The following is a 55,757-nucleotide window of genomic DNA, read 5'->3' as shown; positions in this document are numbered from 1 at the left end:
CCACCTTCGTTCGCGACTGCGGGGCTCGCAAAACCGGCTCACTCCTCGCGCTCACAGGAGGTGCCCCACGACGGTCGCCTCCGGGTACATCCGGCGCTGCTCCTCCCACTGCACGAGCATCGCGGAGAGGAAGGGCCGGCAGAGCCGGGCGGTCAGCGTCGCGCTGTCGATCCGGTCGTACACCTCGATGTAGACCGTCGGGATCCGGCGCAGCCGGGCCGCGACCACGAACGGCAGAGCCACCCCGGCGCCGGTGGTGACCACCGCGTCCACCCGGCGGCGACGCATCACCTTGAGCGCGAGGAAGGCGTTGCGGACCAGGTTCTTCACGTTGCGGGTGGTGGGATGGTGTGCCCACACCACGTCCTCGCCGTCGAGCAAGGAACGGGCGTCGGGAGTGTCGAACGTGACCCAGGCCCGGTGCCGGTCCCGGTACCAGGGCTCCAGAGCCAGTAACTGGGCGAGATGTCCCCCGCTGGAGCCGACCAGCAGGACCTGTCCCGCGCCCTCGGTTGACCCGCTCACCAAACATCCTCCCCGTAAGCCACGACCGCGCCCGGATTTTCGTGAATGGCCCTCGGACGCGTCATGACAACCTATCGGCGCGGAGTGGACAACCCAAGGGGGCCGTTGGACGGATCCCGGCCCCACCGGTCGGGCACCCCGCACCGCGGCGCCGTTCATGGACCGGGCCACCCCGACCGGCCGGGCATGTGTCAGGATTCCGTCACCGCTCCGGACGAGGGGTCGACGGCGACGCCGACCCTGCGGGGGCAGGTCGGGCCCGAAGCCGGAAACCCGCCGAATGGTCAGGAATGACCGGCCGTACCTGGGCGGGCTGCCCTCACCTGGGCAGGCTTACCGGAACGTGAGCAGACTTTCCCCCGACGTGCGGATCGGGGACAATCAAGGTCACGGTCAGGTCCAGCTGCGCCGTGGACTGCCCGGCTCGGTCGAAAGGGAGCGACAGACTCTGATGCCCTCACCCCACCTGGCCGAGAGTGATTCTGACAGCATCGCCCTGTCGGCCTACCTGGGCTGGCTGCGCCGCCGCTGGTGGATTCTGCTGCTCGCCGCCCTTCTCGGCACGGCCGGCGGGCTGGCCGCGAGCCAGCTCCAGCACGCCCTGTACACGTCAAGCACCTCGCTACTGGTGCGCCCGGTGGGGACCGGCTCGGAGAACAACAACAACGCGAAGGTCAACCTCGACACCGAGGCTCAGGTGGTCCGCTCGCTCGTCGTGGCGGAGCGGGCCAAGGGCCTGATGAAGAGCAGCACCCCGGCCGACCAACTCGTGAAGTCGGTGGCCGTCACCGTGCCGCCGAACAGCCAGGTCCTCCAGGTGGCGTACGAGGCGGACAGCCCCGCCGAGGCTCGGGACGGCTCGCACGCCTTCGCCCAGGCGTACCTGGACCTGCGCAAGGCCACCGCCCAGAAGGCGCTGGAAACGTCGACGAACGCGCTGAAGCAGCAGATCGCGGACGTCAACAAGCAGCTCAGCGCGGTCGCCGGGCGAATCGCGGCGGCGCCGAACAACTCCGTGGAGAAGGAACGGGCCGAGGCCGACCGGAACGTGCTGACCAACCAGCTCGCCTCGCTGAACAACCGGCTCAGCCCGCTGCTCTCCACCGACACCGACCCCGGCGAGATCATCTCGGACGCCCGGCTGCCGGAGAGCCCCAGCTCGCCGAACCGGACCCTGAACCTGGCCAGCGGCATGGGAGTCGGCCTGCTCCTCGGCATCGTGCTGGCGATCGTGCTGGATCGGCTCGACACCCGGGTGCGCCGCGGTCGGGACATCTCCGACCGGCTCGGCCTGCCGGTGCTGCTGGAACTGCCGGCGCGTACCACCTCGCCGGCGATGCTGCCGGCCACCCACCAGATCTCCCGCGAGCTGGGCCGGCTGCGCAACGTCCTGCTCTCCGCGGTGCCCCAGCCTCGGGAGGCCGGCCGGGGGCGCCAGCTCCTGCTCTGCGACGCCTCGGCCGGCACCGCCGCCGGGTTCGTCGCCGCGAACCTCGCCGCCGCGTACGCCCGTTCCGGTCAGCAGGTCGCGCTGCTGACCACCAAGCCGGACTCGGTGGTGAGCGCCGTCACCGGGGTCGCCGATGGACGGCACAGCCTCGCCTCGGTGCTCCGCCGGGAACTACCGGCGCTCAAGGCGCTGGCCCCGGTGCCCGGCCTCGGCCAGCTCCGGGTACTGGTCCCCGGCGAGCTGGACGCCGAGGTCGAGCTGCCGGTCGGCGGCCTGCTGGAGATCCTTGACGAGCTGACCGCGCGCTTCGACCACGTGCTGATCGAGACCGCCCAACCGACCGTCGCCGTGGAGGCACAGGCGCTCGGCCGATACGTCGACGCGGTGATCATGGTGGCCGAGACCGGGCAGACCCGCAGCGGTGAGATCGCCGCGGCACTCAAGCAGTTCGAGCAGGTCAACGCCCCGGTCATCGGCGTGGTCCTGGCCCCGCGGCTGCCCGCCCCGGCCGGCGGGACGACCCGTCCGGCCGCCTCGGCCAACCGGCCCAGGCCCCGGCCCAGCCCCGGCCCGTCCGCCGAGTCGACCATGGTGCTGCCCCGGATGGAGCCGTCCCGCACGGGTCGCGCCACCGGCTCCGCCAAGCCGGGCACCCCGCCGATTCCGGCGACCCCGGGCAAGCCGGCGCCGGTGAACGGCAGCGGCGGCACGTACCGGTCCCGCCCCGACGGGGGGACCGACGGCCCGGGCCGCGGCTACGCGCTCGAGTCGGGCGAGGACCTGGGGTGAACCGACGGCACATGCTCCGCGTCGCCCTCGCCCCGGCGCTCGTGGTCGGTCTCGGCACGGCCTGCAGCGAGCCGCAGCCCCGCGTCGGCGGCGCCGACGTGGTCGACCCCGGCTCGCCCGCGTCGCCCACCCCGAGCCCGACCCCGAGTCTGCCGGCGGCGCCCCTGACCGGGCTGCCGGTGAGCGCCCCGGCGGTGGCCGAACGGCCGGCGATCGCCGTACCGCTGCGGGTCAGCCCCTCGACGACCCCGTCCGGTCTGGACGCCGCCGATCTGGTGTACGCCGAGTTTGCCGAGTCCGACACGCTGCACCTCACGGCGGTGTTCCAGTCCCGGGACGCCGCCAAGGTCGGCCCGGTCACCGAGATCCGCCCGGTCGACATCCGGTCCGTCGCCGTGCTGCGTCCCTTCGTCGGCTACGCCGGCGGCCCCACGGGCTTCCGCGCCCAGTTCGAGGACTCCGGCCTCGCCGGGGTCACCCCGGCCGACGATGGCGGCAAGGTCTTCAAGTCGGACCGCACCTCCACCGCGGCGCTGTGGAAGGCGGCACCGAAGGGTGCCCAGCCGCCGACCGCCTTCCTCGACTACGCGAGCCCCGGCACGGCCCTGGCCGGCCGGGACATCGCCCCGGCGAAGGAACTCGCCGTCAGGGTCCCCGGTGGGCCGCCGATGATCTGGCGGTACGACCCGCAGAAGTCGGTCTGGGTGACCCGGGTGGGCACCGCGGCGATCACCGCGACCTCGGTGATGGTGCTGACGATGGAGTACCGGACGCTCAACGTCCGCAAACCGTCGCCTCGTTCGCTGCCCTCGGCGAAGGTCTTCGGCGAGGGCCCCGCCGTCGCTGTCTCCGGGCCGTCCAGTGCCAAGGGGAAGTGGCGCAAGCCGGGCCAGGAGATGGTCTGCAACGTGATCGGCCCCGACGGGGACCTGCTGCACCCCCTGCCCGGCAACACGTGGCTGATCTACGTGCCAGCCACCGCCAAGGTCACCGTCAGATGACTTCGGTCGCCCCGAACCACCCCGCTCGCGGCTCCGCCCAGGTCGTCGAGGTCGACCCCGTGGCACCGGGGCCGGCGCTCACGCCGGTGTCGGTCCGGCCGCCGCGCCTGCTGCCACGGGTGTCCCAGGCGTGGCCGCTGACCGTGCTGTTCGTGCTCTACCCGGTCTGGTGGGCGCTCGGGATCTCGACCTTCATCTTCGTCATCATGGCGGTGCCGATGGCGTGGCAGCTGTACCGGCGTAAGTCGGTACAGGTGCCACCCGGATTCGGGATCTGGCTCGTACTGCTGCTCTGGGTGCTGCTCTCCGCACTGATGCTCGACCTCCGGGCCCCCAACACGCTTCCCCCGTCGGGTGCCGGCCGGTACGTCGGCTGGGCCACCTGGTTGGCCAACTACATCGGGCTGACCGTGGTCATGCTCTACGTGCTCAACCTGCGCGAACGGGAGATGTCCCAGCGGCGGGTGGTCCGGCTCTTCGGGTTCATGGCGGTAGTCGTGGTGCTCGGCGGCTATCTGGGCTGGCTCCTCCCCAACTTCAGCTTCGTCGCGCCGCTGCGACACGTGCTGCCACACTCCATCGCCAACGACCCCTACGTCGAGTCGCTGATGGACGTCCGGTTCGCCCAGGTCCAGCAGGTGCTGGCCGGCGAGGCCAGCTCGCCGCGTCCCTCCGCCCCCTTCGAGTACACCAACTCGTGGGGCGAGAACATCGCGATCCTGCTGATCTGGCTACTGGTCGGCTGGGTGGTGCTGGGTGGCCCGGTGCGGCGGGTGCTCGGTGTCGCCATCGCGGTGGCGTCGCTGTTCCCGATCGTGTACTCGCTCAACCGGGGTCTCTGGATCGGCCTGGGCATCGCCGCGGCCTACGTGGCGGTCCGGCTGGCGCTACGCGGTCGCATGGCGGTGCTCGCCGGAATGGCCCTCGCGGTCGGCATGGTCGGCATCCTGATCATCGCCACCCCGCTCGGCCGGACGTTCGACGAGCGGCTGCAGAACGGGCACAGCGACGACATCCGGGCGACCCTCTCAGAGGGGGCGATCGCCGCGGCCAACCACTCGCCGATCCTCGGCTACGGAGCCAACCGGGCGCTGATCGGCAGCAACCGCTCGATCGCCATCGGCAAGTCCGAGGACTGCCCGCAGTGCGGCAACCGGAAGCTGGGCAGCAACGGCCAGCTCTGGGCGCTGCTCGTCGGCCAGGGCTACGTCGGCGCGCTCTGCTACAACGGCTTCTTCCTCTACTCCCTCTGGCGCTTCCGGCGTGACCACAGCGCGATCGGGATCGCCGGCAGCCTGGTGCTGATCCTGATGCTCTTCTTCCAGTTCACCTATGGTGCGATGGAAGCCACCCTCGCCTACGGCCTGATCTCGGTCGCCCTGCTCGCCCGCAACGACCGGCTGCGCCGGGCCGTCGCACCGGCGCCGGCCAGGAGCACCGTGTCCGGGCTGCAGGCCCGACTGGAAGCAGCCGGTGAGCACTGATGGTGTTCCGCGTACCTCCCGATGGTGACGGCCGCGCCGCGTACCTGGGCGAGCTGGCCGGGCTGATCTGGCCCGAGCCGGCCGAGCCGACCCTGCGCCGGGGCGGCCGGGGCTGGGTGGTGGTGCCCTCGGCGTCCCGCCCCCGGCTGCTGGTGCCGACGGGTTCCGGCCGGGCCGCGGCGAGCGCCGTCCGGCACTCCACGGAGGCGGTCGGGCGGAAGGCGAAGCTGGTCCGGCAGGGGCTGGCCACCGCTTTCCGGCTCGGGCTGGGGCCGCTCGTCTTCCGCGACCGGCTGGCCGTGGCCGGCGCCGGGCTCGACGCCCACCTGGCCGAGGTGCTGGGCGCACCGGCCCTGGTCAGCATGCACATCGGGCCGGCCCGGGCGAACCGGAAGCCGGTGCTGCAACTGCTCGCCCCGGACGGACGGGCGCTCGGGTACGCCAAGCTCGGCGTCGACCCGCTGACCCGCGCCCTGGTCGACGCGGAGGCCGCCGCGCTGCGCCGGCTGGCCGGCCTGCCGCTCGGCCCGGTCACCGTGGCCGGCGTACGCCACCACGGCGACTGGCACGGGCACGCGCTGCTGGTGCAGGAGGCGCTGCCGGTGCGGCTGCCCCGGGCCGCGCCCGCCGCCGCCGAGGCGGGCGAGCGGGCGGCCATGGTGACGGTCGCCGGCTGCCTGGGCGTACGCCGGGGGTCGTGGGCCGGGAGCGACCACGCGGCCCGGCTGGCCGGCGCGGTGGACGCGCTCGGCACCCGGCCGGAGGCCGAGCGGCTGCGCACGGTGCTGAAGACCGTCGCGGAGGCCGACCCGGCGGTGGCCTTCGGTGCCTGGCACGGCGACTGGAACGGCGGCAACAGCGCCGTGCTCGCCGACGGCCGGGTGCTGGTGTGGGACTGGGAGCGGTTCGAGGCGGACGCGCCGGTCGGGTACGACGCGCTGCACCGGGCGGTGCAGACCGCCATCGGCCACGACGGGGTGGCCCCGACGGAGGCCGCGCGGGCGCTGATCGCCGGCGCCGACCGGTCGCTGGCACCGTTCGAGCAGGACGGCCGGGCTGCCGACCTGGTCGCCGTGCTCTACCTGGTGGAGCTGGCGGCGCGCTATCTGCGGGACCGGCAGGCGGAGGCGGGTGCGCGGCTGGGGCACGTCGACACCTGGCTGCTGCCCGCCGTGGAGGAGCACCTGGCCCGCCGGGCCCGGTGAGAGTGAGGAGTGGGGACGTGACGCTGGCCAGGGAGCAGGCGCTCCGCGCGGTGAAGTCGGTGAGCCGAACGGTCGGGCGGTTGACCGTCGGGTCGCGGATGGTGCCCAGATTCCTGATCGTGGGGGCGCAGCGCTGCGGCACCACCTCGCTGTTCAAGACGCTCTCGCAGCACCCGGGCGTGCTGCCGCCCGCGTACCACAAGGGCGTGCACTACTTCGACATGGCCTACCACCGGGGCATGAACTGGTACCTCGGGCACTTCCCCACCACCGCGAAGGCGGAGGCGGTCCGGTCGCAGCTCGGCGTACGCGGGATCACCGGCGAGTCCAGCCCGTACTACATGTTCCACCCGCTCGCCGGGCAGCGGATCGCCAAGGACCTGCCGTCGGTGAAGCTGCTGGTGCTGCTGCGCGACCCGGTGGAGCGGGCCTACTCGGCGCACTCGCACGAGTTGGCTCGGGGGTACGAGACCGAGTCGTCGTTCGAGCGGGCGCTGGCGCTCGAGGAGGAGCGGACGGCCGGCGAGCGGGAGCGGATGACCGCCGACCCGACGTACGCCAGCCAACACCTCCAGCACAACGCGTACCTGGCCCGGGGGCGGTACGTCGAGCAGCTGGAGCGGCTGGAGGCGCTGGTCGGCCGCGAACGGCTGCACGTCATCGACAGCGACGACTTCTTCGCCGACCCGCGTCCGGCCTTCGACGCGGTCTGCGACTTCCTCGGCCTGCCGCGCTGGGCGGACATCTCCTTCGGCAAGCACAACTCGCGCTCCCGGTCGCCGATGTCGGCCGAGCTGCGGGCCCAGCTGGAGGACCACTTCGCCCCGTACGACGAGCGGCTGATCAAGTGGTGGGGACGCGTGCCGTCGTGGCGGCGGTGACCCGGGCGGACGCCGGTGCCACGGCGACGCCGACCGCGCCGGCCGGCACCGCCGGCACGGGCGCCGGCCTGGGCGGCGCCGCCCGGCAGGGCTTCGCGAACCTGGTCGGCGTCGGCCTCGCCGCGATCGCCGGCTTCGGGCTGAACATCGTCATCACCCGGGGCTGGTCGGTCCGTGAGGCCGGCATGTTCTTCGCGGCCACCAGCGCTTTCATGATCGCCGCGTCGGCGGCCCGGCTCGGGACCGACGTCGGGACCATCTACTTCGTCAGTCGGTACCGGACCCTCGGCCAGCGCGAACGGATCCGGGGCACGATCCTGGTCGGGCTGCTGCCGGTGCTGGCCGTCGGGGCGCTGCTCGGCCTGGCCGGCTGGCTGGCGGCCCCGGCGCTGGCCGAGCTGACCATGCCGGGGGCCGGGCCGGACGGGGTGACCGCGCTCCGGGTCCTGCTGGCGTTCGTGCCGCTGGCGGCGCTCAACGACTACGCCCTCGCCGCCTGCCAGGGCTTCGGCCAGATGCGTCCACTGCTGACCGTGGAACGACTCGGCCGCACCCTGGTGCAGTTCGTCGCGGTGGCCGTGGCGGCCTGGCTCGGCGTCTCGGCCACCATCACGCTGCCGCTGGCCTGGGCCCTGCCGTACCTGCTGGCCGCCGTGGTCGCGCTGGTCTGGCTCGGCCGGCTGGTCCGCCGCGCCGGCCGGGACGTGACCCGGCCGACCCCGGCGGGCGAGCAGTTCGTGGGGTTCTGGCGGTTCACCGGCCCCCGCGCCTTGAGCAGCCTTGCCGCCATGGTAGTGCAGCGCCTGGACATCGTGCTGCTCAGCGCGTTGCGCGGGCCGGCCGACGCCGCCCTCTACACCGCGGCGACCCGCTTCCTCGCGCTCGGCCAGCTCTCCGGCACGGCACTGGCCAGCTCGGTACAACACCGGCTGGCCGCCGCCCTCGCGCGGAACGACCGGGCCGGCGCGGGCGAGCTCTACCAGGTCGCGACCGGCTGGCTGGTGCTGCTCTCCTGGCCGGTGTACCTGGTCTTCGCCGCGTTCGCCGAGCCGATGCTGGCGCTCTTCGGCGCCGGCTACGACGTGGCCCGTCCGGTGGTGCTGCTGCTCGCGCTGACCATGCTGGTGGCGACCGGCTGCGGCATGGTCGACGTGGTGCTCAACATGGCCGGCAAGACGACCTGGACCTTCTACAACGCGATGGGCGGCACGGCGGTCAACGTGCTGACCAACGTCGCCCTCATTCCGGTGTACGGCATCCTCGGCGCCGCCGTGGCCTGGACCGCGGCCATCCTGGTGAACAATCTGGTGCCGCTCGCGCAGCTCTGGTGGTCGCTGCGGCTGCACCCGTTCGGCCGCGGCACCCGGGTCGCGATGGCGCTGGCCACCGCCGGGTTCGGGCTGCCGCTGGGGCTGGCCAGCCTGCTCGGCGCGCCGGTGCCGGTGCTCGCCGGTGTCGCGGTGGCCGGCGCGGCGGCGTACCTGGCGGGCGCCTGGCGCTGGCGGACCACCTTGCACCTCGACGCGCTGCGCGCCCTGCGCGGCCGCCGGAACGGTTCGGGCCCGGTGCCGGTCGCCCAGCGCTGATCTTGCCGCCCGAGGTGTCCGCTGGGACGGCCGGGCCGTCGCCACATGGGTAGAGTGCGGGAGGTCTTCCGCCCGCCCAGGCGCGGTGTCCTGCCCACGCGGGGCCGCCGGGCCGTTGACCGTGGGGCGGGGGAGCGTCCTGGGGAGAGGTTGCGGTGGTGCGAGGATCACGACGGACGCTGGCGGCCCTGCTCGCCCTGGCCTGCCTGATGCCGGCGGTCGCGGCCTGCGAGTCGGCACCGACCCGACGGCCGTACCAGACGCCCACCCTGCCACCGCCCACGGTGGAGCCACGGGTGGCCCCGGTGAGCACCACCGGACGGGGGCCCGCGCTACCCAAGAAGGGCGCCTGGCTCGGCGCCTGGGTCAAACCGCAGTATCACAACCCGACGGGGCGGGCGGCCGCGCTCGACGAGTTCAATCAGGCGGCCGGTGGCAAGCTCGCCCTCGCGCACATGTTCAACACCTGGAACAAACCCTTTCCCGGCCCGACCGAGCGGGCGTTCCAGGCCATGGGGAAGTTGCAGATGATCTCCTGGGCCGGCACCGACACCCGCTCGACGGTCAGCGGCCTCTACGACTCACTGATCCGGCAGCGGGCCGAGGACATCAAGGCGTTCGGGGTGCCGGTGCTGCTGCGCTACCGGTGGGAGATGGATCGGCCCAACCTGGCCGCCAGCGTCCATTCGCCCGAGGACTACATCGCCGCCTGGAAACACATCCGGGCCATCTTCACCGAGGTCGGTGCCACCAACGCGGCCTGGGTCTGGTGCCCGCACGCGGACGGCTTCGCCGACCCCAAGCGGAACGCCGCGGCGTACTACCCGGGCGACGACCAGGTGGACTGGCTCTGCGCCGACGTCTACCCGGGCCCGGAATGGGTGAGTTTCAGCGACCGGATGGACCACTTCATGGCGTTCGCCCGGGAGCATCCCCGTCCCGTGGTGATCGGTGAGTTCGGGTTGACGGAAGCGGGCCGGCCCGGCCAGCGGGCCGACTGGCTGCGCGCGGTCCGCCCGTACCTGAAAAAGCACCCGCAGATCAAGGCCGCTCTCTACTTCGCCGGGAAAGAGACGAAGCCGGAGTACGACAGCACCTTCGAGAACGATCCGGAGAGCGCCGAGGTGTTCCGGGAACTGGCGACGGACCCCTACTTCGCTCGCACGCCGCCCGACCTGACCGCCTCGTCCGGGACCACGTCCAGGCCGGGCCGGTGATCGTTCCTCATCTTTTCGTGTGAGCCACAACGTTTGCATGGTCAAAAACACCGGTCCCGGGTGGACGGGCGGTGGCCGAATGAGAGAAAGTATTGCTCTCACGTCTGTGGTCTGCGGGACGTACGCCCACCTCGCGTCGCATCCCTGCCATGACCGCAGCGCCTCCGACCTTCGACCGGAGTTGCCTGTGGCTTCCTCGATCCTGAGACACCGCTCGGTGTCCGCACTCGGCGCCGCCGCCCTCGGCCTCGCCGTCCTCTTCACCCCCGTCCCGGGGCTCGCCGCTCCCGCGCTCGCCGCTCCCGCGCCGGGCCACACCACGATGGTCGGCGAGCTGCCGTCCGACAAGACGCCGAACATCAACGACGGCAACGTGCTGGCCATCTACGACGCGGGCACCAAGGTCATCGTGGGCGGCTCGTTCACCCGGGCGCAGGACCGTGGCTCGCAGACCACGGAGGTCACCCGGAACAACGTGCTGGCCTTCGACAAGGCCACCGGGAAGATCGACAACTCGTTCGTCCCGGAGGTGGACGGCGAGGTGACCGCGATCATCGCCGGGCCCACCCCGGGCACGGTCTACCTGGCCGGCCGGTTCAACAACGTCGGCACCGCCAAGTTCCGCAAGCTGGTGCTGCTCAACATCGCGGACGGCACACCGGTCGCCGGCTTCAAGAGCCCCGCGTTCGACGGCGTGGTCAAGGACATCGCCCTCGTCGGTGACCGACTCCTGGTGGGCGGCATCTTCGAAACCGTCAACGGGACGACGGCCCGCAACGGGTTGGCCTCGCTGAACCCCGCCACCGGCGCGGTGGACGACTACCTCACCGTGGCGCTCACCGAGCACCACAACTGGACCCCCACCAACGGCGGCGCGTCGGCCGGGGTGGGCGCGGAGAAGCTGGCCGTCTCGCCGGACGGCAAGCATCTGGTCGTCATCGGCAACTTCAAGAAGGCCGACAACGTCCTGCACGACCAGATCGTGCGGATCGACCTGGGCGACACCTCGGCCACGATCGCCGACTGGAACACCGACCGCTACACGGCCGCCTGCAAGTACACCGCGTTCGACTCGTACATGCGGGACGTGGCGTTCGCCCCGAACGGCAAGTACTTCGTGGTGGTGACCACCGGCGCGCCGTACGCGGGCACGCTCTGCGACACGGCGACCCGCTGGGAGACCTCGGGCACCGGCGCCGGCCAGGAGCCGACCTGGGCCAACTACAGCGGCGGCGACACGTTCCTGTCGGTCGGCATCAGCGAGGAGGCCATCTACGTCGGCGGTCACATCCGCTGGGCCAACAACCCGCTGGGCCGGGACCGGGCGGCGGCGGGTGCGGTCCCCCGGGCCAGCATCGCGGCCCTCGACCCGGCGTCCGGCCTGCCACTCTCCTGGAACCCGGGCCGCCACCCGCGCGGCTACGGCGTCACCGAGATGCTGGTGACCGAGCAGGGGCTCTGGCTGGGCAGCGACCAGGAGTGGATCGGCAACTACGAGCACAAGCGGGGCCGGCTGGCGTTCTTCCCGCTCGCCGACGGCAAGGCCCCGCAGTCGACCGCCACGAAGGGCCTGCCGGGCAACGTCTACCAGGCCGGCCGCGCGGCGCAGACCGAGGTGCTCTACCGGGTCAACGCCGGTGGCCCGGCGATCGCCGCGACCGACGGTGGCCCGGACTGGGCCGGGGACACCGCCACGGCGCCCAGCCCGCTGCACAACAGCGGCAACAGCGTCAGCACCTACACCACCAACGCGACGTTCGACTCGACCGTGCCGGCGACCACCCCCATCACGCTGTTCAACAGCGAGCGCTGGGATGAGGCGACCGCCCCGGACATGCAGTGGGACTTCCCGGTCGCGGCCGGCACCCGGATCGACGTGCGGCTCTACCTGGCCAACCGGTGGGCCGGCACCGCCACCGCCGGCAAGCGGAAGTTCAACGTCAGCATCGACGGCGTACTGAAGCTGAACAACTTCGACCCGATCGCCGCCATCGGCGCCACCGACCGCGGCACCATGCGCTCCTTCTCCATGGTCAGCGACGGCATCGTCGACGTCGACTTCGGCCGCGTGCTGGAGAACCCGCTGGTCCAGGGCATCGAGATCGTCAAGACCGCGCCGACGCCCGACGCGTCCGACGTGCTCTACCGGGTGAACGCCGGCGGCGATGAGCTGGCCGCGGCCAGCGGGCCGAGCTGGGCCACCGACACCCTGGCGGCGCCTAGCCAGTACCACAACACCGGCAGCAGCGCCAACACGTACCCGGACAATGCGACGCTCGACCCGACGGTGCCGGCCGGCACGCCGGTGGCGCTGTTCAACAGCGAGCGCTGGGACCAGGCGCCCGACCCGGACATGAAGTGGGACTTCCCGGTCCCGGCCGGCACCCCGGTCCAGGTCCGGCTCTACCTGGCCAACCGGTGGGCCGGCACCGCCACCGCCGGCAAGCGCAAGTTCAACGTCAGCATCGACGGCGTGCTGAAGCTGAGCAACTTCGACCCGATCGCCGCCATCGGCGCCACCAACCGGGGCACGATGCGGGCGTTCGCCATCACCAGCGACGGCAACGTCAACATCGACTTCGGCCGCGTGCTGGAGAACCCGCTGGTCCAGGGCATCGAGATCGTCAAGCTGCCGCCGGTGCCGGCGGTGGGCACGGTGGACAACGTGACCAAGCGGTCGTACGACGGGGCGACCTCGGTGGGCGCGGCGACCAGCGTTCCGAACAGCGACAACACCCCGTGGTCGACGGCCACGGGCGCGTTCTGGGTCGGCGGTGACCTGTTCTACGGCATGAACGGCGAGCTCTACCGCCGGTCGTTCAACGGCAGCACCTTCGGTGCCCCCGCCAAGGTGGACCCGTACCACGATCCGAAGTGGGACAAGGTCATCACGGGTTCCGCCCCCGAGGGCCAGACGTACGCCGGCATGACGACGAACTTCTACGCGGAACTGCCGAACGTGACCGGCATGTTCTACAAGGGTGGCCGCCTCTACTACACCCTCTCGGGCCAGAGCACCCTGTTCTGGCGCTGGTTCACCCCGGACACCGGCACCGTCGGCGCGGAGCGGAACACCGTCACCGGCACGACGGCGTTCGCCGACGCGGGTGGCATCTTCCTGGACGGCGACACCCTCTACGTCGTGTCCCGGAGCGCCGGCACCCTCTCGTCGATGGCGTGGTCGAACGGGGCGCCGACCGGCTCCGCCACCGTGCGCAGCGGGCCGAGCGTCGACAACGTGGACTGGCGGGGCACCGCCACCTTCGTCGGCCCGTGACCTGAGGCACCGTACGACGATGGCCCGGCCGGTTACGGCCGGGCCATCGCCCTTTCCGGGTCCGGGTCAGACCGGGGCGGCGGCGTGCTCCCGCGCCCAGACCCGCATCAGGTCGCGTACCGAGATCACCCCGGCCACCTCCCGGCCGTCGAGCACCACCAGGTGCCGGAAGCCGCCGCGCGCCATGGCCGCCGCCGCCTCCGCCACGGTCCAGTCCGGGCCGGCGTAGACGACGTCCCAGGTCAGATGGGATCCGGTGCGCTCGACGTCCGGATCGAGCCCGGCCCCGATCGCGTTGAGCAGGTCGCGTTCGGTCATGATCCCGACCCCTTCGGAGTCGGGGTCGATCACCACCGCCGAGCCGACCCGGCGGGCCGACATCATCCGGGCCGCCTGGCGGAGCGTGTGCTCCGGGCCGACGACGAGTACCTCTCTGGACATCGCTTCCCGAACCTGCATCACGCATCACCCCTGTGGGACGGTGGCCTCGGCTACGGACATGGTGGGCCATCGATGCGTACCGGGACAAGACCGGTCATCGCCACGACCGGCCCCGGCTCGCTACTGTCGTGGCGTGCCCACCGAGCCCCTCCGCTGCGCCGGCGCGCTGATCGTGGACGACGACGGCCGCCTCTTCTTCCAGCGCCGGTCCCCCGAGCGGCGCCTCTTCCCGAACTGCTGGGACATCGTCGGCGGCCACCTCGAACCGGGCGAGGGGGTGGCGGACGCGCTGCGCCGGGAGGTCATCGAGGAGACCGGCTGGACCGTCTCGCACGTGCTCGGGCAGGTCGGGGAGTACCGCTACACCGGTGACGACGGGCTGGCCCGGGTGGAGACCGACTTCCTGGTCCGGGTGGACGGCGACCTCACCCGACCCCGGCTGGAGGTGGGCAAGCACACCGAGTTCCGCTGGCTCGGCGAGGCGGACCTGGCACTGCTGGACGAGCACCGCGACGTCAACGACGGGCTGATCCGGCGGATCGCCGAGGACGCCTTCGCCGCCCTGCGTTCGATCGGTCGGTGAGCGACCCGACCGTTCCGGCTCGCGGCGCGGCCCCCGACGCGCCGAGCCGGGATGCCGAGCGGGTCGAGCTGCCCCCGCACCGGTTCGCCGGGCTGGTCGCCCCAGCGATCGACCGGGCCTTCGTGGCCGGCATGCTGGCCGGCCGGGACGGCGGCGCCGAGCTCAGTGCACGGTACGGCGGGTCGGCGGCCACCGGCTTCCTGGTGGAGTTCCGCACCCGGCTCGCCACACCGGGCGGCACGGTGAGCAGCCCCGGCTTCGCGGCGCTCACCCGCTACCGCGACCCGGCCGCCTGTCAGCGGGTCCTCGACAAACAGATCGCGTACGGGATGCTCCAGCGCCGGCCCGACGGCGGCTGCTGCGCCACCGACCGCGGGCTCGCCTTCCTCGGCGAGCTGTGGCGGGTGCACGCCGAGGTGACCGCGGAGCTCTGGGCCGGGCACGACGACCGGGTGGGGCGGCTGGTCACGGCGCTCGGCCGGGTGCTGGCGTACGCCCTGGTGCTGGCCGAGTCGGACGAGCCCGGCGCGTTCGCCGCGATGGCCCCGCCGCACGAGCCGGAGGGCAGCCCGCCCGGGGTGCTCCTGCTCAACCGGCTGGGTACGCTGCGCTACCATCGGGCGGACGCGCACGCGGCGGCGTGGGCCGCTGCGGGGCACACCGCCACCAGCATCGCCGCCCTGCCGCCCGGGCCGGAGTGGCTGGCGATCGAGCAGGAGACCGATCGCCGGGCCGCCGACCCGTACGCGGTGCTGACCGCCGACGAGCGGCTGGCGATGCTGGCGGACCTCGCCGCCCTACCGGGCTGAACGAAGGTTGGCGACAGCCGATCGACCGCTCGGCGCTATCCTCCACCGGGTGAAGCCCAGTCAAACGGAGGATGATGCCGGCATGATCGGTATGGTGCTCGCTGCCGGTGCGGGACGGCGGCTACGCCCGTACACCGACACCCTGCCCAAGGCCCTGGTTCCGGTGGACGGGGAGACCACCATCCTCGACATCGCGCTGCGCAACCTCGCCGAGGTCGGGCTGACCGAGATCGTCATCGTGGTCGGCTACGCCGCGGACGCGGTCCGGCAGCGCCAGACGGCGCTGGAGCGGAAGTACGGCGTCACGCTCACCCTGGTGCACAACGACCGGGCCGAGGAGTGGAACAACGCGTACTCGCTCTGGCTGGCCCGGGAGTACTTCTCGCGGGGGGTGCTGCTGGTCAACGGCGACACCGTGCACCCGGTGAGCGTGGAGAAGACCCTGCTGGCCGAGCGCGGGCCGGCCATCCTGCTGGCCGTCGACACGCTGAAGCCGCTGGCCGAGGAGGAGATGAAGACCACCTTCGACGTGGCCGGCCAGCTCACCCGGATCACCAAGCTGATGGACCCGGGCGAGGCGTACGGGGAGTACATCGGTGCGACCCTGATCGAGCCGCAGGTGGCCGACGCGCTGGCCGACGCGCTGGAGGCGACCTGGCGGCGGGACCCGAACCTCTACTACGAGGACGGCTACCAGGAGTTCGCCGACCGGGGTGGCGAGGTGCGGGCCGCGCCCATCGGCGACGTCTCCTGGGTCGAGGTCGACAACCACGCCGACCTGGCTCGGGCGCGGGAGATCGCGTGCCGCTACTAGCCCGTAGCGTACTGACCCCGCTGCACATCGATGTGCGACGCGGGGCGGTGGCGGACCTCGGAACGATCCTCGCGGACGGACGGATCTCCGCCGGCGGAGACGTCGCGGTCGTGGTCGGGCCGGGCCAGGGGGAGAAGGTCGCCGACCTGGTCCGCCCGTCGCTACGGTCGGCTGACGTGTTCACCGTCGCCGGGGGCACCCTGGATGCCGCCGACGACCTCGGCGGGAAGCTCCGGGCCCGGTCGTACGACGCGGTGGTCGGCATCGGCGGCGGCAAGACCATCGACGTGGCCAAGTACGCGGCGACCCGCCGGGGCCTGCCCATGGTCTCGGTGGCGACGAGCCTGGCCAACGACGGGATCGCCTCCCCGGTGGCGAGCCTGGTCACCGATGGGATCAAGGGCTCCTACGGGGTGCACATCCCGATCGCGGTGATCGTGGACCTGGACTTCGTGGAGGCCGGCCCGGAGCGGCACAACCGGGCCGGCGTCGGCGACGTGGTGAGCAACATCAGCGCGCTGGCCGACTGGGAGCTGGCCCGCCAGGTCCGCGGTGAGCCGGTCGACGGACTGGCCGCCTCGCTCTCCCGGGCGGGGGCCGAAGCGGTGCTCAACCACCCGGGCGACATGGGTGACGACGCCTTCGTCACGGTGTTGGCCGAGGCGTTGATCTCCAGCGGCCTGGCGATGGCGATCGAGGGCACCAGCCGCCCGTGCAGCGGCGGCTGCCACGAGATCATGCACGCGATCGACGCGCTCTACCCGGAGACCGCCTCGCACGGCGAGCTGGCCGGGCTGGGCGGGCTCTTCTGCACCTTCCTCCGCGGCGACCAGCGGCGGTTCGCCGAGATGTCGGCCTGCCTGGCGCGGCACGGCCTGCCCCGGCTGCCCGCCGAGGTGGGGCTGACCGACGACCAGTTCGTCGAGGCGGTGCAGTTCGCACCGGCCACCCGGCCGGACCGGTACACCATCCTCGAACACCTCGCGATGTCGCCCGACGAGACCCGTCGGCGGCTGGGAGCTTACGTTGACGAACTCTGCGATCACCGTGGCTGACCCGACCCGCCCCTCGGTCGCCGACTTCCACCGGATCAACCGGGGCGGCGGCCTGTTCAGCGAGTCGATCAGCCAGTGGATCGGCGCGGTCTTCGCGCTGGTCGCCCAGCGGCTCGGGCTGCGCCCGACCGCGCTGACCCTGACCAACCTGGTGCTCGGCCTGGCCGCCTCGGTCACCGTCGTCGCGCTCGCCGGCCCGGTGGCGGCCGGCGACGTGCCGGCCTGGGCGGTCGGGCTGGTCGCCCTGGTCGGCTGGCAGGTCGCGTACGCCCTGGACTGCGCGGACGGGCAGCTCGCGCGGGTCACCGGGCAGAGCAGCCAGGCCGGTGCCCGGGTCGACGTGCTCTGCGACGTGGCCGCCCAGATCGCCCTGGTCACCGCCCTCGGGGCGACCGCCGTGGCGCAGCGCCCGTCGACCCCGACCTGGCTGGTGGCGGTCTTCGCCGGCACCTGGATGGTCAACCTGGTCACCTCGGTGATGCAGGCCGGCCCGAACGCGGCCAGCATGGTCACCTCGTCCTCGCTTCCCGTACGCCTGGTGAAGCTGGTCCGCGACTACGGCGCGGTGATCTTCCTGGCCGGCCTGGTGCTGGCCCTCGCCCCCGGGCTGACCGTCTGGGTGATCGTCGCCTTCACGGTCGTCAACGGCGGCTTCCTGCTCGCCAGCATCGCCTTCTCCGCCCGCGCATCCCTCCGCTGACGGCCGCGGCTGGGCCCGGCCGCGGCTGGGCCCGGCCGCGTCCCGGCGCCCGGCCCGCGCCGGTTCGGTGTCGTGGCGCCAGCGCCACGCCCAGCAATCCCAGGTGACGGTGAGTAACCTTCCGCAAGTGGTCGCGCCCTACCACCCCACCCGCTTTGCTCTGCAGCCACGGACGCAACGGTAGCGGAGAGTGCCTGTTGCGTCGATGGTTGCAGAGCAAAGGCGGCGCAGCGGGGCTCGGGCGGGGATCCCGGAGATTCCAGCATCGACCCAGCTCAGTGCCGAAAATGCTCAGGTGCCTGGGCAGCGCTCCCCGAGCGGGCACCCTGGGGCGGTCACGTTGAGTAAGCCCCGGGCGGCCGTCGAGGCGGAATCACACTCGGTGATTACCCCACCGGAGGCGGGCGGGATCAGCGGTCCCCGGCGGCCGCCGTCCGACTCCGCGCCACGTCGGCGTAGATGTCGATGAGGCGCTTGGTGACCACGTCGGGGTGGAAGGTGCGCTCGTAGCGGGCGCGGGCGGCCGGGGCGAGCCGCGCCGCTCCGGCCCTCGCCACGGGAAGGGCGGCGGCCAGGGCAGCCGGGTCCGGGGCCACCACCCAGCCGGCCTCGCCCCGCTCGATGGCGTCGGGGATGGCCGCTCCGCCGGCGTCCCCGGCGACGGCGGAGGCCACCTCGGCCGGGCCGGTGCCGGCCGGCTCCCGGGGGGTGTCCGCGCCGACCAGGTAGGGGATCCCGCCGAGCGCGGTGCCGAGCACCGGCCGGCCGCTGGCCAGCGCCTCGATGATCACGGTCGGCAGCACGTCGTGCCAGGTGGAGGTCGCCAGCACCACGGCGCTGTCCGCGAGCGCGGCCCGCACCCCGGCCCGGTCGAGCGGACCGAGGAAGGTGACGTCGGCACGCTCGGCGGCGGCCGCCTCGACCAGCGGGCGCAGCTCCCCGTCACCGGCGATCCGCAGCGGGCCGAGCGCGCCGTCCGGGTGCCGCCGCCATGCCGCCAGCAGCAGGTCCAGCCCCTTCTCGGGGGAGAGCCGGCCGAGGAAGAGGAAGCCCTCGCCGAGCGGCGCGGGCGTACCCGGGTCGGGAATGGCGTTGGGCTTGACCACGATCCGCTCGTCCGGGATGCCGTAGTCGCGGAGGTGGTCGGCGACCGCGGTGGTGAGCGCGATGAACCGGTCCACCGAGCGCCAGGTCGGCCGGTGCACGGCGAGGGTGGTCGCCATCAGCGCGCTCTGCGCCCGCGAGCCCCGGTAGCAGCGGTGCACGATCGCCGGCACGCCCAGCGCCCGGCCCCGGCAGTCCTGGCAGATCACGCCGTCACGGAAGTAGAGGCCGGAGGAGCAGACCTGCCGGTAGTTGTGCACCGTCTGCACCACCGGCACGCCGCGCTTGTGCGCGGTCCGCACCACCCAGGGGGAGAGCAGCGGGTACGGGTTGTGCAGGTGCAGCACGTCGGGGCGGTGCTCGACGAGCAGGCGGTCCAGGTCGTGCTGGGCCTTCGGCGCCCAGATCGGCGAGATCGGCAGCAGCGCCTTGGCCGGCTTCGACATCGACGGAATCTCGTCGGAGCTGCGGATGAACGGCAGCACCTCCACCCCGGCCGCGGTGAGCTGTGCGATCTCCGCGTCGACGATGGTGTTCTCGCCGGAGGGCTGGGCTTCCCGGTACCGGTTGTGCGCCACCACGATTCTCACGGGAAAGAAGGCTACCGTTGTGAGGTGCCCGAACTACCGGAGGTGGAAGCGCTCGCCGGCTACCTGCGTGAGCGGGCGGTCGGCCGCTGCGTGGAGCGGATCGAGGTCGCCGCGATCAGCGCCCTGAAGACGTACGACCCGCCGCCGAGCGCGGTGTCGGGCCGGGCGGTGGTCGGCGCGGGCCGGCACGGAAAGTTCCTGGACGTCCGGTTCGACGGCGGGCTGCACCTGATGGTCCACCTGGCCCGGGCGGGCTGGCTGCACTACCGGGAGGCGTTCCCGTCGGCCGTCCCGCTGCGCCCCGGCAAGGGTCCGGTCGCGTTGCGGGTACGCCTGGACGACGGCTCAGGCTTCGACCTGACCGAGGCGGGCACCCAGAAGAAGCTGGCGGCCTACCTCGTGACCGACCCGGTGCAGGTGCCCGGGGTGGCGAAGCTGGGCCCGGACGCGCTCGGCGCCGACCTGGCCACCTTCGCCGAGCGGATCCGCAGCCGGCGGGGGCAGGTCAAGGGGGTGCTGACCGACCAGGCGGTGCTGGCCGGGATCGGCAACGCGTACTCGGACGAGATCTTGCACGCGGCGAAGCTGTCCCCGTTCGCGATCACCGACCGGCTCACCGACGACCAGCTCGGCGCACTGCACGCGGCGACCCGGTCGGTGCTCGGCGACGCGGTACGCCGCTCGATGGGGCAGCGGGCCGCCGAGCTGAAGGGCGAGAAGCGCTCCGGCCTCAAGGTGCACGCCCGGACCGGGCTGCCCTGTCCGGTCTGTGGCGACACCGTCCGCGAGGTCTCGTTCGCCGACTCGAGCCTCCAGTACTGCCCCACCTGTCAGACGGGCGGGCGGCCGCTGGCTGACCGACGGTTGTCTCGCCTCGTACGGTGAGTAATCGCACGTGGTGACTACGGAGCGGAATCAACCGTGGATCGCCAAACGTCCGGCTCCGCCCCTCTACCCGGGCCACGATCCATCGGTATAGTGGCTCGGTCCCCGGCTTCACAACCGATACGGAGCCGGCCAGATCCCCGCGAGACCAACGGACGGCTTCCTTCCCGGCGGCCCGTCCTGGCCGGGCTCGCGTGGGAGACTGGGACGGTGGGCGACTCGGGTCCTCACGGCGAGTGAGGGCGCGTGTCATGCGGGAGGACATGGGTTGAGGTGACGACAAGCCTCCAGCGCCCGGTAACCAACACAGGCCGGAGCAAGAGCGTGCGGCACGTCGACAGCTTCGAGATCCAGCCGCCGACTCCGCCGTCACACAACGGCGTACCCCGGTCGGCGTGGGCCCGCGCCCGCCGCCGGGTGTCCCGCTGGCACCGTCCCTACATCGCCTTCCTGCTGCTGCTCGACTTCGGCGCGGCGGCCCTGGCCAGCTTCCTGGCCATCCAGATCTTCGAGCAGGCCGCCTCGGGCTTCCGGGCCCAGTCGTGGTTCTACACGGTCGCGTTCGTGCTGCTGCCGCTCGGCTGGTTGATCATCCTGTGGGGCAACCGGGCGTACGACCGGCGCTATCTCGGCCTCGGGCCGGACGAGTTCAAGCGGGTGATCCGAGCCGGCGTGGCGGTCGCGGCCACCGTCTCCTTCATCGCCTTCGCGACCAAGACCTACTCGCTCTCCCGGTGGACGGTGGGCTTCGCCCTGCTCGGGGCGATGCTGCTGATCCTGCTCGGGCGGATGATCGCCCGGTTCCTGCTGCACGTCGTCCGGCGCCGGGCCGGTCAGGCCGGGCACCGGATGGTGCTGGTCGGCACCCTGCCGGAGTGCCTGGAGGTCTACACCGCGGTCACCCGTAACCCCAGCGCCGGCCTGGTGCCGGTCGCCATCCACCTCACCGACGGGTACGCCGCCGCGCGCGGCATGGAGACCCCGGTGCCGGTCTACGCCGGCCGGGACGTGCTCGCTCTGGTGCGGGAGGTCGGCGGCGACACGATCGCGGTGTGCGGCTCGGCCAGCGCCGAGCCGGGCGAGCTGCGCCGGCTGGCCTGGCAGTTGGAGGGCTCCGGCGTCGACCTGGTGGTCGCGCCCCAGCTCACCGACATCGCCGGTCCCCGGGTGCACATCCGGCCGATCGAGGGCCTGCCGCTGCTGCACGTCGAGGAGCCGACCCTGTCGGGCCCGGCGCTGCTGGTCAAGAACCTGATGGACCGGGTGGTCGCGGGGCTCGGGCTGGTGCTGCTGATCCCGCTCTTCCTCGCGATCGCGATCGCCATCCGGATCTCCGACGCCGGGCCGGTCTTCTTCCGGCAGGCCCGGGTCGGCCACGAGGGGCGAACCTTCCGGGTCTGGAAGTTCCGCACCATGTACGTCGACGCCGAGGAGCGACTGGCCGGCCTGGTCGACCAGAACGAGACCGACGGCATGCTGTTCAAGATCAAGCAGGACCCACGGGTGTTCCCGGTGGGCCGTTTCCTGCGCGCCTCCTCGCTGGACGAGCTGCCCCAGCTGATCAACGTGCTCTGGGGCGAGATGTCGCTGGTCGGGCCGCGTCCGCTCCCCGCCGACGACGGTGACTTCCTGGGCGACGTCCGCCGCCGGCTGCTGGTCCGGCCCGGCATCACCGGGCTCTGGCAGGTCTCCGGCCGCTCCGACCTCTCCTGGGACGAGGCGGTCCGGCTCGACCTCTACTACGTCGACAACTGGTCGCTGGCGTACGACCTGAGCATCCTGTGGCGGACCATCGGGGTGGTGGTGGCCCGCAAGGGCGCGTACTAGCGCTCCGGGTCGCCAGCGGTCAGGATCGCTGCGTGGGTGGCAACCTGTCCGCTTTCGTCGGCGTCGTCTCGCTGGTCACCGCGCTCGCCGCGGCGCTCTGGGCGATGCTGCGGCTACGCGCCCGGCGGGGCATCGCCACGGCCACCCAGCGGGCCACGTACGAGGTGCTGCACACCGCCGGGCTGGCCGCCGAGCCGCTGCGGGCCGGGCTGAGTACGGTGGGCGCGGCGAAGGCCGTACGCCATCTGCGGGCCCTGGTCGGCGCGGCCGGGCTGGCCCTGACCGACCGGGAGGCCCTGCTCGCCCTGGACGGACGCGGCGCGCACCACGGTGAGCAGCTGCTCGCGGCGGCCCGGCGGGCGGCGTCCGCCGGCCGGTCGACGGTGCTGGGCGAGTCGGAGCTGCGCTGCGACCTGGTGGACTGCCCGGTCCGGGGGGCGGTGGTGGCGCCGCTGAGCGCGGACGGCCGGGTGGTCGGGGCGCTGGTGGCGATCTCCGACGAGCAGCCGGCCCCGGGGTTGGTGCAGGCCACCCTGGAGACCGCCCACTGGGCCGGTGACCAGCTCGCCCTGGCCGAGCTGGACTCGTCCCGGGAGCGTCTGGCCCGGGCCGAGGTACGCGCGCTGCGGGCCCAGATCAGCCCGCACTTCATCTACAACGCGCTGACCGCGATCGGCTCGTTCGTCCGGACCGACCCGGAGCGGGCCCGGGAGCTGATCCTGGAGTTCGCCGAGTTCACCCGCTACTCGTTCCGGGCGCACGGCGAGTTCACCACGCTCGCCGAGGAGCTGCGCTCGATCGACCGGTACCTGACCATCGAGCGGGCCCGGTTCGGCGAGCGACTCCAGGTGCGCCTCCAGATCGCCCCGGAGGTGCTGCCGGTGACCCTGCCGTTCCTCTGCCTCCAGCCACTGGTCGAGAACGCGGTCCGGCACGGGTTGTCCCGCAAGCCGGGCACCGGCATGGTGAGCATCGAGGCCCGGGACGCGGGCGCGGAGTGCCACATCACCGTGGAGGACGACGGAGTGGGGATGGATCCGACGACGCTGGCCGCCGGCATCGCCGAGCTGGCCGGCAGCGACCCGACCGACGACCCGGGCCAGCACGTCGGCCTCTCGAACGTCGACGAGCGGCTCCGGTCGGCCTTCGGGGACAAGTTCGGCCTGGTCGTCGAGACCGGCCTGGGCTCCGGTACGAAGGTGAGCATGCGGGTGCCGAAGTTCCACCCGGGCGTACGGGCGGGCTCGTGAGCGAGCGCAGCGAGCGGATGGCCGGGTCAGCACGGTGAACACATCCGGTTTCCTCCGGGTGCTGGCGGTGGACGACGAGCCGCCGGCGCTGGACGAGCTGGCGTACCACCTGCGGGCCGACCCGCGGGTGGCCCGGCTGCACACGGCGGGCGACGCGACCGAGGCGCTGCGGGTGCTCCGCGACGGCGACGTGGACGTGGTCTTCCTCGACATCCGGATGCCCGGCCTGGACGGCATGGAGCTGGCCCGGGTGCTGCGCCGGTTCGCCCGGCCGCCGGCGATCGTCTTCGTCACCGCGTACGACGACGGCGCGGTGGACGCCTTCGACCTGGGCGCCACCGACTACGTGCGCAAGCCGGTACGCGCCGAGCGGCTGGCCGAGTCGCTGCGCCGGGTGATCGGCTCCCGGGTGGTGCCGTCGCACCCGGCCGCCCTGGCCCGCGCCGAGGACGACCCGACGATCCCGATCGAGCTGGCCGGCACGACCCGGATGCTGCCCCGCTCGGCGGTGCGCTGGGTGGAGGCGCAGGGCGACTACGCCCGGCTGCACACCGCGGACGCGTCGCACCTGGTCCGGGTCTCGCTGGCCACCCTGGCCGAGCGCTGGGCGGACGCGGGTTTCGTGCGGATCCACCGGTCGTACCTGGTGCAGTTGCGGGTGATCGCCGAGCTTCGGCTGGTCAACTCGGGCTACGTGGTGGTGGTCGACGGCACGGAGCTGCCGGTGAGCCGCCGGCACACCCGCGAGCTGAAGGACAAGCTGGTCCGGGCGGCGAAACAGGACTGGAACCGCTGAGCCGGGTTCAGTCCGAGAGGCGGAACCGGGTCCAGTCTCTGCCGTCCGTGGTGAGCTGCACGTGGTCCGCGCCCAGCACCGTCATGTCGTCCCGGCCGTAGAGCCACACGTATCCGGGGGCACCGCCGGCCGCGCCGTCCAGCCGGTCGTACTCGCGCGCCGTGGTGAAATGCCGCCCGGCGTCCCGGCTGACCAGGGCCTTCGACCTGCTCGACGCCATCTGCATGTGCCCCGACTCGGCGAGCAGCAGCGAGCCGTCCGAGCCGACGACGAGAGACCTCATCTCCAACGAGTTGGGCAGGTCCGTGCCGACGTCCACCCAGGTCCGCCCGCCGTCGGTGGTCCGCAGCAGCTGCGACGTGCCCTCGACCCGCATCGGCTGAGCACCGGGCGGCGGCGGAGGCGCGATCAACAGGTACGCCTCCCGGTCGCTGACCCCCGTCACCGCGATCACGTCCGCTCCGACAGCCGGCCGCCAGGTGTTCCAGGTGGCCCCCCGGTCGGTACTGCGCGCGACCACCATGCTGCCGTTCAGTTCCCCCGGCCAGTAGGTCATCCAGATCGTCCCGTCCGCAGCCGGGTAGATGCTGGACGGCGGATACGGCACCGGTGGCCTGCCGTCGAGCCGGTACACCGTCCCCGTCGCCGGGTCCACGGCCACCGGCTCACGCAGCGCGCCGCAGCTCCGCTGGCAGAAGACCGGCCGGGCCTTCTCCGGGAAGGCGGCGACGGTCACCATGGCCTGCTCGGCTTCCCGCCAGGTGCGGCCGTAGTCGGTCGAGAGCTGGAGCCGGTCGCCGTCGCGAACCAGGTAGGAGCGCTGCCCGAGCACCGAGAAGTCCGGAAAGCCGAACGGGTTTCCCTCGGCGTCCTTGCCGCAGCGGGTGCTGTCGTAGCGGGCCGCGTCGTAGTCGCTCCAGCTCCGCCCGCCGTCCTCGGTGTGGGTGAAGAGCACGCGGCCGCAGCCGTCGTCTCGCACTTGCACGAGGACGCCCGAGTCTGGGCCGGTGATGAAGAGCTGGCCGCCCCGGTCCTGCCTCACCGGAGGCTGGTCCGGGCCGGCCCAGTCGACGCCGCGGGTGCCGGCGGCCAGAGGCAGGGCCGCCATGCTGGCGAAGGCGACGACGAGGGCCAGGGCCACTCCACCGGCGCGGCGTCGACGGCGGGCGCGGGCAGCCGCCCACAGGTCGTCCAGGGGTGGCTGTCGGACGGCGTCGGCGACCGTGTCGACGTCGAAGCCGGTGAACTCACGATCGGACATCGGTCCTCCCGGTGCTGCGCGTGGCGGCGATGGCGGTGTCGGTGTCGGGGTCGGCGAGCAGCCCGGCCAGGGCCTGCCGCCCGCGGGAGAGTCGGGACTTGACGGTGCCGGTCGACACGCCGAGCGTCGCCGCGACCTCGTCCACCGGCAGGTCGACCAGGTAGTGCAGGGCCAACGCGTGGCGCTGCCCTTCGGGCAGTTCGCGCAGCGCGGCCAGCAGGGCGAGGTGCTCGGGTGACCGGTCGGCGACGGCGGGCGCCGGACCGATACGCCGCAGCAGGGTGTCCAGCACCCGGCGGCGCCGGTGCCGGCTGCGTGCGACGTTCACCGCCACCCGGCGCAGCCAGGCCTCCGGGTTGTCCAGGCCGGCGAAGCGGCGTGGCGTGCCCAGCGCCCGGGTGAACGCCTCCTGGACCGCCTCCTGCGCCTCGTGCAGGTCGCCGGTCACCGCGTACAACTGCACGACCAGCCGGCGGTAGCAGGCGGCGTACAGCTCGGAGATCAAGTCGCCGTCGGACACCGTCACCTCCCCTCTCCACCTCTTCCACTCACGGGAGGAGCGAAAGGTTCCGGCGACCGGTCAGAAGATGTCGACCACCGCCGTCGTCCACCACGAATCTCCGCCCGTCCACCGGGTTGTCCACAGGAGTGAGACGTTCTCCACAGGTTGTCCACAGGGCGGGTCGCGGGCCGCGTCGGTCGATGCCCCGCCCGGGCCCTTGACATTTACGTTGATCAGGCGAGACTGCCGGGGATGACCGGAGCGGACAAGCAGGGCGTTCCGGGGCGGCCGGCCGAGGCCGTTCCGGTGCCGGCGCCGCGCGCCGCCCAGCCGCCTCGGCGTACCCGGATCGTGCTTGCCGAGGTGTCCCGGTCGGCCAGCCGGGCGGACCGTACCCGTTCGGAACTGACCCAGCAGACCCGGGTCGGCGAGGCGCTGGTCCAGGGCCTGGTCCGGGCCCAGCTCGCGCTGGCGCTGCGGCTGAGCCTGCTGGTGCTGATCGGACTGGGCGGCCTGCCCTGGCTCTTCGCCATCGCACCCGCGCTCGGGCGCACCACGGTGCTCGGCATCAACCTGCCCTGGCTGCTGCTCGGGGTGGCCGCCTTCCCGTTCCTGATCGGGGTCGGCTGGGCGTACGTGCGGCTGGCCGAACGGAACGAGCAGGACTTCACCGACCTGGTCCAGCGGCCGGAGCACTGAGGTGGGCAACCCGTACGTCGTACCGGCCATCGTGGCGGTCACCCTGGTCACGGTCGGCATCGGCTTCTACGGGCTGCGCCTGGCCCGGACCACGTCCGACTTCCTGGTCGCCTCCCGGGCGGTCAGCCCCACCTGGAACGCCGCCGCCATCGGCGGGGAGTACCTGTCGGCGGCGAGCTTCCTGGGCGTGGCCGGCCTGATCCTCAAGTACGGCGTGGACGTGCTCTGGTACCCGGTCGGCTTCGCCGCCGGCTACCTGGCGCTGCTGCTCTTCGTGGCCGCCCCGCTGCGCCGCTCCGGGGCGTTCACCCTGCCGGACTTCTGCGAGGTGCGGCTCGGCTCGCGCCGGCTACGGAAACTGGCCACCGTCTTCGTGATCTTCATCGGCTGGCTCTACCTGGTGCCGCAGCTCCAGGGGGCGGGGCTGACCCTGTCGACGGTGGCCGGCTCGCCGTACCCGGTGGGTGCGCTGCTGGTCGCCGTGGTGGTGACGGCGAACGTGGCGCTGGGCGGGATGCGGGCGATCACCTTCGTCCAGGCGTTCCAGTACTGGCTGAAACTGACCGCGCTGGCCGTACCCGCGATCTTCCTGGCGCTGCAGTGGCAGGCCGACGCCCGCCCGGCGGTGACCCCGCCCGACGGGCCGGCGTTCCGGGCCGCGACCACCGTCGTGGTCGAGCACCGCGCGACCCTCACCTTCCCCGACGGCGGCGTCCGGGAGGTACGCCCCGGCGACCGCCTCGACTTCGCCACCGGCGATCCGGTGCCCCAGGTCTCCGGCACCGCCATCGACGCGACGGACTGGCTGCTGCCGGCCACGGCCGGGAAGGACGACCAGGGACTGTTCGGCACGTACTCGCTGATCCTGGCCACCTTCCTCGGCACCATGGGGCTGCCGCACGTGCTGGTGCGCTTCTACACCAACCCGGACGGCGCCGCCGCCCGCCGCACCACCCTGGTGGTGCTCGCCCTGGTCGGCCTCTTCTATCTGCTGCCCACCATCTACGGCGTGCTGGGCCGGATCTACACGCCGCAGCTGCTGGTCACCGGTCAGACCGACGCGGTGGTGGTGCTGCTGCCCGAGGCCGCGCTCGGCCACGGCCCGGCGGCCCGGCTGCTCGCCGCACTGGTCGCCGCCGGGGCGTTCGCCGCCTTCCTCTCCACCGCGTCCGGACTGCTCACCAGCGTGGCCGGGGTGATCTCCACGGACGTGCTGGGTCGCGGCTCGGTCCGCGGCTTCCAGTTGGCCACGGTGATCGCCGGCGGGGTGCCGGCGGTGCTCGCGCTGAACGTCTCCGGGCTGGACGTGTCCGAGGTGGTGGGGCTGGCCTTCGCGGTGGCCGCGTCGAGCTTCTGCCCGCTGCTGGTGCTGGGCATCTGGTGGCGCGGGCTGACCGACCTGGGCGCCGCCGCCGGGGTGCTGGTCGGCGGCGGGGCCGCGATCGGGGCGGTGCTGCTCACGGTGCTGGGTCCGCCGCTGACCGGCTGGCCGGCCACGCTGACCACCCAGCCGGCCGCGTGGACCGTGCCGCTCGCGTTCACGGTGATGGTGGCGGTGTCGATGGCCACCCGGCGCCGACTGCCGGCCGACGTCGGGGTGACGATGCTCCGCCTGCACACCCCGGAAGCACTCCGCCTGTAGGAAGAGGACCTGCGGCATGCCCATCACGCGACACCGGCGCGGTCGCCGGGGTCACGGTGACGCTGGCGCCGACCTGACGTCGCCGGTGCGGCATACGGCTCGGGTATGAGGTGACATCATCCTTCCGCCGGAGCGTCGGCTGGCCGGCGCGAGATACGGTCGGGCTCATGACCCACGAGCACCCCGCGCTGTCTCTCCGTGGCCTGGCAAAGCGGTTCGACACCAAGATCGCTGTCGCCGGGGTCGACCTGGACGTGCCGGCCGGGTCGTTCTACGGGCTGCTCGGCCCGAACGGGGCCGGCAAGACCACCACCCTCTCGATGGCCGTCGGCCTGCTGCGGCCCGACGCCGGCCAGGCCCGGGTGCTCGGGTACGACGTCTGGGCCGATCCGGTCCACGCCAAGGGCCTGCTCGGCGTGATGCCGGACGGCGTACGGCTCTTCGACCGGCTCAGCGGGGCGGAGCTGCTGGCGTACCACGGTCTGCTGCGCGGCATGGACCCGGCGGTGGTCGACCAGCGCGCGGCGGAGCTGCTCGACGTGCTCGCGCTGACCGACGCCGGCCGTACCCTGGTGGTCGACTACTCGGCGGGCATGAAGAAGAAGATCGGCCTGGCCTGCGCGCTGCTGCACGGCCCCCGGCTGCTGGTGCTCGACGAGCCGTTCGAGGCGGTCGACCCGGTCTCGGCGGCGCTGATCCGCGACATCCTGCACCGCTACGTCGTCGGCGGCGGCACGGTCGTCTTCTCCAGCCACGTCATGGAGGTCGTCGAGCGGCTCTGCTCGCACGTGGCGATCCTCGCCGACGGGCGGATCAAGCGGGTCGGCACGCTCGACGAGGTACGCGGCACCCGGTCCCTGGAGGAGGTCTTCGTCGAGGTCGTCGGCGGCCGGACCGCGACCGGTCAGGAGCTGTCGTGGCTGTCCCGGTAACCGCGCCCGAGCGGCCGGCCCGCCGGGTCTCCGCCCGGCACTTCGTCCGCCTCAAGCTGCGGGTGCTGGGCAACAACTTCCGTGGCCAGGGGTGGCGGATCGCGCTCTTCGTGGTCGGCGTCGTGGTCGGGCTCTGGTTCGCCACCGGCGGCTTCTTCGCCCTGGCCGCGCCCGGCCTGGCCGGCGAGCCCCGGTACGCGCTCATGGTCGCGGCCTTCGGCGGGGGCCTGCTGGTGCTGGGCTGGCTGCTGCTGCCGCTGGTCTTCTTCGGCGTGGACGAGACGCTCGATCCGGCCCGGTTCGCGCTGCTCCCGCTCTCCCGCCGCACCCTGGTCACCGGCCTGTACGCCGCCGCCCTGGTCAGCGTCCCGGTGCTGGCGACGCTGATCGCGGTCGCCGGGCTGGTGGTCACCGCCGGTGCGCTGGGCGGCTGGCCGGCCGCGCTGGTCGCCGCCGTCGGGGTGGTCGCCGGGCTGCTGCTCTGCGTGGCCGCCGCCCGCGCGGTGACCAGCGCCTTCGCCACCATGCTCCGCTCCCGCCGGGTACGCGACCTGGCCGCCGTCCTGCTCGCGGTGCTCGCCGCGCTGCTCGGGCCGTTGCAGATCGCGGTGACCGCCGCCGTCAGCCAGGCCGACTGGGGCCGGCTGGCCGGGGTGGCCCGGGTCGTCGGGTGGACCCCGTTGGGGGCACCCTGGACGGCCGGGATCGACGTGGCCGAGGGCCGGGCCGGGGCCGCCGTCCTCAAGCTGCTGATCACCGTGCTGACCGTCGGCGCGCTGCTCTACTGGTGGTCGCGGTCGCTGGAGTCGGCGATGGTGGGTGCGGCCAGCGCCGGCCCGGCGCGAAACCAACGCGGCACGGTCGGCGGGGCCGTCGCCCAACTGTTCCCGCGCGCGGTGAGCTGGGCGCGGCGGGACCGGTTCGGCGCGCTGGTGGCCCGGGAGTGCCGCTACTGGTGGCGGGACGCCCGCCGCCGGGCCAACCTGATCACCATCGCGGTGGTCGGCATCTTCGTGCCGGTAATGGTCAACCTGGGCGGCGCCGGCTTCGCTGCCAGCGCCGAGGAGGGCTTCTCCGTCACCGGTGAATCGTCACCCGTGCTGGCCAGCCTGTCGATGATCTTCGTCGGCGTACTCGCCTCGCTCACCGTGGCCAACCAGTTCGGCTTCGACGGCAGCGCGTACGCGGCCAACGTGGTGGCCGGCGTGCCGGGGCGGCTGGAGCTGCGCGCCCGGATGACCGCGTTCGCGATCTACGTGGTGCCGCTGCTCGGCGTGGTCGCGATCATCGTGGCCACCGTGCTGGGGCATCCCGGCTGGCTGGGCATGATGGCCGGCACGCTGCTCGCCGCGTACGGCATCGGGCTGGCGATCAACGGATTCATCTCGGTGCTCGGCGCGTACGCGCTGCCGGAGACGAGCAACCCGTTCGCGATGAACACCGGCGCCGGGGTGGCGAAGAGCCTGTTCACCCTGCTCTCCATGATCGCCTCGGCGGCCGTGGCGGTGCCCATGGTGGTCGCCGCGGCGCTGCTCGGCGACGTCTGGCTCTGGCTGGCCCTGCCGGTCGGCCTGGCGTACGGGCTGGGAGCCGCGCTGCTCGGCACCTACCTGGCCGGGGACGTGCTGGACCGCCGCCAGCCGGAACTGCTCACGGCGGTCACCCCCCGCCGCTGACCCGGTCTGTACAACTCCCGCTCACCGCGCAGATCTTGGAGCCAACTGGCCCCTGGAGGGGCCTGTCCACCGGAGGCGTCGTCAGCGCGCCCGGCCGGCCCGGGCGACGGCCAGGAATGTGCGCCAGGCGTCCGGGGTGAAGGAGAGCGTCGGGCCGGAGCGGTCCTTGCTGTCCCGGACCAGCACCGCCCCGGGCAGATTGTCCGCCACCTCGACGCAGTTGCCCCCGGAGTCGGTCGAACGGGACGACGTACGCCAGCTGGGCTCGGCGATGGTCATGGCGTCACCTTCAACTTCCGGATCAGATCCAGCGAGGCTCCCGTGGACAGCGCTTCGCCGAGGAGGCTATCCCACTTCCGCTCAATCAAGCCGATCGTTTCCGGGTCGTCGACGACGTGTCCGCGGGCAGCGTTCTCCAGGTAGAGCACCCGCTCACCGTCCGGCAACTCGGCCAGCACGAAGCCGCCGCCAAGCCCCGCGTGCTCGCCGGTGGCCAGCGGAATCACGTGCAGGCGCAGGGCCGGAAGTTCCGCCACCTCCAACAACCGCCCGAGTTGAGCGTCGAGCACCGCCGGTCCGCCCACCGGCCGCCGCACGGCGGTTTCGTCCAGCAGAAAGACGCAGTGCGGTGGCTGGTCACGGTGCAGCAACTGTTGGCGTTCCATCCGAACAGCCACCAGTTCGTCCACCACGGCCGGTGGATGGAGGCCGCCGGTGGAGATGACCGCCCTCGCGTAATCCTCGGTCTGGAGGAGACCGGGCATCAGGCACGCCTCGAAGGCTCGCAGCCTCGTCGCCTGCTGCTCGTAACCTCGCCAGGGCACGAACCACGACGGCCCGCGCTCCCGATCCGCCGCTTCGAGCAGATTGGCGAGGAGGCCGCCGGTGCCGAGGGCCTGGTCGGCGGCGAGGGCGAACTCCATGGTCGGCCGGCGACGGCCGGTCTCGATCGCGGCGACGGTGGACGGGCTCCACCTGATCAGCGTGGCGAGCCCTTCCTGCGAGACGTCCGCGCCGGCCCGAGCCGCCTTCAGCGCCCGGATCCACATCTCGATCTTCATCCTTACGTCTCCGGTAAGTACGTGACCGCGCTGCGTAGTAAGCCCTGGCATCCTCCCCTGCCCGCGCCGTCGAGTCCAGGGTGGAGACACGCGGCCCGGCTGGTGGAGGCGACGCCCGGCGGCTGGGTCCTGCGTCGGGTCGCCCCGGTCATTCCCCGGGCCGGGGCGACCCCCGAACCCCTGGGAGGTGGGCGATGTTCGGGTTCATTCGCCGCAGGAACGCGGCGCTGTGGTCGTACCGGAGGAAGAAGCCGGCGGCGACGACCACCGCGACCGGTCCGGAGCGACCGAACCAGCCGCCGGCATGGGCGACCGCGCCGACGGTGGCCTTTCCGCGACCGGGCCGCGCCGGCTGGCTCACCCCCGCTCAGACCTGGCGGGCGAACGGCGGCCGATGGTGATCGTGATCCGGGCGAGTCGCGGCGGGGAGGCATCCGCTCCCGCCAGCGTGATGCCTCTGAGGCATAAATATGCCTCTGCGTCATCACGCTCATTCGACTTGTCGCCTCTCGCGGTCGACCCGCCCGAGCAGGCCGACCCGCCCGAGCAGGCCGACCCGCCGGAGCGGATTGACCCGCAGGGGCAGGACGGTGAGCGGCGGTGAGGCGGGCGCATCTGCCGATGCGGCCGGCGTGGCGGTGCCGGGTGTGCGGGGCGCACTGGCCGTGTCAACCGGCCCGGCTCGGCCTGCTGGTCGAGTACCGGCACGACCGCACGGCGCTGCTGGTGTACCTGGGCGGGCTGATGGCCGAAGCCGGCGAACAGCTCGGGCACGCCACCGGCCTGTACGAGCGCTTCCTCGGCTGGGCGCGGGCCCGGGGCGGCACAATGTTTCACGTGAATCATGAGCCGGGCGCCGAGATCCACCACACCGACCCGTTCGCGGCGCCGGCCGGGCAGCGGTCGCCGGTACGCCGGCTGCGCGGGCGGCTGGCCGCCCCGGTGACCCTGTGGACGGCCCCCGGGCCGGCCGGGCTGACCGTCTCGTCCACCCTGGTCGCCGAGGGAGAGCCGGACCGACTGCTCGGGCTGATCGACCCGGAGTCGGATCTGTGGGCGGCCGTCGAGGAGGCGGGACGGTTCGCCGTCGCGCCGTTGGGGCCGCCGCACCGGCAGCTCGCCGACCGCTTCGCCGGCCTCTTCCCGTCGCCTGGCGGGCTCTTCGCCATCGGCTCGTGGACCGACACCCCGTACGGTCCGGTGCCGTCCGACGCGGGCGGGTGGGCCGGCTGCCGGCTCGACGCCGCCCGGGAGTACGGCTGGGGCCTGCTGGTCGAGGCCACGATCGAGGCGGTCGACCTGGCCGAGGAGACCGCCCCGTTGCTGCACTACCGGGGCCGCTACCGCGAGCTGGACTGACCGGGCGCCGGCCGGCCCAGCGGCAACCGGTGAACGGAGTGATCTGAGTCACTCGGCGCAAAGGGGCGACCGTTCGGCGCAGGGGGTGACCGGCGTCGATCTGCACCTTCCCCAGCGGGGAGCGCGCTCTCTACCGTGCGCGAAACTCCCCACGCCTTGCGAAGGTGGTGATCCACAGATGTCCACGGACACACCCGCGTCCGCGCCGGCCGAGTCCGCGGCGGAGCGGTACCTCGCCGTACAGCGGTCGGACGAGTTCGCCGGGTTGCGGCGCGCGCTGCGCGGTTTCGTCTTCCCGATGACCGTCGCGTTCTTCCTGTGGTACGCGCTCTACGTCATCCTCTCCGCGTACGCGCGGGGCTTCATGGGCACGAAGATCTTCGGGAACGTCAACGTCGCCCTCGTCTTCGGCCTGCTCCAGTTCGTCTCGACGTTCGTCATCGCCTGGCTCTACTCGCGGTTCGCCGACCGGCGGATCGACCCGGTCGCCGACCGGATCCGGACCGAGATCGGGGAGGTGACCCATGAGCACGGTGCTCGCGGCTGAGGCGGGCAGCACCACCGCCCGCAACCTCACCATCACGCTCTTCCTGATCTTCGTGGCGATCACGCTGGCGATCACCGTCTGGGCCAGCCGGCAGACGAAGACCGCCACCGACTTCTACGCCGGCGGCCGTTCCTTCTCCGGCTTCCAGAACGGCATGGCGATCGGCGGCGACTACATGTCGGCCGCGTCCTTCCTCGGCATCGCCGGCATCATCGCCCTCTACGGCTACGACGGCTTCCTCTACTCGATCGGCTTCCTGGTCGCCTGGCTGGTCGCGCTGCTGCTCGTCGCCGAACTGCTGCGCAACTCCGGCCGGTACACGATGGCCGACGTGTTGGCGTTCCGGATGCGCCAGCGCCCGGTCCGGACGGCGGCGGCGGTGTCCACCATCACCGTGTCGATCTTCTATCTGCTGGCCCAGATGGTGGGCGCGGGCGCGCTGGTCGCGCTGCTGCTCGGCATCAAACCGGGCACCACCTTCCTCGGCATGGGCGCCGACACCGCGAAGGTCGCCACCATCATCCTGGTCGGCGCCCTGATGATCATCTACGTCACCGTGGGCGGCATGAAGGGCACCACGTACGTCCAGATCGTCAAGGCGTTCCTGCTCATGGGCGGCGCCGTCGTGATGACCCTGCTGGTGCTGGCGCACTTCAAGTTCAACCTGTCGTCGCTGCTCGGCGAGGCGGCGAAGTCCTCCGGGAAGGGAGCCGCGTTCCTCGAACCCGGACTCCGCTACGGAGTGGAGACGCCCGGCGACGCGCTGAAGACCTTCTACAGCAAGATGGATCTGCTGTCGCTGGGCATCGCCCTGGTGCTCGGCACGGCCGGTCTGCCGCACATCCTGATCCGCTTCTACACGGTGCCGACGGCGAAGGCGGCCCGCAAGAGCGTGCTCTGGGCGATCGGCATCATCGGCACCTTCTACCTGCTCACCCTGGCGCTGGGCTTCGGCGCGGCGGCGATGGTCGGCGGCGAGGCGATCACCGCACAGGACAAGGCCGGCAACACCGCGGCGCCGCAGCTCGCCGAGGCGCTGGGCCTCAAGTTCCTCGGCGGCGACCTGGGCGGGGCCACCCTGCTGGCGATCATCGCGGCGGTCGCGTTCGCCACCATCCTGGCGGTGGTCGCCGGGCTCACCCTGGCCTCGTCGTCCAGCCTGGCGCACGACTTCTACGCCAACGTCGTCAAGGACGGGCAGGCGTCCGAACGGCAGGAGGTGAACGTCGCCCGGATCTCCGCCCTGGTGATCGGCGCGGTCTCCATCGTACTGTCGATCTTCGCGCAGAGCCTGAACGTGGCGTTCCTGGTGGCACTGGCCTTCGCGGTCGCCGCCTCGGGCAACCTGCCGGCGATCCTGTACAGCCTCTTCTGGAAGCGGTTCAACACCTCCGGCGCGGTGTGGGCGATCTACGGTGGCCTGCTCGCCGCCGTGGTGCTGGTCTTCTTCTCGCCGGTGGTGTCCGGGGCGCAGACGGCCATGTTCCCCGACCACGACTGGCACTGGTTCCCACTGTCGAACCCGGGCATCATCTCGATCCCGATCGGCTTCCTCTGTGGCTGGATCGGCACCCTGCTGTCCAAGGAGCAGGACGAGGAGAAGTACGCCGAACTGGAGGTACGCGCACTCACCGGCGCGGGCGCGCACTGAGCCGCGCTGTCAACAGGGGCCCCCTGCGCTACGCGAGGCGTTGACAGGGGGCCCCTCCCTGCCTGTATAGGCTGGCCGGCATGAAGGTTGCTCCCCGATTCGGGTCCGGACACCGCGTCCTCGTCACCGGCGGCGCCGGCTTCGTGCCGTCGCACCTCGTCGACCGGCTCATCGAGCGTGGCTGCACGGTGGTGGTGCTGGACAACTTCGTGACCGGCTCGAAGGACAACGTCGCGCACCTCCTGGAGAAGCCGACCTTCACGCTGATCGAGGCGGACATCTCCGAGGGGCTGCCGACCGACCACCCGGCCATGGCCGAGCGGTTCGACGCGATCCTGCACATGGCCTCCCCGGCCAGTCCCACCGACTTCGAGAAGCTGCCGGTGGAGATCCTGCGGGTCGGCTCGGTCGCCACCCTGCACCTGCTGGAGCGGGCCACCGCCGACGGCGCCCGGTTCCTGATGGCCTCCACCTCCGAGGCGTACGGGGACCCGAAGGAGCACCCGCAGCGCGAGACCTACTGGGGCAACGTCAACCCGATCGGCATCCGGAGCGTCTACGACGAGGCGAAGCGCTTCTCGGAGGCGGCCACCATGGCGTACCACCGCAGCCGGGGCACGGACACCGCCATCGTCCGGATCTTCAACACGTACGGCCCGCGGATGCGGCCGGACGACGGCCGCGCCATCCCCACCTTCATCTCCCAGGCGCTGCGCGGCGAGCCGATCACCGTGCACGGCACCGGCAACCAGACCCGCTCGATCTGCTACGTGGACGACCTGGTCCGAGGCATCCTGCTGCTGCTCGACTCCACCGAGACCGGCCCGATCAACTGCGGCACCGAACACGAGATGTCGATGCGGCAGCTGGCCGAGACGATCGTGTCGCTGACCGGAAGCACGTCGGAGGTGAGCTACATCACCCGGGCCGCGGACGACCCGGAGATGCGTCGCCCCGACCTCACGCTCGCCCGCGAGCTGCTCGGGTACGAGCCCACCGTGACGCCCGAAGACGGCCTGCGACGCACAATCGAGTACTTCCGCGGGCGGCTAGGGTACTGACCCCGGCTGGGAGGAGGCTGACACCCGGTTCCGCCTGACGGCGGGACTGGTCCGGCCGACCTACCCTCGGTTGCATGTCAGCGACCACGCCTGCCGACTTTCCGCACCCCCACCTGAGTCGGAACGCGGGCCCCGCCTCGGTCCCCGCCCCCGCCCGGGGCACCGCCGGGCGCGCCCGCGTCGCCGACGCCCGCCGGGTTCCGGCGTACGACGGAGAGCCTCGCCGGGGCGGGCCGGCCGGCCCCGGTGGACCCTCCGGACCGGGCGGGCCGGGCGGCCCCGGCGGTGACCCGGGACGCCCTGGTCCCCGCCCGCGCTGGGGGCGGATCGCGCTGGTGGCCGGCGTGGCGGTGCTGGTCCTCGCGTTGCTCGGCGGCGCCGGGGCCTGGTTCTACGCCCGCAGCCTCGACGACGACCTGGCCCGGACCGACCCCTTCTCCGAGATCACCGGCGGACGGCCGGCCAAGAAGGTCGACGGCGCGCTCAACATCCTGATGGTCGGCACCGACTCCCGGGACCCGGACGCCTCGATGGACAAGGCCGGCGAGTGGCGCGCGGACACGCTGATCCTCATGCACGTCCCGGCCGACCACAAGAAGGCCTACCTGGTCTCCATCCCGCGTGACCTGTACGTGCCGATCCCCCAGAACGCCGGCGCGTCCTGCGACTCCGGCTCACGCAACAAGATCAACGCGGCCTTCGCGTGGGGTGGTCTGCCGCTCGCGGTGAAGACCGTGGAGTGCTTCACCGACGTCCGGATCGACCACGTCATGGCGATCGACTTCGGCGGGTTCAAGGAGGTCACCGACGCCCTCGGCGGCGTCGACCTCAAGGTGGACCGGACCATCACCTCGATCCACAAGCCGCACCGGAAGTTCACCAAGGGCGTGAACCACATGAACGGCGCGGAGGCCCTGGACTGGGTGCGGCAGCGCAAGCAGTTCCCCGACGGCGACTTCGCCCGTATGCGCCACCAGCAGGAGTTCCTCAAGGCGCTGATGGACAAGGCGGCCAGCACCGGCACATTGACCAACCCCAAGAAGCTGAACAATTTCCTCAAGGCGGTCACCAAGGCGGTCCGGGTCGACCAGGAATTCTCCCTCACCGACATGGCGCTCGAGTTCCGGAACCTGCGCGGTGACAACCTGACCTTCATCACCAGCCCCAACCTCGGCGGCCGGGACGTGGACGGGCAGTCCGTGGTGGTCTCCGACCGGGAGAAGGCACTGGCGATGTACCAGGCGATCAGCGCGGACACGATGGCCGAGTGGGTGAAGGCCAACCAGCAGGGCGACGGTACCGGCAACGGCGGCTGACGCGAGCGCCGCGCTGGCCACCACCCACCCCGGAAGCAGCTCGGCCGGTCGGCGGTCAAGGCTTGCCCCTCGGCGAGCCAACCGCCGACCGGCTGTTTTCAATTGGCTGTTCGGTCATTTCAGCGACACGAGCATCGAGATCTGCGGGAATAACTTGCGGACGAGGTCGCGAGAATGGAAGCGGGTACGTAAAGTGGTCCCGCCCCCGATCACGAGCTGGAGCACGCATGCCGGTTCAGACCAGCCGTCGCCCTCCGTCATTGGAGCCCGGCCCACCCGGGCGGGTGCCGCCGACCGTTCCGCCCCAGCCCGGCCCCGGCAATCAGGGCCCGGGCAAACAGCGCCCCGGCGGAGGGAAGAGGAAGCGCACCAAGCGCAAGGACCCGCTGTGGGCCCGGCTCACACTGATCTTCGGCGCGGTGCTGATGATGAGCAGCGGCATCGCAATCGTCGGCAGCAAGGCGCTGATCGGTCAGGCCACCAGCAGCATCGACCAGGGCAACCTGATCGGCGCGGCGGGCAAGACCGAGGCCGAGGGCGGCAAGAACCTGGACGGCCCCATCGACATGCTGCTGCTCGGCGTCGACGCCCGGGAACGCTGGGCCGCCGACAACGTCCGCGCGGACACCATCATCGTCCTGCACATCCCGGCCAGCCACGACCAGGCGTACCTGATCTCGATCCCCCGGGACACCGAGGTGGAGATCCCCGGTCACGGCACCGACAAGATCAATTCCGCCTTCTACTTCGGTGCGCAGAACGGTGGCGGCTGGGAGGGCGGCGCCCAGTTGATGGCCAAGACCATCAAGCAGATGACCGGGATCGGCTTCGACGGCGCCGCGATCATCAACTTCGGCGGTTTCAAGAAAGTCATCGACGCCCTCGGCAGCGTCCGGATCTGCGTGAGCCACGAGGTCGAGTCGCACCACATGTCGCTGGTCGACGGCAAGCCGATGTGGAACGCGGACGCCAAGAAGACCGGCAAGCCGCGTACCAAGGTGGTGCACAAGAAGGGCTGCAAGCAGATGGAGGGCTGGGAGGCGCTCGACTACTCCCGCCAGCGCTACGGCCTGCCCGGCGGCGACTACGACCGCCAGCAGAACCAGCAGCAGCTGATCAAGGCGATGGCGAAGAAGGCCACCGACAAGGGCATGCTGACCAACCCGATCAAGCTGAAGCAGCTGATCAACGCGGCCGGCAAAGCCCTCGTCCTGGACACCGGCAGGGTGGATCCCGCCGACTTCATCTTCACCCTCAAGGGCGTCACCGGTAACGACCTGATCACCCTCCGGACCAACGGCGGCAAGTACGCCACCAACGCCAACGACCGGGAATCGCTCAACGAGCTGAGCAAGCAGATGTTCGCCGCGGTCAGGGAGGACAAGCTCGCCGACTTCGTGGTCGCGAACCCGGAGGTCCTCTCCACCAGAAAGTGAGCGTGACCCGGCGGTAGCTGCGGCGAAGCGGCCACCGCCGGGCACGCCGCGCCGTAGCCTGACGTGAGCGGGTCTCACGTCAGCGCTGCGGGGAGGGGCGTCACGTTCAGGCGAGCACGGACCAGGCGCGGGCGGGGGCGACCCGCCCGCTGGACCCGGTTCCTGCTCGGTGGCGGGCTCGCCCTGATCCTGCTCGCCACGCTCGGGCTGGCCGGGCTGCACTGGCTCACCCACCGGTACGACCGTGCGGTGACCAGGCAGGACCTGCTCGACCCGGCTGCCCGGCAGCCGCGGACCGACCTGTCCCGCGGGCTGAACTACCTGCTGATCGGCTCGGATCACCGGCCCGGCGCCAATCCCGACGACCAACGCTCCGACAGCATCCTGATCGTCCACGTGCCGGCCGGCATACGGCAGGCGTACCTGATCTCGATCCCGCGCGACCTGCTCGTCACCGTCCCGCCAGCGCCCGGCTACGGCGGCGGCCCGGACAAGATCAACGCGGCGTACGAGCACGGCGGCGGCGGCGCGGGCGGGGTCCGGCTGCTCTCCGCCACCCTGAGCCAGCTGACCGGGCTCCGCTTCGACGGCGCCGCACTGGTCGACTTCTCCGGCTTCAAGGAGGTCATCGACCTGCTCGGCGGCATCCGGATGTGCGTCGACACCGAGGTCCGGTCGGTCCACACGAACACCCTGTTCACCCCCGGCTGCCAGCAGATGGACGGCGCCCGGGCGCTGGACTACGTCCGCCAGCGCTACGACCTGCCGGGCGGCGACTACGATCGGCAGCGCCACCAGCAGCAGATGCTCCGCGCGGTGCTGGACAAGGCCGGCCAGACGCACCTGCGCGACGACCCGGTCAAGCTCGACCGGGTGCTCCGGGCGGCCGGTGGCGCGCTGACCCTGGACACCAACGGGGTGTCGCTGGACGACCTGCTCGTCGCGTTCCGCGGGCTGCCGTCGGACGCGCTGCACGGGGTCCAGGTCCCCTCGTATCCGCAGATCATCGACGAGGTCTCGTACGTGGTGCTGGACAACGGCGGCGGCGGGCTCTTCGACGCGCTGCGGGCCGCCCGGATGCCGGAGTGGGCCGGGGCAAATCCCCGCTGGGTCAACCGGTTGTGACCGGGACGGCAGTCTAGGCTTGGTAGCCGTGTTCGGACCCCACGTTCCCAGCGTGCCCGCGTCGGCCGTGCCCGACGACGTCTACCTGCTCGACGTCCGGGAGGACGACGAGTGGGCCGCCGGTCACGCGCCGGCCGCCCACCACCTGCCGATGACCGAGCTGCCCGGCCGACTGCCCGAGGTGCCGAGCGACCGCGAGGTGGCCGTCATCTGCCGCTCCGGTGGCCGGTCCGCTCAGGTCGTCGCGTACCTCCTGCGCAACGGCTGGGATCAGGTGCGCAACGTCGAGGGCGGGATGGGTGACTGGGCCGCCGCCGGCCGCCCCGTGGTCACCGACGACGGACAGCCGGGCCGGGTCGTCTGAGGCGCGCCGAGCGGCATGACCACGCCCCTGGTCTTCGCGCACCGCGGCTCCTCGTACGACCTGCCCGAGCACACGCTGGCCGCATACCTGCGCGCGCTCGACGAAGGCGCCGACGGGCTCGAGTGCGACGTCCGGCTGACCCGCGACGGGCATCTCGTCTGCGTGCACGACCGCCGACTGGACCGGACCAGCAACGGCCACGGGCTGGTCAGCGCGCGGACCCTCGCCGAGCTGGAAGCGCTGGACTTCGGCTCGTGGCACCCCGGCGGGGTGGCGGCCGAGGGGGACGAACCGCTCGACGAGTCGCACACCCGGCTGCTCACCCTGGAACGGTTGCTCGACGCCGTGCTGGCCGCCGGCCGGCCGGTCCGGCTGCTGGTCGAGACCAAGCACCCCTCCCGCTACGGCGGGGATGTGGAACGCCGCCTGGTCACCGTGCTGCGCCGGTACGGTCTCGCCGACCCTCGTCCGGACGATCCGGTCCGGGTCACCGTGATGTCCTTCTCCGCGCTCGCCGTACGCCGGATCCGCGACCTCGCGCCCGGCCTGCCCACGGTGCTGCTGCTGGAAGTGCTCCCGCGCTGGCTGCGACTGGGCCGGCTGCCGTTCGGCAGCCGGATCGCCGGGCCGGGGATCGCCCTGGTCCGGGCCCGGCCGCAGCTCGTCCCCGCACTGCGGGCCGCCGGGAACCAGGTCTACGTCTGGACGGTGAACGAGCCGGAGGACCTGGAACTGGTGCTGGCCGCCGGTGTGGACGGCGTGATCACCGACCGGCCCGGCCGGACGCTGGCCCGGCTGGGCCGTTGAGTCTCGTCGATCCGTCCGGCGGCCGGCCCCGCGCCGACCGGAGGGTGCCGCCGGACCGGTCGGCGGGGCAGACTCGGGCCATGCCGGAGCGAACCGACTATCGCGCCCTCATCGCCGGCCACACCGGTGTGATCACGATGATCAATTCCGGTGGCTCCGGGCTGCCCGTGCTCACCCGCCTGCTCCAGGTGGTCGAGCCCGCGGTGGGCGCGGCCGGCCTGGTGTTCGTCGAGTTCACCCCCGCCGGTGGCCGGGTGGTCGCGGCGACCGGCAGCGGCGAGTTCGTCGTCGGTCGTCCGCTACCGCCGGACGACCCGGCCACCGTCCGCCTCCTCTCGGGCCCGGCCGTCCGTGAGGTCCGGATGGACGCCATTCCGGGCACGCTCGCCGACGAACTGGCCGGGCGGGGGCTGTGCCGCATGATCGTGGCCCGGGCCGAGGTCGGCGGCCTCACCGTGGGCAGCCTGCACGCGCTCTACCGCGAGGGGGAGCCGCTCGACGACTCCCAGCGGGCCGTGCTCGGGTACATCTCCGCCTGCATCGCGCACATGTACGGCGACCACACCGGCCTGCCGGTGCACGGCGACGGTCCGGTCGTGGCGGCGCTCGCCGACGGCCTCGCGGTGGTGGACCGGGGGCAGCACGTACGGCTGTGGAACCCGGCCGCCGCGCAGGTGACCGGCCGCCCGGCCGCCGAGGCGCTGAACCGGCCGCTGCCGTTCCCGCTGCCCCCATCCGGGCAGGTGCTGGACCACCGGCTGCCGGACGGGCGCTGGCTGCGGATCACCTCCGGGGAGCTGCCCGGCCCGGGCGCGCTACGCGTGGTCACCTTCCGCGACATCACCGACCAGCAGCGCCGCGAACACGACCTGGACCTCTTCGTCGCGGTGACCAGCCACGAGCTACGTACCCCGGTCACCGTGATCAAGGGGTACGCGGACACCCTCACCGACCACTGGGAGTCGCTCAACGACGACGACCGGCGGCACGCCGCCCGGATCATCGGGCAGCGGACCAACGAGCTGGCCCGGCTGGTCGACCGGCTGCTCACCGCCGCCACCGAGCACCAGCGCGGGGAGCCGGCCGCCCCCTTCGACCTCGCCGACGCGCTGCGGGCGGCGGTCACCGCCCTACCGGCGGACGTCCGGCACCGGATCGTCCTCGACCTGCCGGCCGACCTGCCCAAGGCGCTCGGCGACCGGCACAGCCTGGCCACCATGCTCACCGAGCTGAGCACCAACGCCGAGAAGTACTCCCTGCCCGACACCCCCATCGAGGTCACCGCCGAGGCGAACGAGCGGACGGTGTCCTTCCGGGTGGCCGACCGGGGCATCGGCATCCGGCCGGAGCACGTGGAACGGGCGTTCGACCGGTTCTGGCAGGGCGAGTCGGGCGACCGGCGGCGCTACCCGGGGGCCGGACTCGGTCTCTATCTCGTCCGCCAGATCGTTGAACAGCAGAATGGATGGGTATCCCTCCGACCGAGAGCCGGTGGGGGTACGGTCGCAGAGGTGTGGCTGCCCCGGGCGTGACCGGGCGGCTGCGGGGCGGGGAAGGAACGACGGTGTCGACGGGTTCGGCCGAGCGGTCGTGGTGCGTGGTGGTGCCGCACCACGCGACCGGCGCGCGCCTGGCCCGGCACCGGCTCGCCGACGAGCTGGCGGACGTCGTACCCCCGGCTTTGCTGGCGGACCTCGTCGCGGTCCTCGCCGAACTGGTGGGCAACGCCGTACGCCACGCCGATCCCCTGCCCGGTGGGGTGGTCCGGGTGGCCTGGCGGCTGCGCCCCGTGGCCGGCGGACAGAGCGTGCAGCTCCGGGTCACCGACGGCGGTTCCCTCTCCGGCCCGTTGCTGCGGCCGTCGACTCCCGACTCGATCGACGGGCGCGGGCTGCACATCGTCGCCGGCCTGGCCGACCGTTGGGGGGTCGAGCGCGACGGCCTGGGCCAGAGCGTCTGGGCGGAGTTCGGTCCGGTCCGTTCGCCGCGGCCGGATCTTTTGGTGGCCGGCTGAGCGGAGCCGGGAGGCGGGTCCTGCCCACGTCGGCACGGCCGGGCATCTAGGCTGTCTCGCCATGAGCGAGCGCAGCAAGCGTCGAAAGAGCCAGCGGGCCGCCACCGAGGCCACCCCGAAGCGGGAGAAGGTGCGCGACGTCTTCGTGCCCCGACCGTTCGAGGGGCTGGCCGACGAGCCGGAGTGGATCGCCCTGCGCGAGCTGGTCCCGGCCGCCTCCGCGCCGCTGAAGCTGACTCCCGAGCTGGTCGAGGAGTACGGCGAGCGGCAGGTCACCCTGGCCACCGTGCTGCCGATGGCCGCCCCGGCGATGACCAAGCCGGACGGCCGGGTCTTCATCGGCCTCCAGCGGCACCAGCAGTCCGGGGACGTCTCCCGGGACCTGGCGGACGCGCTGCTCTGCGCGCTGCGTACCGAGCCGGGCGGCCAGGTGTCGGTGCCGCCGCTGCCCGGCCCGGGCCCCCGGCTCCAGGACGTCCTGGTCGACGGCCCGCTGGAGATCACCATGCACGACGGGTTCGAGTTCTGGCTCGACCCGGGCGCGGCCGACGACCCGAACGTGCAGGCTTCGCTGGAGCGGGCCAACGCGGCGGTCTACCCGACGGTGAAGCTGGCGGCGGCGCGGGCCGCGTACTGGTGCCAGGTGCCGGAGAAGGCGCACGTGCGCTGGGTGCTGCCGGACGACGAGGATGCCGCGCTCGACGCGCTGTCCCGGCTGAGCGCGGCCGGCACGCTGGCCCTCGGCGACAACACCCGCTTCGCCGGCATGTTCCGGGCGCACGGCCGCCTGGTGCCGGTCTGGGACCTGCCCGAGGACGTACCGGCCGCCGACTGGGAGGAGCCGGTGACCGAGTTCGCCAAGCGGTACGCCGAGGCGCTGGCGGAGCAGGGGCCACTGGACGCCGCCGGGCGCCGCGCCCGGCAGGGCCTCCTCGGCCGCCAGCTCACCCTCCGCTGAGCTGAAAGGAAGGGACCCTTGTTAACAGACGTCTGTTAACAAGGGTCCCTTCCTTTCACCGACGCAGCGGCTCGCGGACCAGGGGGCAGGACATGCAGCGCGGCCCGCCCCGGCCGGACCCCAGCTCGGAGCCGGCGATGGCGATCACTTCGATGCCGGCCCGCTCCAGCTGGGCGTTGGTCTCGACGTTCCGCTCGTAGCCCACGCAGAGCCGGGGCGCGAGGGCGAGGGTGTTGTTGCCGTCGTCCCACTGCTCCCGTTCGGCGGTGACCGGGTCGAGGCCGGTGTCGATCACCCGGAGCTGGTCAAGGTCCATCGCGTCCGCGGCGGCGCGCAGAAACGGTGCCGGGCCGTCGACGCGCGGCTCGTCGCCGTCCACCCCAGCGATGACCGTGTACGCGGACAGCTCGCTGGCGATGTTGGGGTACATCAGCACGGCGTCCACGTCGACCATGGTGCAGACCGTGTCCAGGTGCATGGTGGCCCGTTCCTGGGCGACCGGCACCACCAGGATGGTGTGCGCCAGGCCGGCGGCGAACACCTGCCGGGCGAGTCGTTCCGCGCCGGCCGGGGTGGTCCGCTCGCCCACCCCGACGGCGAGCACCCCGGGCGCGAGCAGCAGGACGTCGCCGCCCTCCAGATGCTCCAGCTGCGGGTGGTAGACGAACTCGGTGCCGGCGAAGCGCGGGTGGTGCCGGTAGATGGCGTCGGTCAGCGTGGTCTCCCGCCGGCGGGCCGGCATGGCCAGGCTGGTCACCCCGACCCGGTCGCCGATCCAGACCGAGGAGTCCCGGGTGAACAGCAGGTTGGGCAGCGGGTCGATGACGAAGTCGTGCCGGTCCATGAGGGTCCAGACCAGACCGCCCGGCCGATCCGCGCCGACCCGCAGTTCCTCGTGCGCGAGCCCGGCGATGAACACGTCGGCCAGGGCGGCCGGGTCGAGGTACGTGAGGTGGTCGGCGACCCGCCGACGCAACGTGTCGCCGAGCCGGGGCGAGCGCAGCACGAGCTCGGTCAGCTCGGCCCGGGCGTCCGCCATGGCGAGCGTCTCGGCCAGCAGGGTGGCCAGGTAGAGCACCTCCACCCCGTGGGAACGCAGCGCGGCGGCGAAGGCGTCATGCTCCTCCTGCGCCCGGCCCACCCATGGGATAGCGTCGAACAGCAGGGCGTCGTTGTTGCGTGGGGTGAGGCGGGCCAGTTCCGGGCCGGGGCGGTGCAGCAGCACCGTGCCGAGCCGGGCGACCTCGCTGTCCACATAGTGGGTCACCTTCGCAGCGTAGGACAGGCGTCCGCACCATCCGGGAAAAGAAGTGTGAATGAATATGGCATTCATCCGCACTCATTCCGGCGCTCCAACTTGCCGACCACCCGGGTGCGCAACGTAGGGTAGTGGAGACATAACTTCGAGAGACCTTTTGCCGGAGGTCGCGATGACTGTCTTTCCCGCTCGTCGAGCTGTGCCGACCCGGGCCCTGCCACCGGTCGAGGTGCCGCAGCCCCGGGTCGACGCCACCTCGGTGCTCGAACCGGCCCGACCGACTCCGCTCGAGTGGGCCCGCCGCCGCCGGGCCGAGCGGGGTGCCCGTCGGTTGGAGGCGGCCGGAGCCCGGGCGCTCGGCCAGCTCGACCACCTCGGTCCCGCCTGGCACGTCATCGAGTGGCCCCGGACGGACGTCTCGGACGTCCTCCTCGACCGCGGCCGGGAGGAACGGGCCGGGTTCCTCGCCATCGGCCCGAGCGGGCTCTTCGCGATCACCGTCGCCGACCACGGCCGGGCCCGGGTGCTCGTCGCCGGCGACGTGGTGCAGATCAACGGCAAGCGCCCGCCCTACGTGACCGAGGCGCGCCGGGACGCCAAGCGGGCCAGCAATGCGCTCTCCGAGGCGGTCGGCCTGCCGATCCCGGTCACCCCGGTGCTGACCTTCGTCGGCTCCGGGGTCATCAGCGTGTACGGCCTGCCCAAGGACTGCCTCATGGCCACCCACCGGGAGCTGGATCGCCTGCTCGTCGCCGGGGGCAACCGGATCAGCCCGGCCACCGCCGAGAAGCTCTCCCGGGTCGCCCAGGCGCCGTCCACCTGGCTCAACGGCACGTACCGTCCAGCAGCCGACTACCGGTGGTACGACGAGGGCCGAACGGCCGCTGACAAGCGGGCCGCCCGCCGGTAACGTCTGCGGCGACGCCACGCGGTCCGCGGTCCCGCCTCCGGTGGTTCCGTCGGCCCGCGCCGTCGCCGACCGCCCGACACGGGCCACCCGTCGTACCTGCGCCTGTCCCACCGTCCGCCGACGCCCTCCTTCGGGCACCTCGGGCAGCACCGGCGGCCGGTGCATCGAGCGCGGTCGCGCGGCCGCCGTGCCGACCGGCTAGCGTGGACAGACCGTCGGTGTACATAGGAGGCGCGGTGGCCCACGTCGAACTCTCGCTCTCGGAAGTCTTCGTGCCCGCGCCGGGGACCGAGCAGGAGTGCGACAACGTCGGGCAGTGGTCGGCTGCCGTTTCCCGAGCGGCCGAGCCATGCCTGCTGATCGATGCCGACACCACCGTGGTGGCGATCTCCTCGTCGGGCTGCGAGCTGCTCTGCCTCGGCGCGCCGGAGGACGTGGTCGGGCGGCCGCTGCTGGAGGGCGGCCTGCGCCTGGTCGACTTCACCGCCATGCCGAGCGAGCTGACCGAGCAGGACACCGACAAGATCCCCCCGCTGCTCGCCCTGCATTCCGAGCGGCTGGCCCGCGGGCTGCTCCGGGTCCAGGGGGCCGGGGCCGACGGCGGCACCACCGTCGACGCCATCTCCACGCCGGTCCTCGCCGACGGCGAGGTGGCCGGCTCTCTCACCTTCTTCTCCCGCGTCTGACCTGCGACGAGGAGCGACCCGCGCCATACCCGACGGCACCGGTGCCCTTCACCCTTCCAGGTGATCCTCCTACGATGGGCTCGGCCGACCGGCCGCGATGACCACCCTCGATGCCCCGAGGATCGGACCCGTGCCACCCATCCCACCCCGCCCCGTCCACCGCCGGGAACCGAGCCGCCCGGCGCCGCGCAGCCCGCGGGCCGCTCCGGCGGCGCTGCTCGCGCTGCTGGCCCTCGCCGGCTGCGGCGTCCCGCCGGAGCTGCGCGAGTCGGCCACCGCGGACGCCACCGCCGCCCCCACGTCCACAGTCACCGCGACGCCGAGCCCGACGCCGAGCGCCCCGGCCCCGCCGGCCATCCGTACCCCCACCGCCGCCCCGAGCGCCGCACCCTGCGGATCCGCCCCCTCCGGGGCCCGGGTGGTCGCGCTGCTGCGCGGCAACGCGCGGGTCCTGCCCGGAAACGTCCGGGTCACGGTCCGGACGGGGCCGCTCTGCGCCGAGGGCTGGCAGTACACCGTGCTGGCGGTGACCGGGCACGAGGAGCTGCAGGTGGTCACCCGGGGCAAGCCCGCCGCCCTGGAGCTGGTCACCGCCGGGACGGACGTCTGCTCCGTCGAGGTACGCGCCGCCGGCCCACCCGGCATTCGCACCCTGGCCTGCGGCGGCGCCCCCGGTGCGTAGGCTTGTCGACATGCCGGGAACACCACCGACCCGCTTCGTCTACCTGGGTCCCGAAGGCACCTTCGCCGAGCAGGCGCTGCGTAGCGTCCCCGCCGCCGAGCGCGGCAGCCGGACGCCGGCCCGCAGCGTCGGCGAGGCCCTGGACGCCGTACGAACCGCGGAGGCGGACGCGGCCCTGGTGCCGCTGGAGAACTCGATCGGCGGCGCGGTCGGGGTGACCCTCGACGAACTGGCCGAGGGCGAGCCGCTGGTGATCACCCGCGAGGTGATCCTGCCGGTGGAGTTCGTGCTCGCGGCCCGGCCGGGCAGCTCGCTGGCCGAGGTGCGGTGCGTGGCCGCGCACCCGCAGGCGTCCACCCAGTGCCGGGGCTGGCTGCGGGACCACCTGCCCGACGCGACCGTGGTCGACGTCCTGTCCAACGGCGCCGCCGCGGCCGGCGCGGCGGCGGGTGAGTACGACGCGGCCATCTGCGCCCCGATCGGCGCCAACCGGCACCGGCTGGCCGTGCTCGCCGACAAGATCGCCGACCACCCGGACGCGGTGACCCGGTTCGCGCTGCTGTCCCGCCCCGGCCCGCCGCCGCCCCCCACCGGCGACGACGTCACGTCGCTGGCGGTCTACATCGCCCACGACCGGGTGGGCGCGCTGCTCTCGGTGCTGATGGAACTGGCCGTACGCGGGGTGAACCTGACCCGGATCGAGTCCCGCCCGACGGGCGAGGCGCTGGGCCGGTACGTCTTCTTCCTCGACTGCACCGGGCACGTCGCCGACGCCCGGCTGGGCGAGGCTCTGCAGGGGCTGCGCCGGATCTGCGCGGACGTACGTTTCCTCGGGTCGTACCCCCGGCACCGCTGGAGCCCGGCGGCGAGCGACCGACCGGTCCCCGCTCCGGCCGGCCTCTCCGACGCCGACTACGCCGACGCGGCGGCCTGGCTGGCCCGGCTGCGCGCCGGCGAGCTGACCTGACGGCGCCCGGGACGCCCGGACGAACGCCCGCGCACCGGGCGGTCAGTCCAGCAGGCCGCCGAGCAGGCCGCCCTGTTGTTGCTGCTGCTGGTTGCCGCCGCCGTGCCCCGGCCGCTCCTCCGACGGCTGGACCACCACGAAGCCCTGACCGGCGAAGCTCATCGTGAACGCCTCGCCGGTCCGGCGGCCGATCAGCGTGCCGAGGCCGAGCTGCTCCGCACGGTGGTAGCCGGTCTGGAGGTTGGCCGACCAGCAGACCGCCGCCTGCGGGTCGACGTACGTCGGGGCGTCCACATTGAGCACCACCGGGGTGCCCTCGGTGGTGATGGCGATCCGGCCGTGGCCGGTGAAGACGCAGTTGAACAGACCACCGGCGGCGAAGCCCATGCCGCCGACCATCTTGATGTCGTAGTTCAGCGTGGAGTCGAAGGCGAGCACGCTGGTGCCGTTGATCGACAGGGCGTCGCCGGGCTCCAGGTCGATGATGTGCACGTCCTTGGCGAGGTCGGCGAGAAAGACGTCGCCCCGGCCGGTGACCTTCATCAGCGGGACACCCTCACCGGTGAGCTTCTGCTTGAGGAACTTGCCGATCCCGCCGGAGCCGAGCGCCTGGAACTGCACCTGCCCCTGGTACGCGACCATGGACCCGACCCGGGCCATCGCCTCGCCGTTCAGCTCGATCTTCAGCATCTTGGAGTTCTGCAGCCGCATGCCCGGCTGCTGGGACTCCTTTTCCAGGTTCTCCGCGGAGAACAGCGCGCTGCGCATGGGTTTCCTCCTGCATCGGGGTGTGCCTGCTCCCGGAGGTTAGGGGAAGCACGCAACGCCGGGGACCGGCCGAGCGGGCCGCGCCCGGTCAGCCCCAGCCGAGGGCGTGCAGCCGCTCGTCGTCGATGCCGAAGTGATGGGCGATCTCGTGCACCACGGTCACCGCGACCTCGTCGACGACGTCGTCCTCCGTGTCGCAGATCTGCAGGATCGGGCGGCGGTAGATGAGGATCCGGTCGGGCAGCACGCCGGAGTAGTCCCAGCCCCGCTCGGTGAGGGAGTGCCCCTCGTAGAGGCCGAGCAGGTCCTCACCCGGGGGCGGATCGTCCTCGACCAGGATGACCACGTTGCTCATCAGCCCGAGCAGCTCCTCGGGCACCTCGTCGAGGGCCTCGCCGACGAGTTCCTCGAATCGCTCCCGGCTCATCTCCACGGCCACGCGCCCATCCTCCCCGACCCGTCGCCGCCCGACCACCCGCCCCGGGACCGGCGCACGCGCACCCAGGAGTGGCCACCGGTTGTCCGGCGGCGTACTCCTGTCGCGACCTGGTCAGGATCGGGTCAGGCGAGGCGGGCGTTCAGCGTGATCTGCGCGCCCGGGGAGAGCAGCCGCGAGATGGGGCAGTTCTCCTTGGCCGCCTCGGCCAGCTTGGTGAACTGGGCCTCGTCCATGCCCGGGACCTGGCCGACCGTCTCCAGGTCGATCCGGGTCACGGTCATGCCCGCGTCGGTCTTGTCGAAGTGCACCTTGGCGGTGGTCTCCACGGAGGTGCCGGTCGCGCCCGCGTCGGCGAGCTGCTTGGAGAGGGCCATCGAGAAGCAGCCGGCGTGGGCGGCCCCGATCAGCTCCTCGGGGTTGGTCCCCTCGCCCTCCTCGAAGCGCGACTTGAACGAGTAGTTACCGGTCAGGCCGCCCTTGCCGGTGCGGACCGTGCCGGCGCCCCCGGCGAGGTCGCCCTGCCAATGTGCGGAAGCGGTACGGATAGGCATGCCACCGACGCTAACCGAAACCGGTCGACCACGCACCGGGCCGCGCGGAGTCGGCAGCCGGAGGGGCGGCTCGCCCTCCCTGTCGCCGGGTGCCGGCTGTGTCATGATTCGACGCAGGCTGGCGGACACGGAAGGGTGGCCGATGTCCCACGATCTCCCCATCCCCAGGCAGGACGACCGGTCCGACGGCATGGCCGTCGTGCAGTGGGGTGACACCGAACCGGCGCCGCCCGGCCGGGTCGGCCGCTCGCTGGCCGGGCTGGCGCGGGACCACCGGCTGCCGCCGGTGCTGGCCGCTCTCGGCGCGGTGGCCGGCGTCGCCTCGCTGATCGGTGAGTGGCTGATCATGGCAATCCCGAACGGCGGCCCGGAGGGGAACACCACGATCCGGGTGCCGGGCGGGGTCGCGGACGTGGGCGGCTTCGGGATCGCCTACCTGGTGGGACTGCTCGGCCTGGCCTGCGCGGTCGCGCTCGCCCTGCGCGGCGCCGGCTCGGTGCGGCAGAACGCCCGGGTGGCCGGTCTCGGCCTCACCGCCGCGATGCTCGCCGTACTGGCCGCCACGGCCCTGTCGCTGGACGACGCGATCCAGCGCACCCTGTTCTACGGCCCGGAGGACCGGTTCCGGGTCGACCACGGGCGCGGACTGGTCACCGCCTTCGTGGCCACCCTGCTGCTCGCCGCCGCCCTGTACCTGTCCGGTCGGGAGGCCGGCGAGCGCCCCGATCCGGACGGCGGGGCCGGAACGACGCCGCCGGGCCGGGGCCGGTCGGGCGAGGACGAACTGCCAGCCGCCCCGGCCGACCTCACGGTCGAGCCCACGGCGCCGTTCGCCCGTCCACAACCATGACCTTGAGCCAGGGCGCGGCCGGACACCGGACGGCCGCCCCGGGTTGGTGTCCGATTCGCCGAAAAGCCATGGTTGCGACCCGTTCCGCGAGATACGGTTGCTGCCCGCCAGTCGTGGGCCGAGGCACCGACGACCTGGACGGCTGACGCGACGGCGGCGGGCGAAGGAGGAACCATGACCCGCCCGGGGCTGCCCAAGCTGATCGCCACCGACCTCGACGGCACGCTCGTCCGCAGCGACGAGACCGTCTCGGCCTTCACCCATGAGGTGCTGGACCGGGTGCGGGCCGCGGGGATCCCGGTGGTCGGCGCGACCGGCCGCGGACCGCGCCTGACCGAACTGACCCGCAACGACATCCGCGCCGCCGACTTCCTGGTGCTGGCCGGTGGGGGGCGGGTGGTCGACCAGAGCGACCCGGAGGGGCCGCTGGTGCTGCGTGACGAGCGGCTCCCCGGGGAGGTGCTCGCCCGGCTGCTCGCCGACCTGGAGGCCGAGGTCGGCCCGCTGACCGTGATGGTGGAGGCGTCCGACGAGCACGACGCACCGCTCTGGGGCGACTACCACGCGAGCTGGCCGTATCCGGACCGGTTCGAGGCGCGCAGCCGCGCGGAGTGCCTCTCCTGCGACGTGATCAAGGCGTTCGCCCGGACCACCGGCCATCACGTGGACGAACTGCTGGCGGTGGCCCGGCGGATCGTCCCGCCGCAGCTGGCCACGCTCACCCAGGCGGGCCAGGGCTTCATCGAGATCTGCCCGCCCGGGGTGGACAAGGCCACCGGGCTCAGCGTGGTGGCCGAGCGCCTCGGCGTCGACCCGGCGGAGGTGCTGGTCTTCGGTGACCAGCCGAACGACCTGCCGATGTTCGGCTGGGCCGGCTGGGGGCGGGTGGCGGTCGCCAACGCCCACCCAACGGTCCGCGCGGCGGCCGACGAGATCACCCTGCGCAACGACGACGACGGAGTCGCGGTCTATCTGGACCGACTACTCTCCGGGTGATGGGAGAGACACCGCGGCTGGTCGCGACCGACATCGACGGCACGCTGCTCCGGGACGACGCGACCATCAGCCCGCGCACCGCCGGGGTGCTGGCCCGGATCTCCGCGGCGGGGACGCCGGTCGTGCTGGTCACCGGCCGTCCCATCCGCTGGCTCCAACTCGTGTACGACCAGCTCGCCGAGCCGCTGCCGGCGATCTGCGCCAACGGGGCCGTGGTGTACGACCCGGTCACCGACGAGGTGCTCCGGGCCGACCCGCTCGCCCCCGAACTGCTCGCCGAGGTGGCCCGGCGGCTGCGGGCGCAGGTGCCCGGCGTGAGCTTCGCGGTGGAGATCGTGGACAGCCGGCAGATGCGGCACGAGGCGCACTACCCGCTGCGCTGGGACGCCGACACCGACGCGATCCGGGCCGTCGAGTCGCCGGAGGAACTGCTGGCCGCGCCGGCGGTGAAGCTGCTGGCCCGGGCCGGCGAGCAGGATCCGGACGCGTTCGTGCGGGTGGTGGCCGGTGCGCTGGAGGGGCTGGCCGAGGCGACCCACTCCTCGTACAGCGGGCTGGTGGAGATCTCCGCCGCGGGCGTGACCAAGGCGGCGGGCCTGGCCTGGTACGCCGCCCGGCACGGCATCGACGAGCGGGAGGTGCTGGCGTTCGGTGACATGCCGAACGACGTGCCGATGCTGACCTGGGCCGGGCGGGCGGTGGCGGTCGCCAACGCGCACCCGGCCGTGCGGGAGATCGCCGACGAGCTGACCGGGTCGAACACCGAGGACGGCGTGGCGGCGTACCTGGAGCAGGTCTTCGGGGTGGGCTGACGCCCGGGGGTGGGCCCCCCCGGGCGATCAGAGGTACTGGCCGGGGGCGTGTCCCTCGTTGGTCGGCGGCGTGCCGGGCATGCCGGGGGTCATCCCGCCGGGGCCGCTGGGCAGCGCGGCCCGGCCGGAACGCATCTGCTCCAGCTGCACCCGGGCGGCCATCTGCTGGGCGACCAGGGCGGCCTGGATGCCGTGGAACAGCCCCTCCAGCCAGCCGACCAGCTGGGCGTGGGCGATCCGCAGCTCGCTCTCGCTGGGTGCCTTGTCCTCGGTGAAGGGCAGCGAGATCCGCTCGAGCTCCTCCCGCAGCTCGGGGGCGAGGCCCTCCTTGAGCTCGACGATCGACCGCTCGTGGATCTCCCGCATCCGGTGCCGGCTGGCGTCGTCGAGCGGGGCTGCCTTGACCTCCTCGAGCAGCTGTTTGATCATGCTGCCGATCCGCATCACCTTGGCCGGCTGCTCCACCAGGCGGGTCGGGTCCTCGCCCTGCCCCTCCTCGGTCTGCACCGTGCCGACCGGCCGACCGTCCGGCCCGACCACCACCACCGTGCCGGGGATGCCGTCGTTGTCCTGTTCGTCGTACTGTCCGGCGGAACGCGCTTCGGTCATGGCACCCATCTTTACCCAGCCGGGGCCGGCCGCGCCCGCCGGGATCCCCACCGGGCCGAGCAAGGCCGTCGGAGCACGCTACCGTCGCCGTCATGTCCGCAGACCCGCGCGCCGTACTGACCCGACCGGCCCCGCCGCCGGACGCCACGGTCGCCTACGGCGACCACCCGGAGCAGCTTGCCGATCTGCGTCGACCGGCCAGCGGCGGGCCGGCCCGGCGGCTGGTGATCGTGGTGCACGGCGGCTTCTGGCGGGCCGAGTACGACCGCACCCACACCGGCCCGATGGCCGCCGCGCTGGCGGCGCTCGGTCACCCGGTCGCCCAGCTCGAATACCGGCGTACCGGCCGGCCCGACGGGGGCTGGCCGAACACCCTCACCGACGTGCTGGCCGGGGTCGCCGCGCTGCCCGGGCTGGCCGTCGCCGCGCTGCCCGGCCTGGTCGCGCCCGCCCCACCGATCCTGGTCGGGCACTCGGCGGGTGGGCACCTGGCGCTGCACACGGCCGCGCACGCCCCGGCCACGGTCGGTGGTGTGCTCGCGCTGGCGCCGGTGGCGGACCTCGCCGAGGCGTACCGGCTGGACCTGGACGGGGGCGCGGTGGCAGCGCTGCTCGGCGGCGGACCGGCCGACGTCCCCGATCGGTACGCGGTCGCTGATCCATCGGTGTCAGTGTCGATGCAGATACGCACCGTCGTCGTGCATGGGGTCCTCGACCGTCAGGTTCCGGTCACCATGAGCCGCTCCTGGGTGGCCGCCGCCCAGGCCGCCGGCACCCCTGCCACGCTGGTTGAGCTGCCCGAATGTGAGCACTTTGGCCTCATTGCCCCCGACTCGGCCGCCTGGCCCCGGGTGGTCGATGCATTGCGGTCCCTACACGATGATCTTCCGGCCATTGACGCAGCGTCGCCAAGCAGGTAGAACGCCGGAGGGGCGTGCGCCCTGACCGCCCTTTCTGAAAGGAAATCGGTGTCGCAGATGAACCGCAGGCGGGCACTTCAGCTGCTGGCCGCACTGGGTACCACCGGGCTGGCGGCGGGTTGCGGCTCCGACTCCAACGGCACCAGCAAACCCGGGAGCCCGATCAAGATCGGCCTCATCGTGCCGGGGGGCGGCCCGAACAAGGCCATCGGGGACGAGATCGCCAACGGTTTCCAGCTCTTCCTCAGCCTCAACGAGCAGCAACTCGGCGGGCACCCGGTCACCCTGGTGACGGCGGAGGAGGGTGAGGACGCGAAGAGCGGCCAGGCCGCTGTCGCCCGCCTGCTCAAGGAGGGCGTGCTCGCGCTCACCGGCGTGGTCAGCTCCACCGTCATGTTCGGCATCCGGGACGCCGTCGAGCAGGCGCGGGTGCCGCTGATCGGCTCCAACGCCTCCCCGATCAGCCTGCAGAGCGTCGTCTACATCTGGCGCACGTCGTACGTGCTCAGCGAACCGGGCGAGGCGCTCGGCCACTACCTGCGGAAGACACTGGACGAGTCCAGCGTGATCGCGGTCTTCGCGGCGCAGAGCAGGAGCAGCCAGGACGTCATCGAGGGCTTCCGGCGCGG

At 72.6% G+C, this 55,757-nt stretch carries 55 protein-coding genes (1 of these 55 only partly in view); 42 read left to right on the top strand and 13 right to left on the bottom strand.

From position 1 onward, the window contains the following. Positions 1-51 precede the first annotated feature (51 nt). On the bottom strand, positions 52-528 hold the full coding sequence (locus ABZ570_RS04385; RefSeq protein WP_358056663.1) for a UDP-N-acetylglucosamine--LPS N-acetylglucosamine transferase: 477 nt from the start codon (positions 526-528) through the stop codon (positions 52-54). 448 nt (positions 529-976) lie between these two features. On the opposite strand from ABZ570_RS04385, the gene ABZ570_RS04380 reads away from it, so the two are divergent. The 8 genes from ABZ570_RS04380 to ABZ570_RS04345 all read left to right on the top strand — a co-directional run bounded on the left by ABZ570_RS04380 (position 977) and on the right by ABZ570_RS04345 (position 13,415). Further along, a complete protein-coding gene (locus tag ABZ570_RS04380; RefSeq protein ID WP_358056661.1) occupies positions 977-2,764 on the top strand; it encodes a Wzz/FepE/Etk N-terminal domain-containing protein in 1,788 nt (595 codons plus the stop codon). Continuing rightward, on the top strand, positions 2,761-3,765 hold the full coding sequence (locus ABZ570_RS04375) for a DUF3048 domain-containing protein (protein WP_358056659.1): 1,005 nt from the start codon (positions 2,761-2,763) through the stop codon (positions 3,763-3,765). Before ABZ570_RS04380 ends, ABZ570_RS04375 begins: the two co-directional genes overlap by 4 nt. After that, complete coding sequence (locus tag ABZ570_RS04370) at positions 3,762-5,249, top strand: O-antigen ligase family protein (protein ID WP_358056657.1); 1,488 nt, start codon at positions 3,762-3,764, stop codon at positions 5,247-5,249. Before ABZ570_RS04375 ends, ABZ570_RS04370 begins: the two co-directional genes overlap by 4 nt. Next, the gene (locus ABZ570_RS04365; RefSeq protein WP_358056655.1) at positions 5,249-6,454 is read left to right on the top strand and encodes a hypothetical protein; all 1,206 of its coding nucleotides are present in this window, start codon (positions 5,249-5,251) and stop codon (positions 6,452-6,454) included. The genes ABZ570_RS04370 and ABZ570_RS04365 overlap by 1 nt, the downstream gene beginning before the upstream one ends. A gap of 17 nt (positions 6,455-6,471) precedes the next feature. After that, on the top strand, positions 6,472-7,335 hold the full coding sequence (locus ABZ570_RS04360) for a sulfotransferase (protein WP_358056653.1): 864 nt from the start codon (positions 6,472-6,474) through the stop codon (positions 7,333-7,335). After that, on the top strand, positions 7,305-8,921 hold the full coding sequence (locus ABZ570_RS04355; protein ID WP_358056651.1) for a polysaccharide biosynthesis C-terminal domain-containing protein: 1,617 nt from the start codon (positions 7,305-7,307) through the stop codon (positions 8,919-8,921). The genes ABZ570_RS04360 and ABZ570_RS04355 overlap by 31 nt, the downstream gene beginning before the upstream one ends. A gap of 158 nt (positions 8,922-9,079) precedes the next feature. Further along, positions 9,080-10,138: a glycosyl hydrolase gene (locus tag ABZ570_RS04350; RefSeq protein ID WP_358056649.1), complete on the top strand. Its 1,059-nt coding sequence runs from the start codon at positions 9,080-9,082 to the stop codon at positions 10,136-10,138. 187 nt (positions 10,139-10,325) lie between these two features. Then, entirely contained in the window at positions 10,326-13,415 is a 3,090-nt protein-coding gene (locus ABZ570_RS04345) for a malectin domain-containing carbohydrate-binding protein (RefSeq protein WP_358056647.1), read from the top strand. Between the two features lie 66 nt (positions 13,416-13,481). On the opposite strand, the gene ABZ570_RS04340 is transcribed toward ABZ570_RS04345, so the two are convergent. Beyond that, positions 13,482-13,874, bottom strand: a complete 393-nt coding sequence (locus ABZ570_RS04340; RefSeq protein ID WP_358056645.1) for a CBS domain-containing protein — start codon at positions 13,872-13,874, stop codon at positions 13,482-13,484. A 115-nt stretch (positions 13,875-13,989) separates the two neighbouring features. On the opposite strand from ABZ570_RS04340, the gene ABZ570_RS04335 reads away from it, so the two are divergent. From ABZ570_RS04335 to ABZ570_RS04315, 5 genes are all read left to right on the top strand, one after another. Further along, entirely contained in the window at positions 13,990-14,439 is a 450-nt protein-coding gene (locus ABZ570_RS04335; RefSeq protein WP_358056643.1) for an NUDIX domain-containing protein, read from the top strand. Next, complete coding sequence (locus ABZ570_RS04330) at positions 14,436-15,248, top strand: hypothetical protein (protein ID WP_358056641.1); 813 nt, start codon at positions 14,436-14,438, stop codon at positions 15,246-15,248. The genes ABZ570_RS04335 and ABZ570_RS04330 overlap by 4 nt, the downstream gene beginning before the upstream one ends. Before the next feature lie 82 nt (positions 15,249-15,330). Continuing rightward, positions 15,331-16,062 (top strand): phosphocholine cytidylyltransferase family protein, encoded by a 732-nt coding sequence (locus tag ABZ570_RS04325; RefSeq protein ID WP_358056639.1) that lies wholly within the window; start codon positions 15,331-15,333, stop codon positions 16,060-16,062. Next, complete coding sequence (locus tag ABZ570_RS04320; protein WP_358056637.1) at positions 16,050-17,117, top strand: iron-containing alcohol dehydrogenase family protein; 1,068 nt, start codon at positions 16,050-16,052, stop codon at positions 17,115-17,117. Before ABZ570_RS04325 ends, ABZ570_RS04320 begins: the two co-directional genes overlap by 13 nt. Continuing rightward, positions 17,089-17,817, top strand: coding sequence for a CDP-alcohol phosphatidyltransferase family protein (locus ABZ570_RS04315; RefSeq protein ID WP_358056635.1), 729 nt, complete (start codon positions 17,089-17,091; stop codon positions 17,815-17,817). Before ABZ570_RS04320 ends, ABZ570_RS04315 begins: the two co-directional genes overlap by 29 nt. A gap of 410 nt (positions 17,818-18,227) precedes the next feature. On the opposite strand, the gene ABZ570_RS04310 is transcribed toward ABZ570_RS04315, so the two are convergent. Continuing rightward, complete coding sequence (locus ABZ570_RS04310) at positions 18,228-19,511, bottom strand: glycosyltransferase family 4 protein (RefSeq protein WP_358056633.1); 1,284 nt, start codon at positions 19,509-19,511, stop codon at positions 18,228-18,230. A gap of 24 nt (positions 19,512-19,535) precedes the next feature. Here ABZ570_RS04310 and ABZ570_RS04305 point away from each other — a divergent pair, with 24 nt between their 5' ends. The 4 genes from ABZ570_RS04305 to ABZ570_RS04290 all read left to right on the top strand — a co-directional run bounded on the left by ABZ570_RS04305 (position 19,536) and on the right by ABZ570_RS04290 (position 24,269). After that, a complete protein-coding gene (locus tag ABZ570_RS04305; RefSeq protein WP_358056631.1) occupies positions 19,536-20,396 on the top strand; it encodes a DNA-formamidopyrimidine glycosylase family protein in 861 nt (286 codons plus the stop codon). 324 nt (positions 20,397-20,720) lie between these two features. Beyond that, entirely contained in the window at positions 20,721-22,223 is a 1,503-nt protein-coding gene (locus ABZ570_RS04300; protein ID WP_358056629.1) for a sugar transferase, read from the top strand. 32 nt (positions 22,224-22,255) lie between these two features. Further along, a complete protein-coding gene (locus ABZ570_RS04295; RefSeq protein ID WP_358056627.1) occupies positions 22,256-23,473 on the top strand; it encodes a histidine kinase in 1,218 nt (405 codons plus the stop codon). Between the two features lie 34 nt (positions 23,474-23,507). Continuing rightward, on the top strand, positions 23,508-24,269 hold the full coding sequence (locus ABZ570_RS04290; RefSeq protein WP_358056625.1) for a LytTR family DNA-binding domain-containing protein: 762 nt from the start codon (positions 23,508-23,510) through the stop codon (positions 24,267-24,269). A gap of 7 nt (positions 24,270-24,276) precedes the next feature. Here ABZ570_RS04290 and ABZ570_RS04285 read toward each other — a convergent pair whose 3' ends face one another. Together ABZ570_RS04285 and ABZ570_RS04280 are read right to left on the bottom strand one after the other, a co-directional pair. Beyond that, positions 24,277-25,530 carry a sialidase family protein gene (locus ABZ570_RS04285; RefSeq protein WP_358056623.1) on the bottom strand — a complete coding sequence of 418 codons (1,254 nt, stop codon included), beginning with the start codon at positions 25,528-25,530 and terminating at the stop codon, positions 24,277-24,279. Beyond that, positions 25,517-26,050, bottom strand: coding sequence for a sigma-70 family RNA polymerase sigma factor (locus ABZ570_RS04280; protein ID WP_358056621.1), 534 nt, complete (start codon positions 26,048-26,050; stop codon positions 25,517-25,519). The genes ABZ570_RS04285 and ABZ570_RS04280 overlap by 14 nt, the downstream gene beginning before the upstream one ends. 234 nt (positions 26,051-26,284) lie before the next feature. On the opposite strand from ABZ570_RS04280, the gene ABZ570_RS04275 reads away from it, so the two are divergent. The 4 genes from ABZ570_RS04275 (at position 26,285) to ABZ570_RS04260 (ending at position 30,981) form a co-directional block, all read left to right on the top strand. Beyond that, complete coding sequence (locus tag ABZ570_RS04275; RefSeq protein WP_358056619.1) at positions 26,285-26,731, top strand: hypothetical protein; 447 nt, start codon at positions 26,285-26,287, stop codon at positions 26,729-26,731. A 1-nt stretch (position 26,732) separates the two neighbouring features. Continuing rightward, on the top strand, positions 26,733-28,373 hold the full coding sequence (locus ABZ570_RS04270) for a cation acetate symporter (protein WP_358056617.1): 1,641 nt from the start codon (positions 26,733-26,735) through the stop codon (positions 28,371-28,373). A 167-nt stretch (positions 28,374-28,540) separates the two neighbouring features. Beyond that, positions 28,541-29,305 carry an ABC transporter ATP-binding protein gene (locus tag ABZ570_RS04265; protein ID WP_358056615.1) on the top strand — a complete coding sequence of 255 codons (765 nt, stop codon included), beginning with the start codon at positions 28,541-28,543 and terminating at the stop codon, positions 29,303-29,305. Further along, positions 29,290-30,981 carry an ABC transporter permease gene (locus ABZ570_RS04260; RefSeq protein ID WP_358056613.1) on the top strand — a complete coding sequence of 564 codons (1,692 nt, stop codon included), beginning with the start codon at positions 29,290-29,292 and terminating at the stop codon, positions 30,979-30,981. Before ABZ570_RS04265 ends, ABZ570_RS04260 begins: the two co-directional genes overlap by 16 nt. Before the next feature lie 81 nt (positions 30,982-31,062). Here ABZ570_RS04260 and ABZ570_RS04255 read toward each other — a convergent pair whose 3' ends face one another. The 3 genes from ABZ570_RS04255 to ABZ570_RS04245 form a co-directional block, all read right to left on the bottom strand. Further along, positions 31,063-31,260, bottom strand: coding sequence for a DUF397 domain-containing protein (locus tag ABZ570_RS04255; protein WP_358056611.1), 198 nt, complete (start codon positions 31,258-31,260; stop codon positions 31,063-31,065). Then, entirely contained in the window at positions 31,257-32,042 is a 786-nt protein-coding gene (locus ABZ570_RS04250; RefSeq protein WP_358056679.1) for a helix-turn-helix transcriptional regulator, read from the bottom strand. Before ABZ570_RS04250 ends, ABZ570_RS04255 begins: the two co-directional genes overlap by 4 nt. Before the next feature lie 148 nt (positions 32,043-32,190). Further along, complete coding sequence (locus ABZ570_RS04245) at positions 32,191-32,403, bottom strand: hypothetical protein (RefSeq protein WP_358056609.1); 213 nt, start codon at positions 32,401-32,403, stop codon at positions 32,191-32,193. Positions 32,404-32,663: 260 nt separating this feature from the next. Here ABZ570_RS04245 and ABZ570_RS04240 point away from each other — a divergent pair, with 260 nt between their 5' ends. The 12 genes from ABZ570_RS04240 (at position 32,664) to ABZ570_RS04185 (ending at position 44,680) form a co-directional block, all read left to right on the top strand. Beyond that, positions 32,664-33,401: a flavin reductase family protein gene (locus ABZ570_RS04240; RefSeq protein ID WP_358056677.1), complete on the top strand. Its 738-nt coding sequence runs from the start codon at positions 32,664-32,666 to the stop codon at positions 33,399-33,401. Positions 33,402-33,579: 178 nt separating this feature from the next. Continuing rightward, complete coding sequence (locus ABZ570_RS04235; RefSeq protein WP_358056607.1) at positions 33,580-33,948, top strand: DUF485 domain-containing protein; 369 nt, start codon at positions 33,580-33,582, stop codon at positions 33,946-33,948. After that, positions 33,926-35,599, top strand: a complete 1,674-nt coding sequence (locus ABZ570_RS04230) for a cation acetate symporter (RefSeq protein WP_358056605.1) — start codon at positions 33,926-33,928, stop codon at positions 35,597-35,599. The genes ABZ570_RS04235 and ABZ570_RS04230 overlap by 23 nt, the downstream gene beginning before the upstream one ends. 80 nt (positions 35,600-35,679) lie before the next feature. Further along, complete coding sequence (locus ABZ570_RS04225; protein ID WP_358056603.1) at positions 35,680-36,660, top strand: UDP-glucuronic acid decarboxylase family protein; 981 nt, start codon at positions 35,680-35,682, stop codon at positions 36,658-36,660. 74 nt (positions 36,661-36,734) lie between these two features. After that, positions 36,735-37,976, top strand: coding sequence for an LCP family protein (locus ABZ570_RS04220; protein ID WP_358056601.1), 1,242 nt, complete (start codon positions 36,735-36,737; stop codon positions 37,974-37,976). A 227-nt stretch (positions 37,977-38,203) separates the two neighbouring features. Next, positions 38,204-39,412, top strand: coding sequence for an LCP family protein (locus ABZ570_RS04215; RefSeq protein ID WP_358056599.1), 1,209 nt, complete (start codon positions 38,204-38,206; stop codon positions 39,410-39,412). Between the two features lie 186 nt (positions 39,413-39,598). Continuing rightward, complete coding sequence (locus tag ABZ570_RS04210; protein ID WP_358056675.1) at positions 39,599-40,537, top strand: LCP family protein; 939 nt, start codon at positions 39,599-39,601, stop codon at positions 40,535-40,537. A gap of 28 nt (positions 40,538-40,565) precedes the next feature. Then, a complete protein-coding gene (locus ABZ570_RS04205) occupies positions 40,566-40,901 on the top strand; it encodes a rhodanese-like domain-containing protein (protein WP_358056597.1) in 336 nt (111 codons plus the stop codon). 15 nt (positions 40,902-40,916) lie between these two features. Further along, entirely contained in the window at positions 40,917-41,708 is a 792-nt protein-coding gene (locus ABZ570_RS04200) for a glycerophosphodiester phosphodiesterase family protein (RefSeq protein WP_358056595.1), read from the top strand. A gap of 80 nt (positions 41,709-41,788) precedes the next feature. Next, positions 41,789-43,240: a PAS domain-containing sensor histidine kinase gene (locus tag ABZ570_RS04195; protein ID WP_358056593.1), complete on the top strand. Its 1,452-nt coding sequence runs from the start codon at positions 41,789-41,791 to the stop codon at positions 43,238-43,240. A 65-nt stretch (positions 43,241-43,305) separates the two neighbouring features. Continuing rightward, positions 43,306-43,722: an ATP-binding protein gene (locus ABZ570_RS04190; RefSeq protein ID WP_358056673.1), complete on the top strand. Its 417-nt coding sequence runs from the start codon at positions 43,306-43,308 to the stop codon at positions 43,720-43,722. 61 nt (positions 43,723-43,783) lie between these two features. Next, positions 43,784-44,680: a DUF5926 family protein gene (locus tag ABZ570_RS04185; RefSeq protein WP_358056591.1), complete on the top strand. Its 897-nt coding sequence runs from the start codon at positions 43,784-43,786 to the stop codon at positions 44,678-44,680. A gap of 55 nt (positions 44,681-44,735) precedes the next feature. Here ABZ570_RS04185 and ABZ570_RS04180 read toward each other — a convergent pair whose 3' ends face one another. After that, the gene (locus ABZ570_RS04180; protein WP_358056589.1) at positions 44,736-45,947 is read right to left on the bottom strand and encodes an arginine deiminase; all 1,212 of its coding nucleotides are present in this window, start codon (positions 45,945-45,947) and stop codon (positions 44,736-44,738) included. Between the two features lie 163 nt (positions 45,948-46,110). Here ABZ570_RS04180 and ABZ570_RS04175 point away from each other — a divergent pair, with 163 nt between their 5' ends. The 4 genes from ABZ570_RS04175 to pheA all read left to right on the top strand — a co-directional run bounded on the left by ABZ570_RS04175 (position 46,111) and on the right by pheA (position 49,183). Then, a complete protein-coding gene (locus ABZ570_RS04175) occupies positions 46,111-46,848 on the top strand; it encodes a hypothetical protein (protein WP_358056587.1) in 738 nt (245 codons plus the stop codon). A 236-nt stretch (positions 46,849-47,084) separates the two neighbouring features. After that, a complete protein-coding gene (locus tag ABZ570_RS04170) occupies positions 47,085-47,534 on the top strand; it encodes a PAS domain-containing protein (RefSeq protein WP_358056585.1) in 450 nt (149 codons plus the stop codon). Positions 47,535-47,748: 214 nt separating this feature from the next. Beyond that, positions 47,749-48,216 (top strand): hypothetical protein, encoded by a 468-nt coding sequence (locus ABZ570_RS04165; protein ID WP_358056671.1) that lies wholly within the window; start codon positions 47,749-47,751, stop codon positions 48,214-48,216. A gap of 10 nt (positions 48,217-48,226) precedes the next feature. Next, positions 48,227-49,183, top strand: a complete 957-nt coding sequence (pheA, locus tag ABZ570_RS04160) for a prephenate dehydratase (protein ID WP_358056583.1) — start codon at positions 48,227-48,229, stop codon at positions 49,181-49,183. A 42-nt stretch (positions 49,184-49,225) separates the two neighbouring features. Here pheA and ABZ570_RS04155 read toward each other — a convergent pair whose 3' ends face one another. From ABZ570_RS04155 to ABZ570_RS04145, 3 genes are all read right to left on the bottom strand, one after another. Next, positions 49,226-49,951: an AIM24 family protein gene (locus ABZ570_RS04155; protein WP_358056581.1), complete on the bottom strand. Its 726-nt coding sequence runs from the start codon at positions 49,949-49,951 to the stop codon at positions 49,226-49,228. An 88-nt stretch (positions 49,952-50,039) separates the two neighbouring features. Continuing rightward, entirely contained in the window at positions 50,040-50,384 is a 345-nt protein-coding gene (locus tag ABZ570_RS04150) for a metallopeptidase family protein (RefSeq protein ID WP_358056669.1), read from the bottom strand. Positions 50,385-50,512: 128 nt separating this feature from the next. Then, entirely contained in the window at positions 50,513-50,941 is a 429-nt protein-coding gene (locus ABZ570_RS04145) for an OsmC family protein (RefSeq protein WP_358056579.1), read from the bottom strand. A gap of 142 nt (positions 50,942-51,083) precedes the next feature. On the opposite strand from ABZ570_RS04145, the gene ABZ570_RS04140 reads away from it, so the two are divergent. The 3 genes from ABZ570_RS04140 to ABZ570_RS04130 all read left to right on the top strand — a co-directional run bounded on the left by ABZ570_RS04140 (position 51,084) and on the right by ABZ570_RS04130 (position 53,599). After that, complete coding sequence (locus ABZ570_RS04140) at positions 51,084-51,791, top strand: hypothetical protein (RefSeq protein WP_358056577.1); 708 nt, start codon at positions 51,084-51,086, stop codon at positions 51,789-51,791. 174 nt (positions 51,792-51,965) lie between these two features. Continuing rightward, positions 51,966-52,787, top strand: a complete 822-nt coding sequence (locus tag ABZ570_RS04135) for an HAD family hydrolase (RefSeq protein ID WP_358056575.1) — start codon at positions 51,966-51,968, stop codon at positions 52,785-52,787. Next, entirely contained in the window at positions 52,787-53,599 is an 813-nt protein-coding gene (locus ABZ570_RS04130; RefSeq protein ID WP_358056573.1) for an HAD family hydrolase, read from the top strand. Before ABZ570_RS04135 ends, ABZ570_RS04130 begins: the two co-directional genes overlap by 1 nt. Before the next feature lie 27 nt (positions 53,600-53,626). On the opposite strand, the gene ABZ570_RS04125 is transcribed toward ABZ570_RS04130, so the two are convergent. Beyond that, the gene (locus ABZ570_RS04125; protein WP_358056667.1) at positions 53,627-54,217 is read right to left on the bottom strand and encodes a bacterial proteasome activator family protein; all 591 of its coding nucleotides are present in this window, start codon (positions 54,215-54,217) and stop codon (positions 53,627-53,629) included. Between the two features lie 83 nt (positions 54,218-54,300). Between ABZ570_RS04125 and ABZ570_RS04120 the strand changes: the two genes are divergently transcribed. Both ABZ570_RS04120 and ABZ570_RS04115 read left to right on the top strand, forming a co-directional pair. Next, positions 54,301-55,128: an alpha/beta hydrolase gene (locus tag ABZ570_RS04120; protein WP_358056571.1), complete on the top strand. Its 828-nt coding sequence runs from the start codon at positions 54,301-54,303 to the stop codon at positions 55,126-55,128. A 48-nt stretch (positions 55,129-55,176) separates the two neighbouring features. After that, positions 55,177-55,757, top strand: the 5' portion of a protein-coding gene (locus ABZ570_RS04115; RefSeq protein ID WP_358056569.1) for an ABC transporter substrate-binding protein. Its footprint extends 640 nt past the window's final position; the window shows 581 of its 1,221 coding nt (coding positions 1-581); it begins with the start codon at positions 55,177-55,179; its stop codon lies off the right edge, out of view.

This window comes from Micromonospora sp. NPDC007271 (assembly GCF_040634005.1).
Taxonomy (GTDB): domain Bacteria; phylum Actinomycetota; class Actinomycetes; order Mycobacteriales; family Micromonosporaceae; genus Micromonospora.
This window is presented reverse-complemented; position numbering and strand designations above follow the sequence as displayed.

Coding starts and splice junctions, on each gene's coding strand:
- ABZ570_RS04380 (WP_358056661.1), top strand. CDS start 977: ATGCCCTCACCCCACCTGGCCGAGAGTGATTCTGACAGCATCGCCCTG.
- ABZ570_RS04370 (WP_358056657.1), top strand. CDS start 3,762: ATGACTTCGGTCGCCCCGAACCACCCCGCTCGCGGCTCCGCCCAGGTC.
- ABZ570_RS04365 (WP_358056655.1), top strand. CDS start 5,249: ATGGTGTTCCGCGTACCTCCCGATGGTGACGGCCGCGCCGCGTACCTG.
- ABZ570_RS04340 (WP_358056645.1), bottom strand. CDS start 13,874: ATGCAGGTTCGGGAAGCGATGTCCAGAGAGGTACTCGTCGTCGGCCCG.
- ABZ570_RS04325 (WP_358056639.1), top strand. CDS start 15,331: ATGATCGGTATGGTGCTCGCTGCCGGTGCGGGACGGCGGCTACGCCCG.
- ABZ570_RS04285 (WP_358056623.1), bottom strand. CDS start 25,530: ATGTCCGATCGTGAGTTCACCGGCTTCGACGTCGACACGGTCGCCGAC.
- ABZ570_RS04275 (WP_358056619.1), top strand. CDS start 26,285: ATGACCGGAGCGGACAAGCAGGGCGTTCCGGGGCGGCCGGCCGAGGCC.
- ABZ570_RS04265 (WP_358056615.1), top strand. CDS start 28,541: ATGACCCACGAGCACCCCGCGCTGTCTCTCCGTGGCCTGGCAAAGCGG.
- ABZ570_RS04255 (WP_358056611.1), bottom strand. CDS start 31,260: ATGACCATCGCCGAGCCCAGCTGGCGTACGTCGTCCCGTTCGACCGAC.
- ABZ570_RS04250 (WP_358056679.1), bottom strand. CDS start 32,042: ATGAAGATCGAGATGTGGATCCGGGCGCTGAAGGCGGCTCGGGCCGGC.
- ABZ570_RS04240 (WP_358056677.1), top strand. CDS start 32,664: ATGCGGCCGGCGTGGCGGTGCCGGGTGTGCGGGGCGCACTGGCCGTGT.
- ABZ570_RS04235 (WP_358056607.1), top strand. CDS start 33,580: ATGTCCACGGACACACCCGCGTCCGCGCCGGCCGAGTCCGCGGCGGAG.
- ABZ570_RS04230 (WP_358056605.1), top strand. CDS start 33,926: ATGAGCACGGTGCTCGCGGCTGAGGCGGGCAGCACCACCGCCCGCAAC.
- ABZ570_RS04225 (WP_358056603.1), top strand. CDS start 35,680: ATGAAGGTTGCTCCCCGATTCGGGTCCGGACACCGCGTCCTCGTCACC.
- ABZ570_RS04220 (WP_358056601.1), top strand. CDS start 36,735: ATGTCAGCGACCACGCCTGCCGACTTTCCGCACCCCCACCTGAGTCGG.
- ABZ570_RS04215 (WP_358056599.1), top strand. CDS start 38,204: ATGCCGGTTCAGACCAGCCGTCGCCCTCCGTCATTGGAGCCCGGCCCA.
- ABZ570_RS04200 (WP_358056595.1), top strand. CDS start 40,917: ATGACCACGCCCCTGGTCTTCGCGCACCGCGGCTCCTCGTACGACCTG.
- ABZ570_RS04195 (WP_358056593.1), top strand. CDS start 41,789: ATGCCGGAGCGAACCGACTATCGCGCCCTCATCGCCGGCCACACCGGT.
- ABZ570_RS04185 (WP_358056591.1), top strand. CDS start 43,784: ATGAGCGAGCGCAGCAAGCGTCGAAAGAGCCAGCGGGCCGCCACCGAG.
- ABZ570_RS04175 (WP_358056587.1), top strand. CDS start 46,111: ATGACTGTCTTTCCCGCTCGTCGAGCTGTGCCGACCCGGGCCCTGCCA.
- pheA (WP_358056583.1), top strand. CDS start 48,227: ATGCCGGGAACACCACCGACCCGCTTCGTCTACCTGGGTCCCGAAGGC.
- ABZ570_RS04155 (WP_358056581.1), bottom strand. CDS start 49,951: ATGCGCAGCGCGCTGTTCTCCGCGGAGAACCTGGAAAAGGAGTCCCAG.
- ABZ570_RS04145 (WP_358056579.1), bottom strand. CDS start 50,941: ATGCCTATCCGTACCGCTTCCGCACATTGGCAGGGCGACCTCGCCGGG.
- ABZ570_RS04140 (WP_358056577.1), top strand. CDS start 51,084: ATGTCCCACGATCTCCCCATCCCCAGGCAGGACGACCGGTCCGACGGC.
- ABZ570_RS04135 (WP_358056575.1), top strand. CDS start 51,966: ATGACCCGCCCGGGGCTGCCCAAGCTGATCGCCACCGACCTCGACGGC.
- ABZ570_RS04130 (WP_358056573.1), top strand. CDS start 52,787: ATGGGAGAGACACCGCGGCTGGTCGCGACCGACATCGACGGCACGCTG.
- ABZ570_RS04125 (WP_358056667.1), bottom strand. CDS start 54,217: ATGGGTGCCATGACCGAAGCGCGTTCCGCCGGACAGTACGACGAACAG.
- ABZ570_RS04120 (WP_358056571.1), top strand. CDS start 54,301: ATGTCCGCAGACCCGCGCGCCGTACTGACCCGACCGGCCCCGCCGCCG.